At 70.7% G+C, this 54751-nt stretch carries 57 protein-coding genes (1 of these 57 running past the window's edge); 22 read left to right on the top strand and 35 right to left on the bottom strand.

The window, feature by feature from the left end; all coding sequences use genetic code 11:
• The 3 genes in view from FCN18_RS15250 to FCN18_RS15260 are tightly spaced (at most 20 nt apart) and all read right to left on the bottom strand, a layout consistent with a single transcriptional unit that may run on beyond the window.
• A protein-coding gene (locus FCN18_RS15250) for a metal-dependent hydrolase family protein (RefSeq protein WP_206077903.1) crosses the window boundary here: on the bottom strand, positions 1-824 show its 5' portion. 439 nt of this gene lie to the left of the window's left edge; only the first 824 of its 1263 coding nucleotides appear in the window; it begins with the start codon at positions 822-824; the stop codon falls past the left edge of the window.
• Positions 825-834: 10 nt separating this feature from the next.
• The gene (locus FCN18_RS15255; RefSeq protein WP_112267572.1) at positions 835-1164 is read right to left on the bottom strand and encodes a hypothetical protein; all 330 of its coding nucleotides are present in this window, start codon (positions 1162-1164) and stop codon (positions 835-837) included.
• Between the two features lie 20 nt (positions 1165-1184).
• A complete protein-coding gene (locus tag FCN18_RS15260) occupies positions 1185-2477 on the bottom strand; it encodes an aromatic ring-hydroxylating oxygenase subunit alpha (RefSeq protein ID WP_112267574.1) in 1293 nt (430 codons plus the stop codon).
• 206 nt (positions 2478-2683) lie between these two features.
• Here FCN18_RS15260 and FCN18_RS15265 point away from each other — a divergent pair, with 206 nt between their 5' ends.
• From FCN18_RS15265 to FCN18_RS15275, 3 genes are read left to right on the top strand one after another with little or no spacing between them, the layout of a single operon-like run.
• Positions 2684-3337, top strand: a complete 654-nt coding sequence (locus tag FCN18_RS15265) for a TetR/AcrR family transcriptional regulator (protein WP_137095414.1) — start codon at positions 2684-2686, stop codon at positions 3335-3337.
• 54 nt (positions 3338-3391) lie between these two features.
• Complete coding sequence (locus FCN18_RS15270; protein WP_137095415.1) at positions 3392-4213, top strand: acyl-CoA thioesterase; 822 nt, start codon at positions 3392-3394, stop codon at positions 4211-4213.
• Positions 4214-4244: 31 nt separating this feature from the next.
• A complete protein-coding gene (locus FCN18_RS15275; RefSeq protein WP_112267580.1) occupies positions 4245-5282 on the top strand; it encodes an NAD(P)H-dependent amine dehydrogenase family protein in 1038 nt (345 codons plus the stop codon).
• Positions 5283-5319: 37 nt separating this feature from the next.
• Here FCN18_RS15275 and FCN18_RS15280 read toward each other — a convergent pair whose 3' ends face one another.
• The gene (locus tag FCN18_RS15280) at positions 5320-6459 is read right to left on the bottom strand and encodes a thiolase family protein (protein ID WP_137095416.1); all 1140 of its coding nucleotides are present in this window, start codon (positions 6457-6459) and stop codon (positions 5320-5322) included.
• A complete protein-coding gene (locus FCN18_RS15285) occupies positions 6452-7885 on the bottom strand; it encodes a class I adenylate-forming enzyme family protein (protein ID WP_137095417.1) in 1434 nt (477 codons plus the stop codon). Before FCN18_RS15285 ends, FCN18_RS15280 begins: the two co-directional genes overlap by 8 nt.
• A 54-nt stretch (positions 7886-7939) precedes the next feature.
• Between FCN18_RS15285 and FCN18_RS15290 the strand changes: the two genes are divergently transcribed.
• Positions 7940-8701: an SDR family NAD(P)-dependent oxidoreductase gene (locus FCN18_RS15290; protein ID WP_137095418.1), complete on the top strand. Its 762-nt coding sequence runs from the start codon at positions 7940-7942 to the stop codon at positions 8699-8701.
• A 28-nt stretch (positions 8702-8729) separates the two neighbouring features.
• Positions 8730-9314, top strand: a complete 585-nt coding sequence (locus tag FCN18_RS15295; RefSeq protein WP_206077904.1) for an SDR family NAD(P)-dependent oxidoreductase — start codon at positions 8730-8732, stop codon at positions 9312-9314.
• Here the strand turns inward: FCN18_RS15295 and FCN18_RS15300 are convergent.
• The 10 genes from FCN18_RS15300 to FCN18_RS15345 form a co-directional block, all read right to left on the bottom strand.
• Positions 9311-10078, bottom strand: a complete 768-nt coding sequence (locus FCN18_RS15300) for an enoyl-CoA hydratase/isomerase family protein (RefSeq protein WP_112267588.1) — start codon at positions 10076-10078, stop codon at positions 9311-9313. The two genes, FCN18_RS15295 and FCN18_RS15300, sit on opposite strands and share 4 nt — an antisense overlap.
• Before the next feature lies 1 nt (position 10079).
• Positions 10080-11168, bottom strand: a complete 1089-nt coding sequence (locus FCN18_RS15305) for an acyl-CoA dehydrogenase family protein (protein WP_137095419.1) — start codon at positions 11166-11168, stop codon at positions 10080-10082.
• On the bottom strand, positions 11155-12060 hold the full coding sequence (locus FCN18_RS15310) for an acyl-CoA dehydrogenase family protein (protein WP_112267592.1): 906 nt from the start codon (positions 12058-12060) through the stop codon (positions 11155-11157). Before FCN18_RS15310 ends, FCN18_RS15305 begins: the two co-directional genes overlap by 14 nt.
• Positions 12038-13447: a class I adenylate-forming enzyme family protein gene (locus tag FCN18_RS15315; protein ID WP_137095420.1), complete on the bottom strand. Its 1410-nt coding sequence runs from the start codon at positions 13445-13447 to the stop codon at positions 12038-12040. The genes FCN18_RS15310 and FCN18_RS15315 overlap by 23 nt, the downstream gene beginning before the upstream one ends.
• Positions 13447-14457 carry an ABC transporter ATP-binding protein gene (locus FCN18_RS15320; protein ID WP_112267596.1) on the bottom strand — a complete coding sequence of 337 codons (1011 nt, stop codon included), beginning with the start codon at positions 14455-14457 and terminating at the stop codon, positions 13447-13449. Before FCN18_RS15320 ends, FCN18_RS15315 begins: the two co-directional genes overlap by 1 nt.
• Positions 14447-15463: an ABC transporter ATP-binding protein gene (locus FCN18_RS15325; RefSeq protein ID WP_112267598.1), complete on the bottom strand. Its 1017-nt coding sequence runs from the start codon at positions 15461-15463 to the stop codon at positions 14447-14449. Before FCN18_RS15325 ends, FCN18_RS15320 begins: the two co-directional genes overlap by 11 nt.
• Before the next feature lie 19 nt (positions 15464-15482).
• On the bottom strand, positions 15483-17048 hold the full coding sequence (locus tag FCN18_RS15330; RefSeq protein ID WP_112267600.1) for an ABC transporter substrate-binding protein: 1566 nt from the start codon (positions 17046-17048) through the stop codon (positions 15483-15485).
• 54 nt (positions 17049-17102) lie between these two features.
• The gene (locus FCN18_RS15335; protein ID WP_112267602.1) at positions 17103-17987 is read right to left on the bottom strand and encodes an ABC transporter permease; all 885 of its coding nucleotides are present in this window, start codon (positions 17985-17987) and stop codon (positions 17103-17105) included.
• Positions 17984-18937 carry an ABC transporter permease gene (locus tag FCN18_RS15340; RefSeq protein ID WP_112267604.1) on the bottom strand — a complete coding sequence of 318 codons (954 nt, stop codon included), beginning with the start codon at positions 18935-18937 and terminating at the stop codon, positions 17984-17986. The genes FCN18_RS15335 and FCN18_RS15340 overlap by 4 nt, the downstream gene beginning before the upstream one ends.
• 204 nt (positions 18938-19141) lie before the next feature.
• On the bottom strand, positions 19142-20098 hold the full coding sequence (locus tag FCN18_RS15345) for an LLM class F420-dependent oxidoreductase (protein WP_137095421.1): 957 nt from the start codon (positions 20096-20098) through the stop codon (positions 19142-19144).
• 103 nt (positions 20099-20201) lie between these two features.
• Here FCN18_RS15345 and FCN18_RS15350 point away from each other — a divergent pair, with 103 nt between their 5' ends.
• Positions 20202-21032, top strand: a complete 831-nt coding sequence (locus FCN18_RS15350; protein ID WP_137095422.1) for an SDR family oxidoreductase — start codon at positions 20202-20204, stop codon at positions 21030-21032.
• Here the strand turns inward: FCN18_RS15350 and FCN18_RS15355 are convergent.
• The 4 genes from FCN18_RS15355 to FCN18_RS15370 are packed head-to-tail and all read right to left on the bottom strand — an operon-like array spanning position 21029 to position 24554.
• Positions 21029-21814: an NAD(P)-dependent oxidoreductase gene (locus FCN18_RS15355; RefSeq protein WP_112267610.1), complete on the bottom strand. Its 786-nt coding sequence runs from the start codon at positions 21812-21814 to the stop codon at positions 21029-21031. The two genes, FCN18_RS15350 and FCN18_RS15355, sit on opposite strands and share 4 nt — an antisense overlap.
• Before the next feature lie 4 nt (positions 21815-21818).
• A complete protein-coding gene (locus FCN18_RS15360; protein WP_112267611.1) occupies positions 21819-22124 on the bottom strand; it encodes a DUF4286 family protein in 306 nt (101 codons plus the stop codon).
• 16 nt (positions 22125-22140) lie between these two features.
• Positions 22141-23070 carry a sucrase ferredoxin gene (locus FCN18_RS15365; protein ID WP_137095423.1) on the bottom strand — a complete coding sequence of 310 codons (930 nt, stop codon included), beginning with the start codon at positions 23068-23070 and terminating at the stop codon, positions 22141-22143.
• 8 nt (positions 23071-23078) lie between these two features.
• Complete coding sequence (locus tag FCN18_RS15370; protein WP_137095424.1) at positions 23079-24554, bottom strand: aldehyde dehydrogenase family protein; 1476 nt, start codon at positions 24552-24554, stop codon at positions 23079-23081.
• A 113-nt stretch (positions 24555-24667) separates the two neighbouring features.
• On the opposite strand from FCN18_RS15370, the gene FCN18_RS15375 reads away from it, so the two are divergent.
• The 3 genes from FCN18_RS15375 to FCN18_RS15385 are packed head-to-tail and all read left to right on the top strand — an operon-like array spanning position 24668 to position 27225.
• Positions 24668-25432, top strand: coding sequence for an SDR family NAD(P)-dependent oxidoreductase (locus FCN18_RS15375; RefSeq protein WP_137095425.1), 765 nt, complete (start codon positions 24668-24670; stop codon positions 25430-25432).
• Between the two features lie 18 nt (positions 25433-25450).
• Positions 25451-26407, top strand: coding sequence for an LLM class F420-dependent oxidoreductase (locus tag FCN18_RS15380; protein ID WP_137095426.1), 957 nt, complete (start codon positions 25451-25453; stop codon positions 26405-26407).
• A complete protein-coding gene (locus FCN18_RS15385; protein ID WP_112267619.1) occupies positions 26359-27225 on the top strand; it encodes an SDR family NAD(P)-dependent oxidoreductase in 867 nt (288 codons plus the stop codon). Before FCN18_RS15380 ends, FCN18_RS15385 begins: the two co-directional genes overlap by 49 nt.
• Here FCN18_RS15385 and FCN18_RS15390 read toward each other — a convergent pair.
• Entirely contained in the window at positions 27175-28146 is a 972-nt protein-coding gene (locus FCN18_RS15390; protein ID WP_137095427.1) for a TIGR03621 family F420-dependent LLM class oxidoreductase, read from the bottom strand. The two genes, FCN18_RS15385 and FCN18_RS15390, sit on opposite strands and share 51 nt — an antisense overlap.
• A gap of 61 nt (positions 28147-28207) precedes the next feature.
• On the opposite strand from FCN18_RS15390, the gene FCN18_RS15395 reads away from it, so the two are divergent.
• The 8 genes from FCN18_RS15395 to FCN18_RS15430 are packed head-to-tail and all read left to right on the top strand — an operon-like array spanning position 28208 to position 35049.
• Positions 28208-29065: an enoyl-CoA hydratase/isomerase family protein gene (locus FCN18_RS15395; protein ID WP_112267623.1), complete on the top strand. Its 858-nt coding sequence runs from the start codon at positions 28208-28210 to the stop codon at positions 29063-29065.
• Positions 29038-30270 (top strand): CaiB/BaiF CoA transferase family protein, encoded by a 1233-nt coding sequence (locus tag FCN18_RS15400; protein WP_206077906.1) that lies wholly within the window; start codon positions 29038-29040, stop codon positions 30268-30270. The genes FCN18_RS15395 and FCN18_RS15400 overlap by 28 nt, the downstream gene beginning before the upstream one ends.
• A gap of 31 nt (positions 30271-30301) precedes the next feature.
• Entirely contained in the window at positions 30302-31594 is a 1293-nt protein-coding gene (locus FCN18_RS15405; RefSeq protein WP_137095428.1) for an aromatic ring-hydroxylating oxygenase subunit alpha, read from the top strand.
• 10 nt (positions 31595-31604) lie between these two features.
• Complete coding sequence (locus tag FCN18_RS15410) at positions 31605-31946, top strand: hypothetical protein (RefSeq protein WP_112267629.1); 342 nt, start codon at positions 31605-31607, stop codon at positions 31944-31946.
• A 14-nt stretch (positions 31947-31960) separates the two neighbouring features.
• On the top strand, positions 31961-32797 hold the full coding sequence (locus FCN18_RS15415) for a TauD/TfdA dioxygenase family protein (RefSeq protein WP_112267630.1): 837 nt from the start codon (positions 31961-31963) through the stop codon (positions 32795-32797).
• Positions 32794-33549 carry an SDR family NAD(P)-dependent oxidoreductase gene (locus tag FCN18_RS15420; RefSeq protein WP_112267631.1) on the top strand — a complete coding sequence of 252 codons (756 nt, stop codon included), beginning with the start codon at positions 32794-32796 and terminating at the stop codon, positions 33547-33549. The genes FCN18_RS15415 and FCN18_RS15420 overlap by 4 nt, the downstream gene beginning before the upstream one ends.
• Before the next feature lie 22 nt (positions 33550-33571).
• Positions 33572-34864 carry a cytochrome P450 gene (locus FCN18_RS15425; protein WP_112267632.1) on the top strand — a complete coding sequence of 431 codons (1293 nt, stop codon included), beginning with the start codon at positions 33572-33574 and terminating at the stop codon, positions 34862-34864.
• On the top strand, positions 34861-35049 hold the full coding sequence (locus tag FCN18_RS15430; protein ID WP_112267633.1) for a ferredoxin: 189 nt from the start codon (positions 34861-34863) through the stop codon (positions 35047-35049). Before FCN18_RS15425 ends, FCN18_RS15430 begins: the two co-directional genes overlap by 4 nt.
• Positions 35050-35096: 47 nt before the next feature.
• Here FCN18_RS15430 and FCN18_RS15435 read toward each other — a convergent pair whose 3' ends face one another.
• The 7 genes from FCN18_RS15435 to FCN18_RS15465 are packed head-to-tail and all read right to left on the bottom strand — an operon-like array spanning position 35097 to position 41773.
• Positions 35097-36146, bottom strand: a complete 1050-nt coding sequence (locus FCN18_RS15435; protein ID WP_112267634.1) for a ferredoxin--NADP reductase — start codon at positions 36144-36146, stop codon at positions 35097-35099.
• Positions 36147-36150: 4 nt separating this feature from the next.
• The gene (locus tag FCN18_RS15440; protein WP_137095429.1) at positions 36151-37011 is read right to left on the bottom strand and encodes an NAD(P)-dependent oxidoreductase; all 861 of its coding nucleotides are present in this window, start codon (positions 37009-37011) and stop codon (positions 36151-36153) included.
• Complete coding sequence (locus FCN18_RS15445; RefSeq protein ID WP_112267636.1) at positions 37008-37394, bottom strand: carboxymuconolactone decarboxylase family protein; 387 nt, start codon at positions 37392-37394, stop codon at positions 37008-37010. Before FCN18_RS15445 ends, FCN18_RS15440 begins: the two co-directional genes overlap by 4 nt.
• 8 nt (positions 37395-37402) lie before the next feature.
• The gene (locus FCN18_RS15450) at positions 37403-38821 is read right to left on the bottom strand and encodes an aldehyde dehydrogenase family protein (RefSeq protein WP_137095430.1); all 1419 of its coding nucleotides are present in this window, start codon (positions 38819-38821) and stop codon (positions 37403-37405) included.
• On the bottom strand, positions 38818-39600 hold the full coding sequence (locus tag FCN18_RS15455; protein WP_137095431.1) for an enoyl-CoA hydratase: 783 nt from the start codon (positions 39598-39600) through the stop codon (positions 38818-38820). Before FCN18_RS15455 ends, FCN18_RS15450 begins: the two co-directional genes overlap by 4 nt.
• 15 nt (positions 39601-39615) lie before the next feature.
• A complete protein-coding gene (locus FCN18_RS15460; protein ID WP_137095432.1) occupies positions 39616-40791 on the bottom strand; it encodes an acyl-CoA dehydrogenase family protein in 1176 nt (391 codons plus the stop codon).
• Positions 40775-41773 carry an acyl-CoA dehydrogenase family protein gene (locus FCN18_RS15465; RefSeq protein ID WP_112267642.1) on the bottom strand — a complete coding sequence of 333 codons (999 nt, stop codon included), beginning with the start codon at positions 41771-41773 and terminating at the stop codon, positions 40775-40777. Before FCN18_RS15465 ends, FCN18_RS15460 begins: the two co-directional genes overlap by 17 nt.
• Positions 41774-41895: 122 nt before the next feature.
• Here FCN18_RS15465 and FCN18_RS15470 point away from each other — a divergent pair, with 122 nt between their 5' ends.
• On the top strand, positions 41896-42579 hold the full coding sequence (locus FCN18_RS15470) for a TetR/AcrR family transcriptional regulator (RefSeq protein ID WP_206077907.1): 684 nt from the start codon (positions 41896-41898) through the stop codon (positions 42577-42579).
• Here the strand turns inward: FCN18_RS15470 and FCN18_RS40545 are convergent.
• From FCN18_RS40545 to FCN18_RS15480, 3 genes are all read right to left on the bottom strand, one after another.
• The gene (locus FCN18_RS40545) at positions 42560-42688 is read right to left on the bottom strand and encodes a hypothetical protein (RefSeq protein WP_267285364.1); all 129 of its coding nucleotides are present in this window, start codon (positions 42686-42688) and stop codon (positions 42560-42562) included. The genes FCN18_RS15470 and FCN18_RS40545 overlap by 20 nt on opposite strands.
• Positions 42689-42811: 123 nt before the next feature.
• Entirely contained in the window at positions 42812-43783 is a 972-nt protein-coding gene (locus tag FCN18_RS15475) for an LLM class flavin-dependent oxidoreductase (RefSeq protein WP_137095433.1), read from the bottom strand.
• A complete protein-coding gene (locus tag FCN18_RS15480; RefSeq protein ID WP_137095434.1) occupies positions 43780-44106 on the bottom strand; it encodes a DUF1330 domain-containing protein in 327 nt (108 codons plus the stop codon). The genes FCN18_RS15475 and FCN18_RS15480 overlap by 4 nt, the downstream gene beginning before the upstream one ends.
• Before the next feature lie 84 nt (positions 44107-44190).
• On the opposite strand from FCN18_RS15480, the gene FCN18_RS15485 reads away from it, so the two are divergent.
• Positions 44191-45048 (top strand): LLM class F420-dependent oxidoreductase, encoded by an 858-nt coding sequence (locus FCN18_RS15485; protein ID WP_112267648.1) that lies wholly within the window; start codon positions 44191-44193, stop codon positions 45046-45048.
• Between the two features lie 27 nt (positions 45049-45075).
• Here the strand turns inward: FCN18_RS15485 and FCN18_RS15490 are convergent, their stop codons facing one another.
• From FCN18_RS15490 to FCN18_RS39080, 4 genes are all read right to left on the bottom strand, one after another.
• Entirely contained in the window at positions 45076-45651 is a 576-nt protein-coding gene (locus tag FCN18_RS15490; protein ID WP_112268300.1) for a gluconokinase, read from the bottom strand.
• A gap of 8 nt (positions 45652-45659) precedes the next feature.
• On the bottom strand, positions 45660-46898 hold the full coding sequence (gene manD, locus FCN18_RS15495) for a D-mannonate dehydratase ManD (protein WP_112267650.1): 1239 nt from the start codon (positions 46896-46898) through the stop codon (positions 45660-45662).
• Entirely contained in the window at positions 46895-48283 is a 1389-nt protein-coding gene (gene uidB / locus FCN18_RS15500) for a glucuronide transporter (protein WP_112267652.1), read from the bottom strand. The genes manD and uidB overlap by 4 nt, the downstream gene beginning before the upstream one ends.
• A gap of 181 nt (positions 48284-48464) precedes the next feature.
• On the bottom strand, positions 48465-48641 hold the full coding sequence (locus FCN18_RS39080; RefSeq protein ID WP_158303106.1) for a hypothetical protein: 177 nt from the start codon (positions 48639-48641) through the stop codon (positions 48465-48467).
• 163 nt (positions 48642-48804) lie between these two features.
• Between FCN18_RS39080 and uxaC the strand changes: the two genes are divergently transcribed.
• From uxaC to FCN18_RS15515, 3 genes are read left to right on the top strand one after another with little or no spacing between them, the layout of a single operon-like run.
• Positions 48805-50211, top strand: a complete 1407-nt coding sequence (uxaC, locus tag FCN18_RS15505; RefSeq protein WP_112268302.1) for a glucuronate isomerase — start codon at positions 48805-48807, stop codon at positions 50209-50211.
• Entirely contained in the window at positions 50208-51479 is a 1272-nt protein-coding gene (locus tag FCN18_RS15510) for a mannitol dehydrogenase family protein (protein WP_137095435.1), read from the top strand. The genes uxaC and FCN18_RS15510 overlap by 4 nt, the downstream gene beginning before the upstream one ends.
• Positions 51480-51493: 14 nt before the next feature.
• The gene (locus FCN18_RS15515) at positions 51494-52528 is read left to right on the top strand and encodes a LacI family DNA-binding transcriptional regulator (RefSeq protein WP_112267656.1); all 1035 of its coding nucleotides are present in this window, start codon (positions 51494-51496) and stop codon (positions 52526-52528) included.
• Positions 52529-52701: 173 nt separating this feature from the next.
• Here the strand turns inward: FCN18_RS15515 and uidA are convergent, their stop codons facing one another.
• Positions 52702-54555, bottom strand: coding sequence for a beta-glucuronidase (gene uidA, locus FCN18_RS15520; protein WP_228713974.1), 1854 nt, complete (start codon positions 54553-54555; stop codon positions 52702-52704).
• Positions 54556-54751 lie beyond the last annotated feature (196 nt).

Raw genomic sequence — 54751 nt, forward strand, 5'->3', positions numbered from 1 at the left:
ATGCGCCGCAGGGTCGCCTCGGTGGCGAGGGAGCCGTGCTCGATGCAGTCGATCCCGGCGTCGAGCGCGGCCCGGATGGCGTCGTCGCCCATGCAGTGAGCGGCGACCTTGAGCCCGGCCCGGTGCGCTTCGTCCACAATGGCCGCGAGTTCCTCGTCGGAGTACTGCTGGGCGCCGGCGGGGCCGGTGTGCGACATGACCCCGTTGGACGCGCAGACCTTGATCACGCGCGCGCCGTGCTTGACCTGGTAGCGGACCGCCTTGCGTACCTCGGCCACGCCGTTGGCGATCCCCTCCTCCACTGTCAGCGGCATGATGTGCGGGGCGAAGGCCTGGAACATCGTGGGGTCGAGGTGCCCGCCCGTCGGCGTGATGGCGTGCCCGGCGGGCACCACCCTCGGGCCGTCGATCCAGCCGAGGTCGATGGCCTTCTTCAGCGCGACGTCGAGCAGCAGGCCTCCCGTCTGGACGAAGAGGCCGAGGTTTCGCACGGTCGTGAACCCGGCGCGCAGGGTCCGGCGCGCGTTCGCGACGGCCCGCAGGGTGCGCACGGCCGGGTCGTCCTGCACGGGGTTGAGCGGGCTGCGGTGGTCGGGGCCGCCGAGCAGGAGGTTGACCTCCATGTCCATCAGTCCCGGCAGGAGTGTCACGTCGCCGAGGTCGAGCACCACGGTGCCGTCCGGCACCGTGGTGGGCGCGACCTCGGCGATGCGGCCGTCCTGGACGAGCAGCTCGCCGGGCTCGACGAGCTCGCCCTTGTCCACGTCGAGCATCCGGGCGGCCCGCAGGTGTATCGGTGGTCGCGGTGCGCGCGTTCGGCCCACTGTCCGGTCCTCAGACGGCGGGTTCGAGCACGGCGTCGATGCTGGAGGCACCGCTGTCGGGCACGCGGGCCTGGCGCCAGGCCTCCACGGGGAAGGCGACGGTCACCAGCGAGCAGAACAGCCACAGCAAGTGCTTGTCCTCCTCGCCGATGTCGTCCATCGAGACCTGCTGCAGGTACTCGGTGCTGCTCTCCAGGCGCGGGTATGCGGCGTCGTAGAACGCCTGCAGCTCGTCCATGCTGCTGGCGATCCGCTTGGCGTAGCGCGCACGCTCGGTCGGGATCGCCCAGTCCGCGAACGGCTCCAGGTCGGCGAACTCGGGGGGCAGGACATTGGCCATGATCGTCTCTCCTCGAAGGCTCAGGAACGGCTCGGCGCGGCCGGCTTCGCCTGCCGCTGCTGGAAGTCACGTACGTACTGACCGGCGGTGTTGTGCAGGTGCCGCAGCAGGATCTCCTGGTCGCACAGCGGGAAGTCGGTCACGGTGCCGGACTCGAGCATGGTCTGGGTGGCTTCGAGGGTGTTGCCGTCCTGCAGGCCGTACTCCTTGAACGAGACGACGGCGAGCTCCTGCTGCAGGCGCTCGAAAGCGTTCTTCGGCGGGACGAAGTAGGCGGTGCCCTCGAAGATGTGCGTGTTGTACGAGGTGGGCCAGTAGTGGTAGGTGAGCACCCAGTTGGGCCGCCAGATCAGCAGCATGAAGTTCGGGAAGAAGACGAACGAGTCCATGCCCCAGCGGGGATCACGGGTGGGGTTGATCGCCGGCGGCAGCTGCTCGGTGGTCAGCCCGATGTCCGGCGCGTCCCAGGGACCGAACAGGCCACTGCGCAGCGCCCGCTCGATCGGCTTGACCATCTTCGGCTCCTGCGGCGGGGCGATGCCACCCCAGGAGGACACCAGGCTGTGCGGGCCGTCGACGTCGTAGGCCAGCGCCTGGTAGCCGTACTTCTGGATCTTCGCCCGCTCCTCGGGCTCGTACTGCCCGCCGTGCAGGATCGGCGCGTGGTAGAACTCGGCGAACGCGTCGATGAACAGCTTCCAGTTGCTGCCGATCTCCGCGCGGTACTTGTGCACCTGCGTCAGCTTGTCGAACGGGTAGCCCTCGATGCCCTTGCCGAACTCGCCGAGGTACTCCCGCAGCGGCGTGGTGTTCTCGGGGTCGAGGTTGACGAAGATGAAGCCCTCCCACACCTCGGCCCGCACCCCGACCAGCCCGTAGTCGGACTTGTCCAGGTCGAAGAACTCGCCCTCCTGCTGCACGAACGTCAGCTCGCCCTCGAGCGAGTACCGCCACGCGTGGTACTTGCAGGTGAACTGGCGGCAGAAGCCGCTCGTCTCCTCGCGCGGGTAGTCGTTCCACACCAGCTTGTTGCCCCGGTGCCTGCAGACGTTGTGGAATGCGCGCACCTCGCCATCGTTGCCTCGCACGACCACGATGGACGTCCGCGCCGCGTCCAGCTCCTTGGTGAAGTAGCTGCCCTTCCTCGGCAACTGCTCGACCCGGCCGACGTTGAGCCAGGTCCGGCGGAAGATGGCGTCCCGTTCCAGCTCGTAGAACTCCGGTGACACCGAGTCTTCGTAGGAAATTGGCTCGGTGCCGATCTTGAAGTGCTCGGTCCAGCTGCCCTCGTCAGGCTTCGTGAAGTGTGCCATGTGGTGGTCCTCCGGTCTTGTCGCCAGATAGGACGATAGCAACGATCTCCAAAATTGAGAACCCCATTTCCGCTCTACCGGTGCCGCTCGCCTGGAGGCCAGGACGGGACTTCTCCGACACCCGTGCCGACAGGTCCCCGAACAGGCGAGACGTACCGGTACAGTGCGGTTATGTTGTTCCTGTGCCACGAAGGACGGATCCGGCGGTGAGCAGCCCGAGCGAAGAGCCCGCCTGGAGGCAGCGCGCCGTCGAGCGCTCCATCAAGGCCGCCAAGGTGCGGGCCGAACAGCGCGTGCAGCGGTTCCTCGACGCCGCACAGGTGATCATCGACGAGAAGGGCACCACCGACTTCACCGTGCAGGAGGTCGTAGACCGTTCTCGCCAGTCGCTACGCAGCTTCTATCTGCACTTCGACGGCAAGCACGAGCTGCTGCTCGCCCTCTTCGAGGACGCCCTCAACCGCACCGCCGACCAGATTCGGGCCGCCGCCTCCGGACAGAAGGAGCCGCTCGACCGGCTCAGGGTCGCCGTGCAGCTGCTGTTCGAGCTCTGCAGGCCGGATCCGGACGCCCGCCGTCCGCTGTTCACCGACTTCGCGCCCCAGCTGCTGGTCTCGCATCCGACCGAGGTGAAGGTCGCCCACACGCCGGTGCTCGCCGTGTTCACCGAGCTGCTCGCCGACGCCGAGGAGGCAAGCCTGCTGTCGCCGGAGGTCAAGCCGCGCCGCACGGCCGCGCTGATCATGCAGACGGTGATGTTCAACGCGCAGTCCAGCGGCTCGCCCGACGACGAGACCGCCAACCCACTGACCGCCGACGAGATCTGGGACTTCTGCGCCAACGGCATCACCAACCACTGAGCAGATATCGAGAACAGTATTCTCCTGAGTGTAGAACTCCCCTACACTCAGGAGATGGGCGATCTGTGGACGGACCTCCTCGACTGTCTCGATCTGCACCCGCACGGGGATAACGGCGAACCGGCCACGGCCGGCGTGCTCGAAGGACGCAACCTGCAGCTGAGCTACCACCGGCTGTTCGGCGGACAGCTGCTGGCCCAGTTCGTCCGCGCGGCGTGCCTGACGTGCCCAGGCAAGGCGGTCAAGTCACTGCACGTCCTCTTTCCCAAGGAGGGCAGGGCCGACGAGCCGGTGCGCTACGAGGTGTGCCGCCACCACGAGGGGCGCTCGTTCGCCTCACTGTCCATCGTGGCCAGACAGAGCGGAGGCGTCGCGGCGACGGCTTCGGTGTCGATGCACGCCGCCGAGGACGGCGTGGACCGCCAGACGGTTCCCGCGCTGCCCGCGGTTCCCGGTGAGGAACACCGGGTGGAGCTCGAGCTGCTGCCCTGGGAGACCAGGATGACCGCCGACCTCGACTCCCCCGCCGCCGCGCGGCCCGAGCTCGACCTGTGGATGCGTACGCCCGAGGTGAACGGGGAGCTGGCTCCGGCGCTCACCGCCTACGCCACCGACCTGAGCCTCATCGGCACCGCCCTGCGCCCGCTCGGCGGCGTCAGCCAGCGCGACGCGGGAACGATGTTCGTCTCGGCCGTCACGTCCCACACCGTGTGGTTCCACCGTCCGTTCCGCAGCGACGACGGCTGGCTGCTGCTGCGCCAGCACAGCCCGGTCATCGCACACGGCCGGTGTTTCGGCAGGGGCGACGTACTCACCGAGAAGGCCTCGCTCGTCGCGTCCTTCGCGCAGGAGGCCCTGCTCCGTTTCCGGCACTAGGCGCGGTGCCCCGCACACAACGAGGTGTCAGATGCCAACCAGCCAGCTCCGGGTGGTCCAGTGGGCCACCGGCAACATCGGCACGCACGCCCTGCGCGCCGTCCTCGACCATCCCGCTCTCGATCTCGCGGGCGTCTACGTGCACTCGCCGGCCAAGGCCGGTCGCGACGCGGGCGAGCTGTGCGGCCGTGATCCGGCCGGAGTCACCACCACCGGCGACGTGGAGGAAATCCTCGCGCTCGGCGCCGACTGCGTGCTGTACATGCCGTTGACGTGCGATGCCGACGTGGTGTGCCGGCTGCTGGCCGCGGGCACGAACATCGTGACCACGCGCGGGGAGTTCCATCACCCCGCGAGCATGAAACCCTCGCTGCGGCAACGGGTCGAGGCCGCCTGCGCGGAGGGCGGGACGTCGATCCACAGCACCGGCAGCAGTCCCGGCTTCATCACCGAGGCCGTGCCGCTGGTGCTGACCTCGATCCAGCGGCGGCTGGAGCGGCTGCGGATCGACGAGTACGCCGACCTCTCCCGGCGCGACTCGCCCGCGATGCTGTTCGACGTCATGGGTTTCGGCCGGTCACCGTCCACGTTCGACGAACGCAGGCTCACGCACGCCAGGACCAGCTTCGGCCCGTCGTTGCGGCTGGTCGCCGAGGCGCTGTCCCTGCCGCTGGACTCCGTCGAGGCGAGCGGTGAGCTCGCGACCGCACGCCGCACCGTCGAGATCGCGGCGGGGACCGTGGAGGAGGGCACCGTCGCCGGGCAGCGCATCAGCGCGCTGGGTATGCGCGACGGCTCACCACTGCTGACGTTCCGCGCCACGTGGTACTGCACCACCGACCTCGAACCGGCGTGGGACGTGCGCGACACCGGCTGGCGCGTCACGGTCGACGGCGACGCGCCGCTGGACATCGACATCCGTTTCCCCGTGCCCTTGGAGCGGATGGCGTCCGTCTCGCCCGGCTACACCGCCAACCGCGCGGTGAACGCCGTCCCCATGGTGTGCGCGGCCGAGCCGGGAATCCGCTCGACGGTGGACCTGCCGCAGGTGGTCGCGGCGATGGCCTGATCGGTGGCGGGGCCGCGCGCGGCCCCGCCACCGCCGGTCACGGGGCGTGGACGTCGAGCACCACGGCCGACCCCATGCCGCCGCCCGCGCACATCGCGGCGACCCCGGTGCCGCCGCCCCGCCGGCGCAACTCGTGCACGAGGGTGACGAGCATCCGCGCGCCGGTCGCCGCGACCGGGTGGCCGAGCGAGCAACCGCTGCCGTTGACGTTGACGCGCTCGGGGTCGAGGTCGAGCAGCCGCACGGTGGCGACGCACATCGCGGCGAACGCCTCGTTGATCTCGAACAGGTCCACGTCCTGAGTGGACAGTCCGGCCCTGGCGAGCGCCTTGGGGATCGCCTTGACCGGCGCGAGGCCCGTCTCGGCAGGATCGACGCCGACGCTGGCCCACGCCCGCACCGTGGCCAGCGCGGGCAGGCCCAGCCGGTCGGTCGCGACCGTGAGCGCGGCGGCGCCGTCGTTGCCACCGCAGGCGTTGCCCGCGGTGATGCTGAACCCCTCGATCTCCGGATGGAGCGGCTTCAGCGCGGCGAGTTTCTCCATGCTCGTGTCGCGACGCGGGTGCTCGTCGACGGAGAACGTCCCGTGCGGTGTCTCGATCGGCACGATCTCGTCGTGGAACCGGCCCTCGTCGATCGCGCGAACGGCGTTCCGGTGTGAGCGCAGCGCCCAGGCGTCCATCTCCTCGCGTGTGACACCGGCCTTGACCGCGGCGTTCCAGCCCACCGTGATCGACATGTCGCGGTTCGGGGCGTCGGGGCGGTCCGGGTGGGTCGGGGGGAACCAGTCGACCCACTCCCCGTCGACGCGGAACTGCTGGCGGGGCGCGGTGGAGGCGGAGTTCACGCCGCCCGCGATCACGAGCTCGTCCATCCCGGCGCGCACGTTCGCAGCGGCGCTCTGCACGGCGGCGAGGCCAGCGGCGCAATGCCGGTTCTGGGCCTGCCCGGCAACCGACGTGAGGCCGGCGGTGAGCGCGGCGTGGCGGGCCAGCACGCCGCCGCCGTAGAGGCCCTCACCGAGCACGACGTCGTCCACCTGGTCCGGGTCGAGCCCCTCCGCGGCCGCGGCGACCACGTGATGGGCGAGATCGAACGCGGTGGTGTCACGCAGGGTTCCCTTGCCGGCGGTGCCGACGGGGGTGCGCAGTGCGGAGACGAGAACTGCCTCAGGCATGGGTTTTCTCCAGATCGGCCAGCAGGACGCGGCGCAGTAGCTTTCCGGTCTCGGTCTTGGGCAACTCGGGACGGAAGACGATGGTGTCGGGGGTCTTGGACGAGCGGAGCCGCTCCCGGACCCAGGTCCTGATCTGCTCGGGGTCGCCGTCACCGACGAGCACCGCGACGAGCCGCTGGCCCCACTCGGGGTCGGGCACGCCCACCACCGCGGCCTCGGTGACGCCGGGGTGACCGAGCAGCACGTCCTCGATCTCGGCGGGTGCGATGTTCTCCCCGCCCCGGATGATCGTGTCGTCGGCGCGGCCCTCGATGAACAGATAGCCCTCGGCGTCGAGCCTGCCGAGGTCGCGGGTGGCGAACCAGCCGTCGGCGTCCAGGACGCTGCGCCCGCCGTACTCGCCGGAGATCTGCTCGCCCCGGACGAACACGAGCCCGGTCTCCCCCGGCGGCACAGGTGCGCCGTGCTCGGTGCGGATCTGGAACTCGATGCCCGGCAGCGCCCGGCCCACCGAGCCGAGCCGGTCACGCACCGCGGGGTCGTCCGAGTCCTGGGCCCGCCGGTGGTCCTCCGGCCCGAGCACGGCGACCGTCGAGGCGGTCTCGGTCAGCCCGTAGGCGTTGACGAAGCCGGTGCGGGGGAACACCGTCAGCGCCCGCTCCAGCACCGGCCTCGGCGTCCTCGAGCCGCCGTAGGCGAGACTGCGCAGCGTCGGCGTCCGCGCGTCGTCACCGTCCACTTCGGCCACGATGCGGGCCAGCATCGTGGGCACCAGCATGGCGTGCGTGACCCGCTCGCGCCGCACCGTCTCCAGCCACTCGGCGGCGCCGAACGCGGGAAGGTAGACCACGCGGCGTCCGGTGTAGAGGTTGGAGAGGAGGTTCGTCAGGCCGGCGATGTGGTACGGCGGCACGGCGACGAGAGCCGCGTCGCCCTCCTCCGCGGAGGCGAACTCCAGCGTGTTGAGCACGTACGCGAGCAGGTGGCGGTGGCGCAGCACCGCGGCCTTCGGCTCGACGGTGGTGCCGCTCGTGTAGATGAGCACGGCGACCGCCTCGCCGTCCCACTCCGGCGCGACGCCGTCGGGCGCCGGCTCGCCGCCCGGCTCCACCAGCGCGTCGAGGTCACCGGGCTCGAGCACGAGCGCGCCGGGATGCCGTTCCCGCAGCGCGCCCAGCTGCTGTTCGCCGAGCCGGTAGTTCAGTGGCACGAACGGCACCCCAGCGAGCGCGGAGCCGAACAGCGCCACCGGGTAGGCGAGGTGATTCGTGCCGAGGTAGAGGACGGCGCTGTGACCGCGGAACCGCCCGGCCGCCCGGCGGGCGAGGTCCAGCAACCCGGCGGCGGAGAGCGAACGGCCGCCCGCGGTCACCACTGCCCTGTCACCGGCCGAAGCCGCCATGTCGAGGATCATGCTGATGTTCATGAGAATGCTATTCTCTCAACTAAAGAGCGTCAGTTGCAAGAGAGGAAAGCTGATATGCAGATCAGTGGGAGCTCAGCGGTCGTGGTCGGCGGCGCGGGCGGCCTCGGGGAGGCCACCGTCCGCCGCCTGCACTCGGCGGGGGCGAAGGTGGTCGTCGCCGATCTCGCCGACGACAAGGGCAAGGCACTCGAGGACGAGCTGGGCGTTCGCTACGTGCGCACCGACGCCACCAGCGAGGCCGACGTCCAAGAGGCCATCGCGGCCGCGGAGGCCGAGGGCCCGCTGCGCATCTCGGTCGACACCCACGGCGGCCCGGCCAGCGGCGGCCGGCTCGTCGGCAAGGACGGCACGCCCCTCGACCTCGCGGGCTTCCGCACCACCATCGAGATCTACCTCACCGCCGTGTTCAACGTGCTGCGCCTTTCCGCGGCCGCGATCGCCAGGCAGGAACCGCTGGAGAGCGGCCGTGGCGTCGTCGTGAACACCGCCTCGATCGCCGCCTTCGAAGGCCAGATCGGCCAGCTGCCGTACGCCGCCGCCAAGGGCGGCGTGGTCGGCATGACGCTCGTCGCCGCGCGCGACCTCTCCCCGCTCGGCGTCCGCGTGGTCACGATCGCCCCCGGCACGTTTCTCACCCCGGCCTACGGCAAGGCCGGTGACCAGCTCGAGGCCTACTGGGGCCCGCAGGTCCCGTTCCCCAAGCGGATGGGCCGCTCGCCCGAGTACGCGGCGCTGGTGCAGAGCATCTGCGAGAACGACTACCTCAACGGCGAGGTCATCCGGCTGGACGGCGCGCTGAGGTTCCCGCCGAAATGACCGCCCGCTGGCGGGGAAGGTCGCCTTCGTGGCCGGGGCCAGCCGCGGCATCGGCCGCACGGTCGCGCTCGCGCTGGCTGAGGCGGGCGCGGCCGTCGCGGTCGCCGCGCGGTCCGAACGCGAGGGCAAGGTCCTCGGGACCATTCACGATGTCGCGGGCCGGATCACGGCCAGCGGCGGCAGGGCGCTCGCGGTGCCCTGCGACGTCACGAACGAGGAGGCGGTCGAGTCGGCGGTTGCCGCGACGGTGGCCGAGTTCGGCGGCATCGACGTGCTCATCGCCAACGCAGGGGTGCTCTGGCTCGGGCCGGTGGAGTCGACGCCACTCAGGCGCTGGCAGTTGTGCCTCGACGTCAACCTCACCGGGGTGTTCCTGGTGACGAGGGCGGTGATCCCGCATGTCCGCGCCCGTGGCGGTGGCTCGCTGGTCGCCGTCACCACCACCGGGGTCGGCATGAGCCGCCGCAGGCGATGGCCGGCGCGGCCGTGCTGCTGGCCGGGCAGGACGCCACCGTCATCACGGGCACGGTGCAGCGGTCAGAGGCGCTTCCGGGCTGAGGCGGGAGGCGCCGGACCTCGCGGGGAGTTCCGGCGCCTCCCGGCTCAGCTCTAGCGCTGGCGGTCGAGGAGCTTTTCCAGCGTCGCGCGGAAGTCCTCGGTCTGGAACGACTGCTCCTCGGCGGTGGTGGCGTAGTCGAGTGTCGCCAGCACCGCGCGTTCGAGCTGGATGTTGAACAGCCGCTTGGTGCTCTCCACCGCCTGCCTCGGCAGGCCCGCGATCCGCTTCGCGCAGGCGAGCGCCTCGGCCACCGGGTCGGCGACGACGTGGTTGGCCAGCCCCAGCTCCCGTGCCCGCTGCGCGGGGATGCGGGCGCCGGTCAGCGCGTACTCCTTGGCCAGGTGCATGCTCGTGTGCAGCGGCCAGGTGAGCGGGCCGCCGTCCGCGGCGACGAGTCCCACCTGAACGTGCGGGTCGGCGAGGTGCGCGGTCTCGGCGAGGTAGACGATGTCGCTCAGCGCGACCAGGCTGCAGCCGAGGCCCACGGCGGGGCCGTTGACCGCCGCCACCACCGGAACCCGGCAGCGGGCCATGCCGAGCACGATCTCGCGACCGTCCGCGATGGACCGTGCGCGCAGCTCGGGGTCGCGGCGCAACTCGTCGAGGTAGGCGAAGTCGCCGCCCGCGGAGAACGCCTTGCCCGCACCGGTCAGCACGGCGGCGCGGGCCGCACGGTCGTCGCTGAGGCGGGGCCACAGCCGGGCCAGCCCCCGGTGCAGCGCGTCGTTGACGGCGTTGAGCTCGGAGGGCCGGTTCAGCGTGATGATCCTCAGTGGACCGTCCGCACGGACGTCGATCTCTTCCGGCAGGTCGTACATGTCAGGCTCCCAATCCGAGGATCCGCGAGGCGATGATGTTCTTCTGGATCTGCGATGTGCCGCCCATGACGCTCTGCGCACGGCTGTAGAGGTAGGCGCCCAGCAGCTCGGGGTCGTCGGTGCCGCCCACGGCGAGTGCCGCGTGGCCCACCGACTGCTCGACCCACGTCATCAGCAGCTTGTCCAGTGAGCCGTCCGGCCCGTGCACCACGCCGTCGAGCTGCTCGGAAAGGCGGCGCCGGACGTGCAGTCGCAGCATCTCCGCCTGCACCTCGGCCCAGGCCAGCTCCTCGGGCACCCGCTCCCCCGCTCGCGCGGTGAGTTCCCTGACGAGCTTGCCGTACCGCGCCGAGAAGCCCAATGTGGACGGTTCACGTTCGTGACCGACGACGGTCATGGCGAGCGCCCAGCCTTCCCCGGGTTGCCCGACCAGCTGGTCGGCTGGCACGGTCGCCCCGTCGAAGAGCACCTGCCCGAACTCGCGGGTGACGCCGTTGATCATCCGCAGCGGGCGCTGCTCGATGCCGGGCTGGTGCATGGAGACGATGAACGCGGAGATGCCGCGGTGCCGGGGCGCGTCGGGGTCGGTCCTCGCGAGCAGCAGGCACCAGTCGGCGACGTCGGAGTAGCTCGTCCAGATCTTGTGCCCGTGGATGACCCACTGGTCGCCCTCGCGCGTGGCCCTGGTGGTGAGCGACGCGAGGTCGGAGCCCGCGCCGGGTTCACTGAAGCCCTGGCACCACCGCTGCGTGCCGTCGATCATGCCGGGCAGGAACCGCCTGCGCAGCTCCTCGCTGCCGTGCCTGCCGAGCCCCTGGACCAGGTAGCCGAGGCTGGGACGGGCGGGCGCGCCCGCGAGTGCGAGCTCCTCGTCGAGGATCACGTCGTAGACGGGCGGCAGCTCGTGCCCGCCGTACTCCTTGGGCCACGAGAGGCCGAAGAACCCGGCCGAGTAGAGCGCCTGGTGCCATTCGCCCTGCCGCGCCCAGTACTCGTCACCCGCGGCCGGGAACGTCCCGGCCCGCTCGGCGAGCCAGGACCGCAGCCGGGCGCGGAACGCGGCCTCCTCCGGCGAGTCACGAAAGTCCACTGTGGATGTCCTCCAGTCGGACGGGGAACAGGTCGGTCGAGGCCAGCGCCCTGCGCAGGTACACGTGCGCGAGGCACTCCCAGGTGTTGCCGATGCCGCCGTGCACCTGGATGGCGGTCTCGCAGACGGTCCGCGCGGCCCGCGCGCAGTAGAGCTTCGCGATCCGGGCGGCCCGCACGGCCTCAGCGGGGCCGAGCTCGTCGACCGCCCACGCCGCGTGCCGCAGGACGCTCACGGAACCCTCGATGAGGGCGAGTCCCTCGGCCAGCAGATGGGCCACGGCCTGGTACGAGCCGATCGCGTTGCCGTACTGCTCGCGGACCTTCGCGTAGTCGCACGCGAGCGCGTGCGCGCCGCGGGAGACGCCGACCAGATCGGCGGACGTCACGACCAGCGCCAGCGCGGACCAGCGTCCGGCGGCGTCCGCCTGCAGCGTCCCGAGCGGCTCCGGCGCGCCGGTGACCTCGGCGGTGTGCCGGGTCAGGTCCGCGCCGGCGACGGCGGCGCCGAGCCCGTGTGCCAGCACCCGGCCGCCGTCGAGGGCGAGCGCGCGGCGTGCGCCCCTGGCGTCCCTGGCGTGTCCCGCCACGGCGATGGTGTCCGCCGCGGCGTCTCCACCGAGGTGCCGGGTCAGCTCGCCGGCGAGCACGGGGCCGCCGAACGCCGCGTCGACCAGGCCTCGGGCGAACTCCTCGGCGACGATCGCGACCTCCACCCCGGACGCGCCGTCGGCGCGCAGCGAGCGCCAGCCGGTGCCGTCGACCGCCTTGTCCAGCCGCGCGACGCGGTCGTCGTCGGACAGCTCCTGAACCGACCCCGGGCCGAGGTCGTCGGCCAGCTTCGCGGCCGCGTCGCGCAGCTGCCGCTGCTCACTGGTCAGCCGGACGTCCATGGCTCTCCTTGAGAACTCGGCGCAGCACCTTGCCGGAGGGCAGGCGCGGGATCTCGGGCACGAACACGACCTCGCGCGGGCGCTTGTAGGAGGCGAGCGACTCCCCGACCAGCGCGATGAGCTTCTCGGCCTCCACGGGTTCCGCCGTGGTGACGGCCGCGATCACCGCTTCGCCATCGGACGGGTCGGGCACGCCGAACACCGCGCAGTCGGCGACGGCGGGGTGCCCGTGCAGCACCGCCTCGACCTCGGCGGGCGCGACCTGGAAGCCCTTGACCTTGATCATCTCTTTCGAGCGGTCGGTGAGGTGCAGCCAGCCGTCGGCGTCGAGGTGGCCGACATCGCCGGTGCGGTACCAGCCGTCGTGGAACGCCTCCTGGGTCGCCTCGGCGGGCAGGTACCCGGCCATGAGCGACTCGGCCTTCGCCTGGATCTCACCGGTCTCGCCGGGCGCGACCGGCTCGCCGGTCTCGAGCGACACCACCCGCAGCGTGACGCCGGGAACGGCCCTGCCCGCGCTGTCGAGCCGGGCGCCCTTCAGCGGGTTGCACGCGATCACCGGAAGCTCGCTGGCCCCGTAGGCGGGGACCCACCCTACGCCGGTCCGCCTGGTCACGGTCTCGGCGACGCTCGGCGTCACCGGCGTGGCGCCCCACATGATGTAGCGCAACGACGAGAGGTCGTAGGACTCCAGCTCCGGATGTGAGGCGATCGCCAGCGCGATCGGCGCGACGGCCATCTCGACGGTGATCCGGTCGGACTGGATGTGGTGCAGCAGGCGATCGAGGTCGAACCGGCGGTGCAGCCGCACCCACGTGCCGGACTCCAGCGCGGTGACGATGTTGAGCAGCCCCAGGATGTGCGAGGGCGGGGTGACGATCTGGATGCGGTCGGCCGGGCCCAGCTCCAGCGCGTCGTGCCAATGGCGCACGGCGGCGGCGAACGAGCGGTGCGTGTGCCGCACGGCCTTCGGCATCCCCGTGGTGCCGGAGCTGAACACCAGCACGGCGTCGCTGTCCGGATCGCGGGCTTCGGAGCCGGGGTCACCCGGCGCGATGGGCTCCTCCAGCGACAGCATCGGCCGCAGGCCCGCGAGCACCGGGTGGTCGCCGACCGCGTGGGCCGCGTCGGTCACTTCCAGCGCGTGCCGCACCTCCGCGCGCTTCCACGCCGGGCTGATGAGCACGACCGCCGCGCCCAGCCGCCAGATCGCCCGCACCGCGACCACGAACTCGGGCCGGTTCGACGACATGAGCGCCACCCGGTCGCCCGCCCGCACGCCTCGCGCGGAGAGGGTCGCGGCGAGGCCGGCGGAGAGGGCGTCCAGTTCCGCGCGGGTGTACGCCTGGTCCTCGAAGACGAGCGCCACCGGTTCGTTCTCCACCATCACGCCGCCCCGTTCGTCGCCGGATCCGCCTGGTACAGCGGGAAGTGGCAGGCCGCGTACTGTCCCGGCCGGACCTCGCGCAGCTGCGGTTCCTCGGCGGCGCACCGGTCCTGCGCCAGCGGGCACCGGGTGCGGAACCGGCAACCAGACGGCGGCGCCAGCGGCGACGGCACGTCGCCCTCCAGAGCGGGACCGGCGAAGCCTCGGTCGGGGTCGGTCAGCGGGACCGAGTCGAGCAGTGCCTTCGTGTAGGGGTGCGCTGGCTCGTCGTAGACGCCCACGGCGTCGCCGAACTCGCAGACCTTGCCCAGGTACATGACCATGACGTTGTCGCTGATCGTGCGCACCACCCCGAGGTCGTGGGCGATGAACAGCACGGTCAGGTCGTACTCGGCCTTCAGCTCCGCGAGGAGGTTGAGGATCTGCGCCTGCACCGAGACGTCCAATGCGGACACCGGCTCGTCGCACAGCAGCAGGCGCGGGCCCACCGCGAGAGCGCGCGCGATCGCGACCCGCTGGGCCTGACCACCGGAGAGCTGCCTCGGCAGCATGCCCGCGAACCGCTCGCCCGAGAGGCCGACCTTCTCCAGGACGTCGGCGGACGCCTGCTCCCGCTCCCCTGCCGTGGCCCCGGCGATCGCGAGGCCCTCCACCACGATGTCCCTGACCGAGCGCCTCGGGTTCAGCGAAGCCACCGGATCCTGGAAGATCATCTGCATGTGCCGCCGGAGCGTGCGCATGCGCTGCTCGCTCGCCTGCTCGATCGACTCGCCCTCGAACGAGATCCGCCCACCGGTGAGGCGGTCGAGCCGCAGCAGCGCCCGGCCGGTGGTGGACTTGCCGCAGCCGGACTCGCCGACGATCCCGAGCGTCTCGCCGGGCAGGACGTCGAAGCTGACCCCGGACACCGCCTGAACGGTCCCGGCCTTGCCGGGGTACTCGACCACGAGGTCCCGCACGCTCAGCAGCGCCTCGTCGCCGCGCAGGTGCGCCGTTCCGCTACCGGCCACCGGAGCCACCTCCCACGGGCAGCGGCACGTCGCCCGCTGCCACCGGGCGGGTGCACGCCGCGTAGTGGTCGGCGCCGACCAGGGCCATGCTCGGGCCAGGGTCGCGGCAGTCGTCCTCGACCTGCGCGCAGCGCGCCGTGAACCGGCAGCCCGGTGGCGGGTCGGTCGGGTCGGGCAGCGAACCGGGTATCAGGCGCAGCGGCGCGTTGCGCTCGTGGTCGAGCGCGGGGGTGGCCTCCAGCAGGGCGTGCGTGTAGCGGTGCCGGGGGCTGTCGAACACCGACCTGGTGGCGCCGACCTCGGCGAGCCTGCCCGCGTACATCACGGCGACCCGGTCGGTGCGCCCGGCGACGACCGCGAGGTCGTGGCTGATGAGCACGAGCGACATCCCGCGATCGCGCTGCACCCGGCGCAGCAGATCGAGGATCTGCCGCTGGATCGTCACGTCCAGCGCGGTGGTGGGCTCGTCGGCGATGAGCAGGTCGGGCTCGCATGCCAGCGCGATCGCGATCATCACGCGCTGGCGCATGCCTCCGGACAGCTCGTGCGGGTAGTTGCGCAGCCTCCGCTCGGGATCGGGCACGCCGACCTCGCTCAGCAGCTCCAGCGCCTTGCCTCTCGCCTCCGACCTGCTCGTGCCGAGCAGCCTGCGCATGCCCTCGGTGAGCTGGCGTTCGATGCGCACCACCGGGTTGAGGGAGCGGCCAGGGTCCTGGAACACCATCGCGATCTGCTTGCCCCAGATCTGGGCGCGTTCCTTGCGCGGCAACGAGAGCAGGTCCCTGCCCTCGAACAGGACCTCGCCGGAGCACGCCGCTCTCGGCGGCAGCAGGCCCATGACCGCCTTGGCCATCACGGACTTGCCGGATCCGGACTCGCCCACCACGCCCAGCGCCTGCGCGCGGTCGACGTCGAGGGACACGTCATCGACCGCCCGCACGACACCGCGCGCGGTGCCGATGTGGGCACGCAGGTTGCGGACCTGCAGCACGGGTTCAGCACTCATGATCGGCCACGGCCTCCTGTCACTCCTGGATCCACAGTTCCTCGGGCAACAGCGAGCCCTGGCCGTACTGCGTGATGCCGTGGATGTTCTGCGCCGCCATCACCGAAGGCGAGGTCCGCGTGTAGAAGACGCCGGGCACCAGCTCGATCAGCCGTTCCTGCACGGTCCGGTAGGCCGCCTTGCGGTCCTCCAGCGTGGTCGCCGTCCGGCCCGCGTCGAGCGCGGCGTCGAGCCGCTCGTCCGCGATGCCCGACATGTTGGCCCGCGATCCACTGTGGAACGCCGTCCACAGTCGCGGTTCGGGGTCCGCGAAGTGCGCGGAGGACACCATCATCTCGAAGTCGTGGGTGAGGTGAAGCCGTGCCGTTTCGGTGAGGTCGACGGTCTTCACCTCGACGCTGACGTTGCGGAACGCCGACAGCTGCGCCTGCACGGCCTCGGCGACGGAGCGGTTCTCCGGTGTCGGGAACGTGGTGAACGTGAACGAGACGCGCTTGCCATCGGCGGCGAGCTCGTCGAAGAGCCGCTGCGCCTCGTCCTTGTCCTGGGTGGCCAGCCGTTGACCGGTGTGGAACCGGGAGGAATCGGTGAACAAGGACGGCACGAGCTTGCCCTTGCCGCTGTAGACGACGGCGTCCATCGCCCTGAGGTCGAGCGCCGCCGCGATCGCCCGGCGTGCGCGCACATCATCGAACGGCGCCTTGCGCATGTTCATGACGACGTACTGCCCGCCGTTGAGCGGCACGACGTCGGTCTGGAGCCCCGACTCCTCGGCCTTGGCGAGGATCGTCCAGTTGGTCTCGATGGACAGGTCGGCGCCGCCGCTGATCATCGTGTTGATCCGCTGCGTGGGATCGGCGGCGGCGCGGAGCGTGATGCGGTCGAGGTACGGCTTGGGCGCGTCCCAGTAGCCGGGGTTCTTCACGAGCTCGATGCGGTCCTGGCGGGTCCATTGGTCGAGCGTGTAGGGCCCCGCGCCAACGGGTTCGGCGTCGAACGAATCCCGTCCTGCCTGCAACGCCTTCGGCGAGGCCACCCAGTTGAGCGAGGTGGTGACCACGGCCCACGCGAAGTTGGGCACCGGCTCGACCATCGTGATCTTCAGCGTGCGGGCATCGACGACCTCGGTCGAGGCGATCATCGACGCCTCCTGCATGGTGGTGGAGCCGAGCTGCGGGTCCTTGAACCGGTCCCAGTTGAACTTCACGGCCTCGGCGTTCAGCGGTGTGCCGTCGGTGAACTCGAGCCCTTCGCGGAGCTTCAGGTCGAACGTGGCTCCGTTGTCTCTCGTGCCGAAGCTCTCGGCCAGGTTGTACCGGAGTTCCCCGGTTCGGGAGTCGTTAGTGAGCAACGTGCCGTACAACGCGTTGCCGAGGAAGGCGTTGAGCACCCACGCGTTGGACAGCGACGCCGGGTCGAGGCTGCGTGGCTCGCCGATCTGGATCACGTTGGCGGTGCCACCCGCCACCGGGTCACCGACGGGTTCGCCCGAGTTTCCCGCGGACGGGCTTCCGCCGCAGGCCGCCAGTACGAGAGCGCCGAGACACGCCGCCACGGCGGCCGGGAAACGCCTGCTTCGGATCATCGTCGACCTCTCATCAGGGTTCGGGGAACGGAAAGAACGGGACCGGATGGCCGGTCAGTCGTGGAGGGTGCGGTCGAACCGCTGTCGCAGGTGGTCGCCCGCCTGGTTCAGCGAGAAGACGGTCAGGAAGATGACGAGCGCGGGGATGAACACCAGGTGCGGGAAGTCGGCGATGGCGTCCTTGCCGTCGGAGATCATCCCGCCCCAGCTGGGCGTGGGTGGCGGGATGCCGAGCCCGAGGAAGCTCAGCGAGCCCTCGGCCACGATCAGAGCGGCCATCACGATCGGCAGGTACGCGCCGAGCGCGGGCAGCACGTTGGGCAGGATCTCCTTGAGGAGGATGCGCCGGTGCCCCGCGCCCATGTTCCTGGCGGCGAGCACGAACTCGCGCGCCGACCACGCCAGCGTGTTGGCCCGCGCCAGCCGCGTGAACGTGGGCACGACGAGCAGCGTCAACCCCACCAGCAGCGTCCGCACGCTCGGGGTGAGGATCGACGACAGCGCCAGCAGCAGGATCAGCGGCGGAAACGCCAGCATCGTGTCGGCGATCAGGCGCACGAGAGAGTCGAACCTCCCGCCGAGGTAGCCGCCGAGCATGCCGAGCGTCGTGCCGATCACGAAGCCGAGCAGACCGGCGACCGCGCCGACCACGAGCGAGACGCGGGCCCCGTGGATACAGCGCGCGAGGATCGAGCGGCCCTGCGTGTCGGTGCCCAGCAGCAGGTCCAGCGAACCCCATTGCGGGCCCTGCCGGGGAAAGCCGACGGGTGTGGCGTAGGACGTCAGCGGCAGCACGTCGGCCAGCAACGCCACCGCGATCACCGTGAACAGCCACCCGTAGGCGAGTGCGACGAGGATCGACCTGGTCCGCCGCACGCGGGGGACGGCGGGCTCGGCCTGCGCCGCGACACCGGCGACGGCGTGGGACTGGGTGGTCATGCGGTGGCCACCTTCCTGATCCTCGGGTCGATCAACCGGTAGCTGAGGTCCACCGCCGTGTTGACGCCGACGTAGACCACCGCGATGAAGGCCACGACGCCCTGCACCGTCACCACGTCGCGGGTGACGATCGACGTGGCGAGCAGCTGGCCCAGCCCGGGCAGGGCGAAGAGGGACTCGACGATCACCGTGCCGCCGATGAGCCTGCCCAGGTTGATGCCGGCGAGCGTGACGAGCGAGAACGACGACGGCCGCAAGGCGTGCCGCAGCATCACGTAGGCACCGCTCATGCCCTTCGCCCTTGCGGCGCCGACGAAGTCCTCGCGCAGCGTGCCGATCAGGTCGGCGCGCAGCACACGGTGGAACGCCGCGATCTCGGTGAGCGCGATGGCGATCGCGGGCAGCAGCGCGCCGAGGAGGTTGGGTCCGATGCCGTCGCTCAGGCGCGACCATCCGGTCACCGGGAACCAGCCGAGCTGGAGCGCGAAGACGTAGATCAGCAGCGGCCCCGCGATGAACGCCGGCACCGAGAGGAACACCGACGACACCGCGTTGATCGCGCGGTCGACGAGGCTGTTCGGCCGCACCGCGGAGGCGACGGCCAGCAGCACCGAGACGACCAGCGCGAGCAGCAGGGCCATGACCGCCAGCTGCAACGTCACCGGCAGTCGTTCCACAATGGCCTCGGTGACCGGCTGGCCCGTCACGGGCGACTCGCCGAGGTCGCCGCGCACGGCGTCGCCGAGCCAGTTCAGGTACTGCGCCCACAGCGGCTGATCGAGACCCAGTTTCGCGTTCAGCGCCGCGACCGCCTCCGGGGTCGCGGCCTCGCCGAGGATCACCTCGGCGGCCGACCCCGGCGCCAGGCTCATCAGCAGCACCACGGCCATGGTGACCAGCAGCACCACCAGCAGGCTGCGGCCTATCCGACTCAGAACGGGGAGCACCATGCGACTCGCTTTCGGTGAAGCACTCGGCTGAGCGGGGCGGGCGTTCCCTGCGCCGTGCCGCGTGAGGAGCCCGCTCCGCCACGGCGCCCGCGACCCCGGCCGGAGGGGCTCGTGACCCGGAACCGGTCGGCGTCGACCACGTCGAGAATCATATTCTCGCTATCTGGCAATCACAAGTATCTCATCAGAGAACATGCTGGTTGATCACCTGAACTCCCGCGCGAGGGCGGCGATCATCTCCCTGGTCCTGCGCTTGGAGGCGACCAGCTCGTCCCGCCCGTCGCCGATGGGCAGCAGGCGGACCGACAGGTCGGTGACCCCGGCGTCGGCGAAACGGCGGAACCGCGCCGCGATGGCGCGCTCGTCTCCCGCCGCGCACAGGTCGCCGACGTCGCGCGCGTCACCGTGGTCGAGCAGGCGCTGGTAGTTGGGCGAGATCTCCGCCTCGCCGAGGATCCGGTTCGCCCTCGCCTTCGCGTCCTCCACTTCGGACGGACGGCAAAGGCAGACCGGGATGCCCGCGACGATGCGCGGGGGCTGCCGCCCCGCCTCGGCGGCGGCCTTCGTGATGCGCGGCGCGACGTGCTCGCCCACCGCGCGCTCGTCGGCCAGCCACAGCACGGTCCCGTCCGCCCGCTCCCCCGCGAGCTTCAGCATCACCGGACCCAGCGCGGCGACGAGCACCGGCAGCGGGGCCACGGGGCCGATCTCGAGCGGGTTGTGCACGGTGAACGTGCCGTTCTCGACGTCGACCGGGCCTGGCCCGCGCAGCGCGGCGTCGAGCACGTCGAGGTAGTCCCTGGTGAACGCCGCCGGCCGCTCGTAGGGCAGGCCGAGCATGTCGCGCACGATCCAGTGGTGCGACGGCCCGACCCCCAGCGCTAGCCGACCGCCCGTCGCCGCCTGGGCGGACAGCGCCTGCCTAGCCAGCGCCACCGGATGCTGCGGCTGAAGCGGGACCACCGCGGTCCCGAGCTCGATCCGGGTCGTGCGGGTGCCCATCAGCGCCACGGCGAGCAACGCGTCGAAGTCGCCGGGCACCTGGGGCACCCACACCGTGTCCATCCCGGCGGACTCGGCCCACTCGACGTCCGCGAGCATCCGCCCCGCCTTGCGCGCCGAGTCGCCCCGCTCGGGCCCGACCATCACACCGATCCGCATGGGTCCCCTTCGGTCGCAAGCTCAAGTCCTACCGGCGGATACGGTACTTGCAGAAAATGAGAATGCCAATACCATCAATGAGAATGCGCTACGAGGAGGTCTGATGCCTGACGGACAGCACCCGTTGACCGGACGCACGATGGTCATGTCCGGCGGCAGCCGGGGAATCGGGCTGGCGATCGCGACCGCCGTGGCCCGGCACGGCGCCAACGTGGTCCTGCTGGCCAAGACCGCCGAGCCGCACCCCCGCCTGCCGGGCACCGTGCACACCGCCGTCGCCGACATCGAGGCCGCGGGCGGCAAGGCGGTCGCGGTGGTGGGTGACGTACGCCGGGAGGAGGACGTGCGGCGCGCGGCGGAGACGGCGGTCGAGCGGTTCGGCGGCATCGACATCTGCCTGAACAACGCGAGCGCCATCGCGCTGGAGGGCACCGCAGAGCTACCCGTGAAGCGGTTCGACCTGATGCAGCAGATCAACGTGCGCGGCACGTTCCTGCTGACACAGTCCTGCCTTCCCGCGCTGCGGGATTCGGCGAACCCGCACGTGCTCACGCTGTCGCCACCCCTGAACCTGAGCCCGCGCTGGCTCGGCGCGCATCCCGCGTACACGCAGTCGAAGTACGGGATGACACTGCTGTCGCTCGGCTGGGCCGAGGAGTTCGCCGGCCAGGGCATCGCGGTCAACTGCCTGTGGCCGCAGACCTACATCGCCACGGCGGCGGTGGCGAACATGGCCGACGGACAGAGCCTGCTCTCGTCGGCGCGCCGTCCGGAGATCATGGCCGACGCCGCCGTGGAGATCCTTTCCCGCCCGGCGAAGGAGTCCACGGGCAACTGCCACATCGACGCGGAAGTCCTCACCGAAGCGGGTGTCACGGACCTGTCCCGCTACGGCGGCGGGGACAACCCACAGCTGGATCTGTTCCTCGATTAGGGCACCGCGGCGCCGATCGCGGGTCCGAGCGCGCCGAGGTCGCCACCGAGTTCGGTGGCGACCGCACGCGCCACCGCGACGTCCTTGCCGAGGAAGTCACGCACGGCGGCGCTGAAGCCGTCCACCGAGCCGCGGGCCACCGCACCGGCCAGGGCGCGGCTCGCCGCGCTGCCGTGGGAAAGTGCGCCGAGCAGGTCCTCCTCGGCGACGCCAAGCTGGCCGGCGAGGCGCACCGCCTCGCCGAGCAGTCCGATGTGGGCGGCGAACAGGGCGTTGTTGACAAGCTTCACCCGCTGGCCCGCGCCGAGACCGCCGACATGCAGCACCGGATCGCCGTAGGCGCCAAGCACCGGCCGGACGCGCGCCACGGCGTCGTCGGCGCCGCCTGCGAACAGGGTGAGCCTGCCCGCCGCGATGTCGTGCGGGCCACCGCTCACGGGAGCGTCGACCACGGTGGTTCCGCGGGCGGCGATCTCCTCCACCGTGCGCGGGCTTCCGGTGGTGTGCACGACGAGGACGGACCCGTCGGCCATCCCGGCCGTCAGGTCGCCGCCGAGGCACACCTCGCGCACCTGCTCGTCGTCGAAGAGACACACGAGCACCACCTCCGCCCCCGTGCCGACCTCGGCGACGGAGCCGACCGGGGTCGCACCCGCGGCGGCGAGCGCGTCCGCGCGTCCGGCCGAGCGCGCGAGCACCCGCACCTCGTGCCCGCGGGCGAGCAAGCGCTCCACCATCGGCGCGCCCATACGGCCCGCGCCGACGAATCCCAGTCTGCTCACCGGATCACGGCTCCTCCCAGAAATGCATCCGCGTGCTCGCCGCGTCGATGCTGTCGCTCAGCTGGAATCGCCCGTCGCGGGAGCGGGCGAAGATCTCCGCGAGTACCGCCTCGGGATCGCCGTCGATCTCGTACACGGTCGCGTACCGATGTTCCGGCAGGGGCCCGCGCCCGGCGGAGCGGACGCGGTAGCGGGTGCCGGAGGTGACCCCGGGGATCTCGAGGACCTCCTTCAGGTGCACCGTGTCGTACCACTCGTTGAACTCCTCGTCCCTGCCCGCCAGGGCACTGGAGTAGATCACGAGCTTCATCGCGCCTCCCTGTGGCTCAGGCCGCACCCTGGCGGCAGTGCAGTGCGACCAGCTCGAAGGTTTCCGGCGTACCGGTCGACTCCGAAGCCGCGCACGACGTCGGGCGGGCGGCCGTGGACCGCCGTGCGCGCACGTGGACCACGCACGCGGTGCCGTCGCCGAGGGACAGCTCCACCCGGACGGTGCCATCGGGCGCCCAGTCGTGCCGCAGCGGCAGCACGCCATCGACACCGCGTATTCCATAGTGGACACGGGCGAAGTAGTCCGCCGCCTGCACCGGTGCGGGCAGCCCGGCCCGGCCCCGCAACCGGTCGGGAACGACGTGTCCCGCGGTGATTGCGTCGGCGAGCGTGGCCGTGTCGGCGGGGGTGACGCCGCCGTGGAAGACGCCGTCGGGCAGTGTCACCACGCAGGCGGCGAACCGGTGCCCGCCCAGGTGCGTCGACTCCCAGACCTGGCCGGGCAACCGCCGATCGAGCCGTTCGGCCACCGGCCTGCCGAGGCGGGCACAGCACACGTCCCGCCGCCCGTGCGTGCAGACCAGGACCACCCGGTGCTCACCACGCTGCCCGAAACCCGGCGGCCTGCCCTCGGCGTGAGTGCCGAGGTCGAGGGCCGCGAGCTCGCGCAGGTCGGTCAGCGTCGCGCGTTCGATCCACGTGCCGCCCAGCCGGGTTCCCGCGGCGAACACCGTGGTGGACGGGCGCCGCCGGTCGCGGACGGACCTGATCCAGTGCCAGCGGATTCCGGCCTCGGCGGCCTGGTCCCGCAGCCGCAGGATCTCCGGCGGCAGTCCGGATGGCGATCCAGTGGCAGGCCAGGGTCCGGGGTGCTCGACGAGCAGCCACGCGCTCGCGCTCTCCGGCGCGGTCGCGAACAACGGCTCCCCGAACGCCTGCCGGATCGCCGCGCAGCCCACGGGTCGCGGTTGGCGGTGACTCGTCACGGTGCCCCCTACGCGACGACCGTGCCGAAGGTCTTGCTCTCCAGGAACTCCTCGAGCCCCGCCACACCTTTCTCCCGGCCGATGCCCGACTGCTTGTACCCGCCGAACGGGGTGTCGGAGAAGAAGTAGTTGCCGCCGTTGATGCTGAACGTTCCGGTGCGGATGCGCCGGGCGATGGCGAGGGCGCGCTCCTGGTCACCGCCGTAGACGGCTCCGGAGAGGCCGTAGATGGAGTTGTTGGCGATACGCACCGCGTGGTCCTCGTCGTCGTACGGGATCATCGCCAGCACCGGACCGAACACCTCCTCCTGCGCGAGCTCACTGTCCGGATCCACATTCGCCAGCAACGTCGGCGTGTAGAAGAACCCGGGATCCACCTTCTCGCCCCCCGTCACGAGCACCGCCCCGGCCTCCACAGCCCGCCGCACCATCCCGTCCACCTTCTCCCGCTGCCGCTCACTGATCAACGGACCCATATACGTCTTCGGATCCCCCGGATCCCCATAGGACACCTTGCCGAGGTATTTGGCGACGCTCTCGGCGATCGCGTCGTGCTGGTGCCGCGGCACCAGCAGGCGGGAGTTGAGCGCGCACCCCTGACCGGAGTGCAGGCAGATGCCGAAAGCCGCGTACATCGACGCGGCCCGGATGTCGGCGTCGTCGAGCATGATCAGGGCTGACTTGCCACCGAGTTCGAGGAAGACCCGCTTCACGGTGCTGCTCGCCGCGGCGAGGATGCGGCGCCCGGTGACGGTGGACCCGGTGAAGCTGACCACGTCGACGTCCGGGTGCGTGGTCAGCAGTTCGCCCACCTCCACTTCGGACGAAGTGATCACGTTGACCACGCCGGGCGGGATGTCGGTGTGCTCGGCGATCAGCTCGCCCAGCGCCAGCGTCACCAGCGGCGTGTCCGGCGCGCCCTTCAGCACCACCGTGCACCCTGCCGCCAGCGCGGGAGCGAGCTTCGCCAGCGCAAGCTGCAGCGGGAAGTTGTAGGGGATGATCGCGGCGACGACTCCGGCGGCCTCCTTCTCGATCCACCGGTGGTGCCGCTGGCCCTGGTACTCCGCCTCGCCGAGGTCCTCGGTGAGCGGGTGCTCGCGGAGCAGCCCGGCGTAGTAGCCCACGAGCTCGACCGGTTCGTCCAGCTGGGCGCCGTGCGTGAGCATCCGGGGCGCACCGACCTCGGCGATCGTCAGCTCCCGCAGCTCCTCCTTGTGCTCGCTCAGCGCGCGGTACAGCTGGTCGAGGCACCGGATCCGCAGCTCCACGTCCGTCGCCCAGCTCGTGGTGTCGAACGCCCTGCGCGCCGCGGCCACCGCCGCCTCGGCGTGCTCGACGCCCGCGTCCGGCGCCTCGCCGAGCACCGCACCCGTCGCGGGGTTGAGCGAGGGAGAGGTCCGCGGCGGCTCGACGAACCGGCCGTCGATCAACAGGCGCCTGCTCGCGCTCAGCACCGAGGCCACCTGGTCCTGGATCGCCATCCCGCCTCCTTTGGAAACGACGTTCTCATGTAAGGAGAACCTTACCTCAGCGTTGCGGTCAAGCGCGAGAACAACATTTCCCAATTTGGAGATCAAGCCTCTAAGGTGGTTCCATGGCTGATCATTCGACCCAGGGCAGGCTCGCCGGCAAGGTCGCCGTGGTCACCGGCGCGGGCTCCGGCATCGGCAGGGCGGCCGCCATGCTGTTCGCCCGCGAGGGCGCCCGCGTCGTCTGCGCCGACCGCAGCGGTCACGAGAAGGAGGCGGCGGCAGAGATCGGTACCGCCGCCGTGGCTGTGCGGGTCGACGTCGCCAGTTCGGCCGACGTCGCCGCCATGATCGACACGGCGACCCGGGAGTTCGGGCGGCTCGACGTGTTGTTCAACAACGCCGGGTTCGGCGGCGAGAGCAGGCCGCTGGCCGAGATCGACGAGGAGACCTTCGACGAACTCGTCGCGGTGAATCTCAAAGGGGTCTTCCTCGGCATGAAGTACGGGATCGCCGCCATGCTCGCCTCCGGCGGCGGCTCCGTGATCAACACAGCTTCCACCGCGGGAGTCGTGGGCTGGAAGGGCAAAGCGGCCTACTCGGCCGCGAAGGGCGGCGTCGTGCAGCTCACCAGATCGGCCGCACTCGACTACGCCAGGCAGAACGTGCGGGTCAACGCCATCTGCCCTGGCATGACGTGGACGGGCCTGGCCAACGCCGACCCTGACGGCAGCTCCACACCGCCGGAGGACCTGCGCCCGCCGCAGCCGATGGGGCGCTGGGGCCTGCCCAGGGAGCTCGCGGCGGCGGCGCTGTTCCTCGCGAGCGACGAGTCGTCCTTCGTCACCGGGACCGCGATCCCGGTCGACGGCGGCTACCTGGCCCGCTGACCGGGACACGAGGTGACGATGCGCTTCATCTTCCACTATCCCGAGGCCGGCGGCCCTGACGGCGACGCGCTCGCCGCCGGGCCACTGCACGAGGTGGCGGCCGCGGCGGAACGCGCGGGATTCGCCGGGCTTTCGCTCAGCGAGCACCCCGTGCCGGGAGCCCGCTGGCTCGCCTCCGGCGGCCACCAGACGCTGGACCCGTTCGTCGCGCTCGGCTACGCGGCCGCCGCGACACGACGGCTGCGGCTGCTCACCTACCTCGCGGTCGCGCCGTACCGGAACCCGTTCCTGCTCGCGAAGGCGGCGGCGACACTCGACCGGCTCTCCGGAGGGCGGCTGATCCTCGGGCTCGGCACGGGCTACCAGAAGAGCGAGTTCCATGCGCTCGGCGTCGACTTCGCGGAGCGCAACGCGCTGTTCGACGAGGTGCTGGATGTGCTCCCGCTGCACTGGAGCGGCACGCCGTTCAGCTATCAGGGCAGGCATTTCAGCGCGCGCGACGTCGTCGCGCTGCCCCGCCCGGCGCAGGATCCGGTCCCGGTCTGGATCGGCGGGAACTCCGCGCTCACCCGCCGCCGCGTCGCCGCGCGCGCCCAGGGCTGGATGCCGATGAGCGGCGGGGCCGAGCTGAGCACCACCGCGCGCACGCCCGCGCTCGGCTCACTCGACGAGCTGGCCACCACGATCGCCGCCCTGCGGGAACAGGCGAAGGGGCCGCACCCGATCGACGTCGCGTACTCCTACCAGGGCAAGGGAATCCACTCCCCCACGGTCGACGCGGACCGCCACCGCGAGGCGTTCGCGCGGATCGAGAAGGCCGGTGTCACGTGGATCGTGGTGTCGAGCGGAACGCGCACCCTCGAGGCCACGCTCGAGTTTCTGGACGGTTTCGGCTCCACGTACCTGCCGGGCGGAGGTGACGCGGCATGGGCTGGTTCGCCGAGCGAGCCGGGCTCGACGGCACCGTCGCGCTGATCACCGGCGGGGCAGGCGGGCTGGGCGAGGCGATCGCACTGGACCTCGCCGCCAACGGGGTGCGCCTCGCGGTGCTCGACATCGACGGCGCGGCGGCCGGAGCCCTCCGGAACCGGCTGGAAGGTCAGGCCCTCGTGCACGAGGGCGACGCCCGCGACCCCGAGGCGCTCGGTGCGCTGTTCGCCGCCGTGGACGCACGGTGGGGCAGGCTCGACACGCTCGTGAACCTCGTCGGCGGCACGTTCCGCGCCGCGTTCACCGACACCACGCCGAAGGGCTGGGACGCGCTGCTGCGCACCAACCTGCTCCACGTGCTGCACGCGTGCTCGCTCGCCGTGCCGCGCATGAAGGCGGGCGGGCGCGGCGGGAGCATCGTCAACGTCACCACGATCGAGGCGCACCGGGCGGCCCCCGGCTTCGCCGTGTACTCGGCGGCCAAGGCCGCGGTGGAGCAGTTCGCGAGAAGCCTCGCCGTCGAGCTCGCCCCGGACGGAATCCGGGTCAACAACATCGCGCCCGACTACACACCCACACCCAACATGGCGCGGTTCGCCGGCAACGGCCAGGCGGGCGCGGGCGTCGGCGTGACGATCCCGATGGGCAGGGCTGGCCGGGTCACCGACGTGTCGGGCTGCGCCGTGTTCCTCGCGTCCGGGCTGTCCGCCTACGTCACGGGAACCACGCTGCACCCCGACGGCGGCACGTTCGCCTCGTCGGGGTGGCTCAACTGGCCGGGCTCGGGCTGGTCGACACAGCCGCCCCCGTCGCTACTGACCGGCGAGGCGGGCGGCGATGGGAGCGAAGGTGTCGAGCTGTGACTGCTGGACGCTGACATAGTTCACGCCCAGAGCCTCGCGCCGCGCGCACAGCCGGTCGGCGATCTCCCCCGCCGAGCCGACGAGCACGTTCGGATGTTCCCGCAGGCCGTCGGCGGACACCCGCATGCGCTCGGCGACCAGCGTGAGCGCCGCGTCCACGTCTCCGGTGACCTCGGTGAAGTACGGCGAGCTCTCGATGTCGAGGTCGGCGAAGCGCTCACCCGCGGCCTCCCGGACGAAGCCCAGCCTGCGTGCCGCCTCCTCGTGCGGGGTCAGCCCCTCGTCGTTGACGGGATCGAACGGCACGTTGGAGATGCTCACGATGTCGGCCTCGCGCGCGGCCAGCGACAGCACGCGTTTGCGCCCGCCGCCGATCATGATCGGCGGGTGCGGCCGCTGCACCGGCAGCGGCAGGCCGGTGTAGCCCGTCGCGGTGGAGAACTCGCCGCGATGGTCCAGTTCGGCGCCTGCCCAGTGGGCCTTGACGAGCGCGACCACCTCGGCGAGCTTCGCGACCCGCCGGGGCGCCGGCGCGAACGGGACTCCCATGGCGCGGTACTCCGGTTCGCTCCAGCCCGCGCCGATGCCGAACTCGAGCCTGCCCTCGGAGAGCAGGTCCAGCGTGGCCGCCTCCTTGGCCAGCACCGCGGGCACGTGGTAGTCGGCGCAGAAGACGCGACAGCCCACGCGGAGGGTCTCGGTGACCGCGGCCGCGGTCGCGATCGCGGCGATCGGCGCGAGGTGCTGCGGCGGCAGTCTCGCCTCCCGGCTCGCGGGACCCCGGCCAAGGTAGTGATCGGCCACGAACAGCGTGGAGAACCCGAGGTCTTCGGCTTTCCTGGCGAGCTCGCGCCATTCGGCCGCCGACGTCGCCTTGGTGGCCTGCACCGCGAAGCGGAAGGAACGCGTCTTCGTCGTCACCCCTTGAGAATATCATCTCCATATCGGAGAATGTGCTTCTCCGAAGTTGGAAGGGGCAGGGATGGTCAAACGGACGAGGTTCAGCGAGTACCAGAACCGGTACGCCAACTACCGGTTCGAGCTGAGCGAGGACGGCATCCTGCTCATGCAGTGCCACACCGACGGCGGCTCCCTCGTGTGGGACTGGAAGGCGCACGACGAGATGGCCGACGCCTTCGCCGACGTCGCGGGCGACCGCGAGATCAAGTGCCTGATCCACACGGGAACCGGCGAGAACTACAACGCGAACTGGGGACTGCTGCCGAACGGCGAGCCGCCCGAGGAACCCGTCTACCAGGCGATGCCGGGTGAGCGCGGACTGTGGAAGCTCGACGAGAAGGCCTGGTACAACCGCAATCTCCAGTTCAACGTCCTCGATGTCGACGTGCCGATGATCAGCGCCGTCAACGGGCCCTGCAACATCCACTCCGAGGTCCCGCTGATGGGCGACATCGTGCTCGCCTCCGAGGACGCGTGGTTCCAGGACGTCTCGCACTTCCCCCGTGGCCAGGTGCCCGGTGACGGTCAGCACATCATCTGGAACTTCCTCTGTGGACACAACCGCGGCCGTTACCTGTTGCTCACCGGCAAGAAGCTCAGCGCGCGGGAGGCGCTCGACTGGGGCGCGGTGGCCGAGGTGCTGCCGAAGGACCAGCTGCTGGACCGGGCGTGGGAGCTCGCGCACGAGCTCGTGAAGCGCCCGCCGCTCGTGCTGCGCTACACCCGCCAGCTGTTCACCCAGGAGCTCAAACGCGCCTTCCTCAACGAGGTCGGCCACGGCGTCGCCCGCGAGACCTACGCGCAGCGCGGGTTCTTCCCGTTCGGCGGCGGAATGGAACCGCTGGACCGGGCTTGGGACGACAAGCCCTGGTCGGGCTGACGGGACGCGGCGCCATGCACGCACTCGACGGCATTCGCGTTCTCGATCTGGGGACCTACCTCGCGGGCCCGTTCTGCGCGACCGTGCTCGGGGAGTTCGGGGCCGAGGTCATCAAGGTCGAGCGGCCGGGCACCGGCGACAACCTGCGCCGCTTCGGCACCGGCACCGAGTGCGGCGACACACTCGTGTGGCTCAGCGAGAGCCGCAACAAGCGGTCGGTGACGATCGACCTCGGTGATCCGAGGGGCACCGAACTCGCCAGGGAACTGATCGCCGGCGCGGACGTGGTGATCGAGAACTTCCGGCCCGGCGTGCTGGAGCGCCTGAACCTCGGCTACGACGTCATCCAGGAGCTGAATCCGCGCGCGATCCTGCTGCGGGTCTCCGCCTACGGGCAGTCTGGCCCCAACCGGGACCTGCCCGGCTTCGCCAGGATCGCCCACGCCTTCTCCGGGCTCGCGCTGCTGGCGGGCGAGCCCGACGGTCCGCCCGTCACGCCGGGCTCGACGTCGCTGGCCGACTACGTCACCGGGCTCTACGGCGTGATCGGTGTGCTGCTCGCCCTGCGCGCCAGGGAGGCCACGGGACGCGGGCAGTGCATCGACCTCGCGCTGTACGAGACGATCTTCCGGGCCCTCGACGAGCTGGTGCCCGCCTACCAGCAGTCCGGGTTCGTCCGGGAACGGATGGGCGCCGACACGGTCAACGTGCTCCCGCACAGCCACTACCGGACTCGGGACGGGCACTGGATCGCCATCGCGTGCACCAACGACGACATGTTCGCCAGGCTCGCCAAGGCCATGGAGCGGCCCGAGCTGGCGGACCCCGGCGAGCTGGGCACCACGCGGGCGAGGCTCGCCGCCCGCGACCGGGTCAACGAGCTGGTGTCCGGGTGGGTGGGCACGCTGACCCGCGACGAGGTGCTCGCCCGCTGCCGCGAGGCGCAGGTACCCGCGGGACCGCTGCACTCGGTCGCCGACATCTTCGCCGATCCCCAGTACCGGCACCGCGAGAACATCGTCCTCGCCGACTCCCGGATCGGGCCCCTGGCCGTGCCGGGCGTGCTGCCGTCGCTGTCGGACACTCCCGGCGAGATCCGCTGGCTCGGCCCCGCGCTCGGGGCGGACACCGACGACGTGCTCACCGGCCTGCTGCACCGCACCGAGGCCGAGATCGCCCGCCTGCGCGCGGACGGCGTCGTCTGAACTCGAACCCACAGGAGGAAAGGCGGAAGCCATGACAGGCATTCAGGAACGGCTGGCCACGGGGAAGGGCAAGTTCACCCCCCTCTACCCGGAGCTGGGCACCGGTCCGGTGAGCTACGAGGACTCGATCTCGCAGGAGTTCTTCGAGGCCGAGCGCGACGCGGTGTTCCGGCGCTCGTGGCTGAAGGTCGGCCGCGTGGAACAGGTGCCGAGGACCGGCAGCTACTTCACCAGGGACCTTCCGGGACTCGGCTCGATCGTGGTGGTGCGGCAGGCGGACGGCTCCGTGGCGGCGTTCCACAACGTCTGCGCGCACCGCGGCAACAAGGTCGTCTGGCAGGAGCATCCCGGTGAGGAGACGAAGGGCTTCTGCCGCGAGTTCTCGTGCAAGTACCACGGCTGGCGGTACGGGCTCGACGGCCGCGTCACGCACGTCACCAACGAGGAGCAGTTCTTCGGGCTCGACAAGAGCGCGCTCGGGATGCCGAGGGTGCACTGTGACACGTGGGCCGGGTTCATCTTCGTCAACTTCGCCAGGGACGCCGAGCCCCTGAGCGGGTTCCTCGGCGACCGCATGCTCGAGCTGGAGAGCTACCCCTTCGGTGAGATGACGCAGCACTTCGGCTACAAGACCCGGATCAAGGGCAACTGGAAGCTCTCGATCGACGCGGTGCTGGAGTGGTACCACCCGCCGTACGTGCACGGCCGGTTCATCGACCCCGACGTATCCAAGGCCGAGAAGCTCGTGCCGCCGGTGGACGCCTACCACTACGACATCTTCGAGCCGCACATGCTCACCTCCGTGCCGGGGCCGCCGCCGCTTCCGCCGCGCGAGCCGGGCGCGCTCGGCCCCGCCCGGCGCGACCAGAAGTGGGTGTACCGCCTCTTCCGCGCGGGGCTGTTCGGTCCCGACGACGTCCCCGACGTCGGGCCGCTGCCGGCTGCTCTCAACAAGGGCCGGATCAACTCGTGGGGCAACGACTCCTTCTGGCTGTTCCCCAACTTCTCGTTCCAGATCTGGGCGCGGAACTTCTACATCACCTACCAGTACTGGCCCGAGAGCCTCGACTCGCACACCTACGAGCTCGACATCTACTTCCCCCCGCCGCGCAACGCGCAGGAGCGACTGGCGCAGGAACTGGTGGCGGACAGCACGATCGAGTTCGCGATGCAGGACTCCAACACGGTCGAGGCCACCCATTCGGCGCTGGCGACCCGCGCCAACGGGAAGTTCCACCTCTCCGACCAGGAGCTGCTGATCCGCAACTTCCACAAGGTCATCCGCGACGCGGTGGCCGCGCACCAGAGCTCGGGCGAAAGGTAGGAGCGAACCGATGACGAACCAGGCCACCACCCTGCCCGAGTCCTTCCGCGAGCTCGAGCCGTACGTCGCCGACTGGGCGCTGCCGACGCGCCAGGAACGCTACGACATGCGGCTGTCGAAGACCATCGACGAGCTCGGCGAGTTCTACGACGCCATCGCCCCGAGGGCGGAGGAGGCGATCGGCTACCTCAACGAGCTGGACCTGAACGACCTGCCCGACGACGCCACGCGACTGCTGCACCTGCTGTACTCGATGGTCCTGGTGTCCTATCCGGTCAACGTCTTCAAACAGCCCAGGATCCCCGACTCCGGCGCCGCGTTCTTCGACACGGTCGCCGAACCTTCGGTCTGAAAAGGACAGCGAGTATGGGAAGCACCGTCACCGAACTGACCCCCACCACCGGTGTGGAGATCACCGGGCTGTCGGGCGCCAAACTGGTCGACCGCGGCGTCGCCGACGAATGCCTCGCGGCGCTCGACCGGCGCGGCGTCGTGGTCTTCCGCGAGGCCGGGGTCGACGACGATCAGCTTGTCGCCTTCAGCCGCCTGCTCGGCGAGGTCGTGCCGCTGCCGATGGGCGGCGACAAGGCCCACCCCGAGATCCAGCGGATCACGCGGGACCCGGCCAAGAGCAAGCTGGCAGCCTACCGCGAGGCCACGTTCTTCTGGCACATCGACGGCACCACCGACGAGGTGCCGAACAAGGCCACGGTGCTGACAGCGCGGCAGGTCTCCGACGACGGAGGCGGGGACACCGAGTTCGCCAACACCTTCGCCGCCTACGAGGCGCTTCCGGCCGCCGAGAAGGCCGAGCTGGAGGGGCTGCGCGTCGTGCACAGCTTCGCCGCCTCCCAGCTGCTGGTGCAGCCGAACCCGTCTCCGAAGGAGCGCGCCGCGTGGGACCGCAACCCCACACGCGAGCACCCGCTGGTCTGGACCCGCCGCAACGGCCGCAAGTCACTGCTGGTCGGCGCTACGGCGGGTGAGGTCGTCGGCCGCGAGCCGGCGGAGGGCAAGGCACTGCTCGACCGGTTGCTCACGTGGGCGACCCAGCCGAAGTTCGTGCTACGGCACCGTTGGCGGCCGGGCGACCTCGTGGTCTGGGACAACACGGGCATGCTCCACCGCGCGCTGCCCTACAGCGCCACGTCCGCACGGCTGATGCACCGGACGTCGCTCGCGGGCGAGGAGAAGGTCGCATGAGCCTGCGGCGCACCGCGCTCGTCACCGGCGGCGGTTCCGGCATCGGGCGAGCGATCGCGCTGCGGCTCGGCGCCGACGGGTTCGCCACCGCCGTCCTCGACCTCGACGCCGAGGCGGCCGAGCGGGTGGCGGTGGAGGCGCGGGACAAGGGTTACGAGGCGCGGGCGTTCGGCGGCGTCGACGTGTCCGACCGCGGCCAGGTGGACGCCGCGGTGCGGGAGGTCCACGACAGTCTCGGCCCCGTACTGGTGCTGGTGAACAACGCGGGTCTGACCGGGTTCAAGAAGTTCCTGCACATCACCGACGAGATCTGGGACCGGATGCTGGCGGTGAACCTCAGCGGCCCCTTCTACTGCGCGCAGGCGGTGGTACCCGACATGGTCGAGGCCGGCTGGGGCCGGATCGTCAACATCTCCTCGTCCAGCGCCCAGTCGGGCCAGCAGTTCATGACGCACTACGTGGCGTCGAAGGCCGGTCTCGTCGGGCTCACCAAGGCGCTGGCACTGGAGCTGGGCCCGCAGGGGATCACCGTGAACACCATCCCGCCCGGGTTCGTCGACACCCCGATGCTGCGCGCGTCGGAGGAGCACGGGCTGCTCGGCGGGACCGTCGACCACCACGCCGAACTGACACCGGTGCGACGGCCCGGCAGGCCCGAGGACATCGCCGCAGCCTGCGCCTTCCTCGTCTCCGAGGAAGCGGGCTACGTCACGGGGCAGGTCATCGGCGTCAACGGCGGACGCAACACCTGACATCGAAGGGAACGGACACACGGTGAAGGATTTCGAATCGACCGACTTCTTCCGCGACGACGCGGTCGTCACGGACCCTTACCCCTACTACGAGCAGCTGCGCTCACGCTGCCCCGTGCACCGCGAACCGCACCACGACGTGCTGATGGTGACCGGCTACGACGAGGCCGTGCAGGTGTTCCACGACGCCGACACGTTCTCCTCCTGCGTGTCGGTGACGGGGCCGTTCCCCGGTTTCCCGGTGCCCCTTGAGGGCGACGACGTGAGCGAGCTGATCGAGCAGCACCGGGACAAGCTGCCGATGAGCGACCAGCTGCCCACGCTGGACCCGCCCACGCACACCGACCACCGGGCCCTGCTGATGCGGCTGATCACCCCGAAGCGCCTCAAGGAGAACGAGGCCGAGATGTGGCAGCTGGCCGACGGGCTGCTGGACGAGTTCCTCGCCGGTGGCGAGGGCGAGTTCATCAATGGCTTCGCGGGCCCGTTCACGCTGCTCGTGATCGCCGACCTGCTCGGTGTGCCCCCGGAGGACCGCGACGAGTTCGCCGCCTCGCTGCAGGGTCCGGCACACTCCGGCGGCGGCATCGGGGGCATGGGCAAGAAGGCGCTGGCGCACAACCCGCTTGAGTTCCTGTACTCGACCTTCACCGCCTACATCGAACAGCGGCGCCACGAGCCCCGGGAGGATGTCCTCACCGGGCTCGCGACGGCGACGTTCCCCGACGGATCGACGCCCGAGGTCATCGACGTGGCGCGCGTGGCGGCGAACCTCTTCTCGGCGGGCCAGGAGACCACGGTCCGCCTGCTCGGCTCCGCGCTCAAGGTGCTCGCCGAGCGCAAGGACATCCAGGACCTGCTCCGCCGGGAGCGCGACCGCATCCCCAACTTCATCGAGGAGACGCTGCGGATCGAGAGCCCGATCAAGGGCGACTTCCGGCTGTCGCGGGTGCCCACCACGGTCGGCGGGGTCGACATCCCGGCAGGCAGCACGGTGATGGTGCTGAACGGTGCGGCCAACCGTGATCCGCGCCAGTTCACCGACCCGGCGACGTTCGACCCGGCGCGCCCGAACGCGCGGCGGCACATCGCGTTCGGCCGGGGCATCCACACGTGTCCCGGCGCGCCGCTGGCCAGGGCGGAGGCACGGGTGACGATCGAGCGGCTGCTCGACCGCACCACCGATATCCGGATCTCCGAGCGCGAGCACGGCCCCGAGGATGCCCGGTCCTACCGGTACCTGCCGACGTTCATCCTGCGCGGGCTGGCGAAGCTGCACCTGGAGTTCACGCTCGCCGGGGAGGGCTCGCGGTGAGGGTCGCGGTGGACGAGGACCGCTGCCGAGGGCACGGGGTGTGCTTCGCGATCTGCCCCGACGTGTTCGTGCTGACCGACGACGGCTACGCGGAGGTGCCGGAACCCGAGGTGCCCGCCGCGCTCGAGCACTCCGCCCGCGAAGCGGCGGAGAACTGTCCCGAACGCGCGATCACGCTGAGCTGACAACGGGCCGCGGGGGGGTGTGCCCACACCCGTCGCGGCCCGTTCGCCTAGAACGACTCGTACTCGACGGTCACGGACCCCGGCCCCTGTGGGAGGGCCTGGCAGGTCAGCACCCAGCCCTCGGCCACCTCCTCCGGCGTCAGCGCGTTGTTGGCCCGCATGGTCGCCGATCCGTCCCGGAGCACGGCCATGCAGGTGGCACAGTTGCCGGCCTCGCAGGAGAACGGCGGCTGCAGCCCGCCCCGGCGGGCCGTCTCCAGCACCGTGTCGCCCGCCTTGTAGGCGACGGTGGTCTTCTTGCCGTTGAGGATGAGCGTGACCGCCTCGGGCACCTCGGCCTCGGCGTCCGTCTGTTCCGGCTCGGCCGGTGCGGCGTCGCCGAACCGCTCGACGAGGATGCGCCCTGGGTCGACCCCACTGTCGCGCAAGGCCGTCTCCACGACGTCCATGAACGGCGCCGGGCCGCAGATGTAGTAGTCGGCGTCGGCCGACGCTCCCGCGAACTCGGTGACCGCGCCGGCGTCGGGGTAGCCGTCCACGGAGTCGTGGTGGTGCCGCACCTCCAGCCGGTCCGGGTAGCGCTCACGAAGCCGGTCCAGCTCCCCGGCGAAGATCACCGACTCCGGGTTCCGGTTGGCGTAGAAGAGGCGCACCGTCCGGTCGGTGGCGGCCAGCACGCTCTTGGCTATCGACAGCACGGGTGTCACGCCGCTTCCACCGCAGAACGCGACCACCGGGTGCCCGCCTTCGCGTGGGCAGAAGACACCGGCCGGTCTGGTGAGCTCGAGGAGGTCGCCCTCGGCCACGGTGTCGTTGAGCCAGTTGGACACCACGCCGCCGGGGACGCGCTTGACGGTGACGGTGAGGTCGTCGCCGGTGTCCGGGGCGCTCGACATCGAATAGGACCTCAGCTGCTCGGTACCGTCCACTGTGACCCGGAAGGTGCAGAACTGTCCCGGCAGGTACCGGAACGTCTCCGCCAGCTCGGCGGGCACCTCCAGGACGAACGAGCGGGTGTCCGGGGTCTCCTGGACGATCCGCGTCACGCGCAGGGTGTGGTAGCCGTGCGCCCGCAGTACGTCGTCGCGGTCAACCATGGCGTCAGGAACCTTCCACGAAGGGGTAGATGCGCGTGAAGTCCGCTCCGGGCTCGGCGTCGGCGAACCGTTCCCACACCCCGGCCGTCACCGCGCCGATCCAGGACGGCCCGCCCTGCTCGCCGACCGCGTTCAGATAGAGCTGGACGTCCTTGGTCATGAGCGAGTTGCTGAAGCCCGACGCGTAGCGGCCGGTGAGCACATGGTTGGGGAACTTGTCGCTGGTCGCCGTGTTGCGCCCGCTGGCCGAGTCGAGCACGGTCAGCATGGTCTCCAGGTCGAGCCCGACCGACCGGCCGAACGCGACGGCCTCACTGGTCGCGGCGAGCGCGGTGGCCGAAAGGAAGTTGTTGGCCAGCTTGAGCGCCTGCGCCATGCCGGGCCGCTCCCCGACCCGGAAGCGCCGGTCGCTCAGCCCCGCGAGCACCGGCTCCACCTCCGCGCACGCGTCCCGCGATCCGGCATACATGACGGCGAGGGTGCGGGCTCGCGCCCCGGCGGGGCCTCCCGACACCGGCGCGTCGACATAGCCGACCCCACCCTCGCCGAGCAGCGCGCCGATGGTCCGCGCGGCGGTGACCCCGACCGTCGATGTGTCGACAACGTGCCGGGCGCACCGGCCCTCCGCGGCCAGCAGCTCGCGGGCCACCTGCTCGGACGCCTTGCCGTCGGGCAGGCTGAACACCACGACGCCGGCGCGCCGTGCGACCTCGGCCACCGACGCGACGTACGTGCTGCCCTCGGGTGCGCGCTCCGGCCCCAGCGCGTCGTGGGCGACTACGGCGAGACCCGCGTCCACCAGGTTCGCCGCCAGCGCGCCTCCCATGTTGCCGAGGCCGATGATTCCGACGCCGGGCACTGTCATGCTCCACTCCCCCGTTCCGCCCGCAAAGCCTTGACCACCCGCCGGGCCGATATTCCCGCCGGAGCGCCGCAGTAGGCCGCGACCTGGAACAGCAGCTCGTCGATCTCCGCGTCGGTGACCCCGGTCCTCGCGGTGCTGCTCGCGTGCAGGCGGAACTCCTCCATGCGACCGAGCGCCGCGGTCATCGCCAGCACGAGCAGGCTCCGGTCGCGCGGGCTCAGCGCGCCGCCTCGGGCCCAGACACCCCACGCCATCGACGTGATGTAGTCCTGGAACTGCGCCGAGACCGGGTCGGGATCGGCCGTGGCGCGGTCGACGTAGGCGTCACCGAGCATCTCCCTGCGCAGGGCCCGCGCGGCCTCCAGCTGTCCGTTCTCGTCCATGGTCCTCCTCAGCGCAGCGCGAGACTGACGGTCTTGGTCTGGGCGTACTCGTGCAATGCCTCGATACCCTTCTCCCTGCCGTGGCCGCTCTGTTTGAACCCGCCGAACGGCGTCTCGATGGTGAGCGCGCCGCCGTTGACCGCCACCTGGCCCGCGTCGATCCGTTCGGCAAGCCGCAACCCCCTGGCGACGTCTCCGCTCCAGACGGCGGCGGCGAGGCCGTAGTCGGTGTCGTTGGCGAGCGCGAGGGCCTGATCCTCGTCGGCGAACGGCATGGTGACCAGCACCGGGCCGAAGACCTCCTCGCGGGCGAGGCGCGCCCACCGCGGCACTCCCGCGTAGACGGTCGGCCGCACGTAGAAACCCCGCGCCGCGGGGCCGTCTTCGTAGGCCGCTCCCCCGGTGGCCGGCACGAGGCCCTCCGCGGCCGCGTCGGCGAAGTGCCCGAGGACCTTGCGGTACTGCGCCTCGGTCACCATCGGTCCGAAGTGGACTCCGGGTTCGAGGCGCGTGACCGACTCGCTCACCCGCTCCACCACCTCGTCGTGCACGGAAGCCTCGACGAGCAGGCGGGTGGTGGCAGAGCACACCTGGCCCGCGTTCGCGGCCACGGCGCCGGCTGCGGCCGCGACCGCGCGATCCAGCTCGGCGTCGGCGAACACCACCACGGGCGACTTGCCGCCGAGCTCGAGCGTCACCGGGATCAGGCGGTCCGCCGCGATCGCGGCCAGCTGCCGTCCGGTGGCGACCGACCCGGTGAACGCGATCCGCCGCACCGCGGGGTGGGCCGCCAGTGGCGTGCCCACGGCGCGACCGGTTCCGGCGACCACGTTGAGCAGTCCGTCGGGCAGCCCGGCCTCGGTGGCGAGGCGAGCGAGCAGGAGCGTGGACGCCGACGTGAACTCCGACGGCTTGGCCACCACGGCGTTGCCCACCGCGAGCGCGGGCGCGAGCGCCCGGCACGCCTGGTTCAGCGGGAGGTTCCACGGCGTGATCACCGCGACCACCCCGTACGGCTCGAGCCGGGTGTAGGTGTGGTTGCCGTCGCCCAAGTCGATCGTCCGGCCCGAATGCGCACGCAGGATCCCAGCGTAGTAGCGGAAGTAGGCTGCCGAGGATTCGACCTCCATCCGCAGCTGGGCCGGGACCTTGCCGGTGCACTCGCGCTCCAGCTCGGCGAGCTCGTCGGCGTGTGCCTCGACGGCGTCGGCGATGCGGTGCAGCACCGCCGAACGCTCGGCCGCCGGAAGGCGGGCCCACCTGGGCTGCGCGGCCGACGCCGCCGCGACGGCGAGGTCCACATCGGACGCCGACCCCGCGGCCACCTCGGCTCCTGGCGCGCGAGTCGCGGGATCGACCGTCGGGAGGTAGGCGCCGCTCGCCGGCCGCACGGTCTTGCCGCCGATCCAGTGGTCGTGGCGGGTCACTCGATCTTCGCCTTCATCTCGCCGAGCTTGGCCAGGATGGGATAGCCGGTGACACTGAGCGCGTTGCCGTGGCCCGTCTGGTGGATGTCGAACGCGGACTGGATGGCGGCGTGGAAGCCCTGCACGTCCAGCGTCTGGTTCACCGCGCGCTTGGCCTGGCGCAACCCGAACGGCGGCATCACGGCGATACGGCTCGCCAGCTCGGCGGTCTCGGCGTCGAGCCGGTCGCGGGGCACCACCCGGTTGACCATCCCGGCCTGCTCGGCCTCGGCCGCGGTGACGGGACGGCCGGTGAACAGGATCTCCTTGGCCTTGCGTGCTCCGAGCTCCCACGTGTGCCCGTGGTACTCGACGCCGCCGATGCCCATCATGGCCACCGGGTCGGAGAACAGCGCGTCCTCGGCGGCGACGATCAGGTCGCACGGCCAGCACAACATCAGCCCGCCCGCGATGCATCTGCCCTGCACCGACGCGATCGAGGGCTTCGGCACGTTGCGCCAGCGCAGCGTGTACTCCAGGTACCGCCGCGACTCGGCCCCGTAGATCCACTCCAGCGTGATCTCCTCGGGGGACGGCCAGCGGTCGTTGAGGTCGTGTCCCGCGGAGAAGTGCCTGCCCTCCGCGCGCAGCACGATCACCACCACGCTCTCGTCCTGGGCCGCCTTCGTCCAGGCGGCGTCGAGCTCGTCGAGCAGGGCCATGTTCTGCGCGTTCGCGGCCTCGGGCCGGTCGAGGGTGATGGTGGCGATCTTGTCCGCCACCTCGTAACCGATGTACATACGCGGCTTCCTCTTTCAGCGTCGGGGCAGGCCGAGCACCCGCTCGGCGACGATCGTGCGTTGGATCTCGGAGGTGCCGCCGGCGATCGTGCCGGCGAAGCTGCGCGCGTAGCGCTCGAACCAGCTGCCGAGCATGGTCTCCGACTGCAGATGCGTGTACGGCGCGGTCAGCGCGGGATGCGCGAGCCCGTCGGGTCCCGCCGAGGACAGCGCGCGCTCCAGCGCCCGTTGCGCCGCCTCCGAGCCGAGCAGCTTCAGCACCGACAGCCCGGCGACGTCCTGCTCACCCCTGGCGGCCTGCGCCAGCGCCGCGGACCCGAGCAGGCGCAGCGCGTAGGCGTCCAGCACGGCCGTCGCGTAGGCGTCCTCGTCGAGCGGTCCGGCCGGCTCGAAGTCCCGGATGAACTCGTCGAGCCGCTCGCCGAAGCTCAGCCACAGCAAAGTCCGCTCGTGACCGAGCGAGCCGTTGGCCACGCGCCACCCCTCGTTGAGGGGGCCGACCAGGTTCGCGGCGGGCACGCGGACGTCCTCGAAGAACACCTCGTTGAAGTCCACGTCGTGTGAGCCGATGATCGAGGCGAACGGCCTGCGCGTCACGCCCGGCGTCGCGGTCGGGATCAGCAGCACGCTGATCCCCTTGTGTTTCGGCGCGTCGGGGTCGGTGCGCACGAACGTCAGCAGCACGTCAGCGTCGTGAGCCCCCGAGGTCCACACCTTCTGGCCGTTCACCACGAAGTGGTCGCCGTCGAGCACCGCCCGGGTGCGCAGGGACGCGAGGTCCGACCCCGCGCCGGGCTCGCTCATGCCGAGCGAGGCCGTGATCTCGGCCCTCAGGATCGGCACCGCCCACCGCCGTTTCTGTTCCTCGGTGCCGAACGACAGCAGCGACGCCGCGACGATGCCCACGCCCTGCGGGTTGAAGCTGTGGTAGATGCGCCTGCGGGACAGCTCCAGCAGGTGCACGTACTGCTGCACGAGCGTGGCGTCGCGCCCGCCGTACTCGGGTGGGTTGCCGGGTAGCAGCCAGCCGTGGTCGAACTGCAGCCGCTGCCACCGCCTCGCCCACTCGGGTACGTCCGAACTGGACTGGGAGGCCCGGTCCGCCTCCGCCGCGGGCGGCAGGTGCTCGTCGAGGAACGCCGCGAACTCCGCGCGGAAGTCCTCCACCTCGGCGTCAAAGCTCAACTGCATGGCACTCCTTCGCGATCAGTGCCCTGTGCTCGGCGGCGCCGCCGAGCAGCTGCTCTCCCGCCAGCGCGCGTTTCAGGGCGAACTGCAGGTCGTTCTCCCACGTGAAGCCCATCGCGCCGAAGAGCTGGAGCCCGTGGCGCACCACCAGCGACTGGCACTCCCCCGCCGCGGCCTTGGCCATCGCGGCGGCCACGCGGCGGCGCGGGTCGTCGGCGGCGATGGTCAGTGCCGCGAAGTAGGCGAGCGCCTTCGCCCGCTCGACGGCCACGTGCATGTCGGCCGCCTTGTGCTGCACGGCCTGGAACGAGCCGATGGGCGCGCCGAACTGGTGGCGTGTGCGCACATGCTCCAGCGTGAGGTCGAGAATCCGCCGGCACGCGCCCACCATCGTCATCGCCATTCCGGCGAGCGCGATGTGGCGCGCCCGCCCGGGATCGGCTCCGGTGCGCTGCTCCTGCCCCACGCGGACTCCGCCGAAGGCGACGTCGGCGACGTGCAGCACCGGGTCGAACACGGCGGCCCGGGTGGCGGTCACCTCGGCCGCGTCCACCACGAAGACGCCCTCGCCGGTGACCACGGCCAGCCGGTCGGCCCGGTCGCCGTCCAGCACGTGCCTCGCTGTGCCCTCCAGCACCCAGCCCCGCCCGTCCCTGCGCGCGGTCACGCCGTCGAGCACGGCGGCCCCGGTTCGTTCCGGCTCTCCGGCGCCCGGCGCCAGCGGGGCGAACTGCGTCATCGTGGCCAGATACGGCGTGGGGTCCGTGGCGCGGCCCAGCTCCTCCAGCACGATCGCCAGCTCGACGGCCTCGGCCGGATCGGTCAGCTCGGTCCAGCCCAGACCGGCGTACACCTTCCACAGCGCCACGGTGTCCGCGCCGTCGTCGGCGACGGCCCGGACCAGCGCGGGCGGGCACTCCTTGGCCACGACCTCGCGGACCGAACCCTGCCAGAGCCGCTGGTCCGGGTCGAACTCGAAGAGCATCCCGGGCCTCCTCACTCACCGTTGCGGAACCACCAATGGGAGAATAGCATTCTCGCATATGGAAAGTAAGAGTTTCGCCAATGAACCGGTGGGCCGCCGGCTCATGCAGTAATGTCCATTCGATGGCGCAGAGGCGGGATCCGCTGATGAGCAGCGTGAGCGAAGAACCGGTCTGGAAGCAGCGCGCGGTCGAGCGGTCGACCCAGGCCGCGAAGGCCAGGGCCGAACAACGGCTCGAACGGTTTCTCGACGCCGCTCAGCTGATCATGAACGAGAAGGGCAGCACGGACTTCACGGTCCAGGAGGTGGTTGACCGTTCTCGCCAGTCACTACGCAGCTTCTACCTGCACTTCGACGGCAAGCACGAGTTGTTGCTCGCGCTGTTCGAGGACTCACTCAACGACACCGCCGAACAGATCCGCACCAGCGCGGCGGAACACTCCGATCCGCTCGACCGGCTCGAGGTCGGCGTGCGGCTGCTGTTCGACCTGTGCCGGCTCAGCCCCGCCGCACAGCGCCCGCTGTTCACCGACTTCGCCTCACAGCTGCTGATCTCGCATCCGGCCGAGGTCAAGCTCGCCCACATGAACCTGCTGTCGGTGCTCACCGAACTGCTCACCGGCGCACAGGAAGCCGGACTGCTCCGCACGGCGGTCAAACCCCGCCGCACCGCCGCGTTGATCATGCAGACGGTCATGTTCAACGCGCAGTCGAGCGGCTCGCACGACGACAACGGCAGCCATCCCATCACCGCGGAGGAGATCTGGACCTTCTGCGCGTACGGCGTCACGCGCCGCCCGGACTGACCCCCAGCGGGCGTTGGTACGAGGGGTCACGCCGGTCGCGCGTCCCGCTCGGATGGCCCTGCCGCTGGAAGAAGTCCGACCGCAGCACCGAGGCGTCCGCCGTGAACATCAGCTCGACGGTGGAGCGCCGCGGCGCGATCCGCCACACTCCGGCGCGCTTCTCCGGGCCGGTCGAGGGAGTAGCTCTCGCAGTGGGCGACGTCGCCGTCGATACGCATCGCCATCTTTCCGGTCAGGCCTTCGCGGCCGCGAAGGCTCGCAGCTCCCTGGGCACGTCGGGTCCGGTCGGCGTGTAGACGATCTCGCGGAAGCCGTGCCCGGCGAGCCTGGCGAGCCGTCCGCGGGTGCGTTCCACGTCGCCGATCATCGTCCGGACGTCCAGATGCTCGAGCAGCAGACGGTCGCGCTCGGTGAGGTGGGTGACGTGCCCCTCGAAGGTCAGCAGGTGCCGCTCGCCGTCGGGGGCGAGCGCCTCGAGCTGCTCGCGCCAGGCGCGGCCGCCGGGCAGCGCGTCGACGGCCTCGGCCCCGCCCTTGGCATACGCCTCGTGCCAGCCGACCACCCGCCACGGTCCGACGGCCTCCCGCACCCGGCTCGATCCGGGGTCCTCGCCTGGGTCGAGCACGGTGCCGGAGACGATCGTCGCGGTGGGCAGGCTCGGATGGGGCGGGCCGATGACGCCGTCCGCCACCTCGCCCGCGAGCTCGGCACCCCGGGGGCCGAACGCGCTGAGCCACAACGGAACCTGCACCGGCCGGGGTGCGGCCAGGCCGGGAGCGTGCAGCATCCTGGCCCGCTGACCGTCCACAATGGCCACCTTCCCGGCCAGCAGCTCGCGTACGCCGGTGACGTGGTCGCGCAGCGCCCGCAGCGTCAGCGGGCGCTGACCCGTCGCCACGCGCGCGGTGAAGCCCGTGCCGAAGCACGCACGGAACCGCCCCTCCGAGATCCGCGCGATGGTCGCGATCGCGGAGGCCATCGTCGGCACCGACCGCTGGCCGGGCACGAGGACCGCCGTGGCGAGCCCGATCCGCTCCGTGCGCTCGGCGGCGCGGGCCAGGTGCACGAAGGTGTCCTCCCACAACGGCGCCGAGTCGAAGCTCCACACCCTGGCGTAGCCGAGTTCCTCGGCCAGCACGGCCAGTTCGGCGAAGTCCGGCCCGGGAGGCAGCCCGCAGGACAGCTCGAACGCCTCCGCGCTCATGCCGGCCGGCTCGAACCGGAGCGGTGCGGCAGCTCGAAGCCCGTGAGGATCACGGCGTTGGTCCGCGCCGCCGCGAGGCGCAGGGGCTTGGCCTTCTCGTACTCGGGCGAGGCGTACCAGGCCCGAGCCGCCTTCACCGACTCGAACTCCAGCACCACGGTCCGGTCGCCGTGCCAGGTCCCCTCCAGCGTCTGAGGATCGGGATCCGCCGCCAGCACCCGGGCACCAGAGGCCACCAGCGCGGGCGCCGAGGCCCTGCCGTAGGCGGCCATGCCCGCTTCGTCCTCGATGGCCTCGGTCAGGATGACATACGCCTTGGGCATCCGGTCTCCCTTTTGCGAGAATTTCGTTCTCTCATTTCGAGACTGTTACTCTACATGCCGCGAACGATGCTAGGAAGGAGCGGCATGGATCTGTCCGGAGTCGGCGTGTGGAGCCCGTACCTGCGCTACGGGGACCGTGCGGAGGCGGCGGACGCCGCAGCCGAACTCGACCAACTGGGTTTCCGGGCGCTGTGGATCCCGGACGCGGGCGGGCCGGTCTTCGACGCCGCGGGCGACCTGCTCGCCGCGACGAACCGAATCGTGCTCGCGACGGGCGTGCTGAACCTGTGGCTGCACGCCCCTGCCGACGTCGCCAGGTCGGCTGCCGCCCTTGCCGCCACGCACGGCGACCGGTTCCTGCTGGGCCTCGGAGTCAGCCACGGCCCCCGCGCCGACGCGGTACGGCCCGGCCGCTACCACCGGCCGCTGCGGGCGATGCACACGTTCCTCGACGATCTCGACACCGCGCGGCCATCGGTGCCCGCCTCGGCACGCGTGCTGGCCGCGCTCGGTCCGAAGATGCTCGACATCGCCGCCAAGCGAGCCCGCGGAGCCCACACCTACCTGGTCCCGCCGGAGCACACCCGCCTCGCCCGCGAGGCACTCGGCGACAAGGCGCTGGTGCTGCCCGAGCAGACCGCGATCCTCTGTGCGAGCGCGGACGAGGCACGAGCCATCGGAACCGGCTGGCTGCGGCGTTACCTCGGCCTGCCGAACTACGCACGCAACCTGCTCCGTCTCGGCTTCACCGAGGACGACCTGGCCTCGGTGAGCGACCGCCTGTTCGACGCCCTCATCGCGTGGGGTGACGAGGAGGCGATCAGCCGCAGGGTCCACGAGCACCGGGCCGCCGGAGCCGACCACGTCTGCCTGCAGCTGCTCACGGCGACACCGGAGACGTTCCCCCGTGAGCAGTGGCGCCGCCTCGCCTCCACCCTCTAGTGTCCTGCGCCCGGCCGGGCGGAGCGATCAGCAATGGTTCCGGTGGACGCCTCGGTCGGCGAAACGCTTCCCGCCGTTGGCAAGCCCGGCGGCGCGTGGGGCGAGTCGTCCCGTGATCTCGGAGACGATGTCCGGGGGGTCGCCTGCGATGTCGATCGTGCTGCCCGGCTCGTCCGCCTCCAGCGGTTCCAGGGTCGCCAGCTGGGACGGGAGCAGATCGGCGGGCATGAAGTGTCCTTCCCGGTCCGCCATCCGCGACGCGATCAGGCTCGCGTCCCCGTGGAGGTGCACGAACTCGAGCGGAACGCCCGCTCCGGCCCGCAACGCGTCACGGTACCTGCGACGCAGCGCCGAACAGGCGACGACGAGGCGCCTGCCTCGCGCGGCGTTCGCCGCGACGCGCGAGGCGACCCGGGCGAGCCACGGTTCGCGGTCCGCGTCGGTGAGCGGCACGCCGGCGGCCATCTTCGCCCGCGCCTCGTCGGAGTGCAGGTCGTCGGCGTCGACGAAGCCCGCCCGCAGTTCCTCGGCGAGCAGGCGGCCCACCGTGGTCTTGCCGCAGCCGGAAACGCCCATCACGACAAGGGAACCCGCTGTGCTCATCGGCCCGGTCACCAGTCGTGCACCGTGCCGTCGTGCAGGCGGTTGTAGGGCAGGTAGGCCTGCTCGTACGGGTACTTCCCCGCCTCGTCGACGTCGAGGGTCACGCCGAGGCCGGGTTCGTCGCCGGGGTGGAGGTACCCGTCGCTCCAGGTGAAGGTCTGCCGGAACACCGTGTTCGTGCGATCGCCGTGGCGCATGTACTCCTGGATGCCGAAGTTGTGGATCGCCAGCCCGAGATGCATCGCCGCCGCCATCCCGACGGGCGAGATGTCGGTCGGCCCGTGCATGCCCGACTTCACCTGGTACATCGCCGCGTAGTCGAGCGTCTTGCGCAGCGGTGAGATCCCGCCCATGTGGGTCACGGCCCCGCGCACGTAGTCGATCAGCTGGTCGCGGATGAGGTCCTTGAAGTCCCAGACCGTGTTGAAGATCTCGCCGATCGCGAGTGGCGTGGTGGTGTGCTGCCGCACCAGCCGCAGCGCCTCCTGGTTCTCGGCTGGCGTGCAGTCCTCGAGCCAGAACAGGTCGTAGGGCTCGAGGCTCTTGCCGAGCCTCGCGGCCTGGATCGGGGTCATCCGGTGGTGCCCGTCGTGCAGCAGCGGAAGGTCCGGCCCGAACTCGTTGCGCACGGCATCGAAGACGCCGGGAAGGTGCTTGAGGTAGGCGCGGGTGTCCCAGTCCTCCTCGATCGGCCTCGCGCCACGCCGCGCGGGCTCGTGGTCGTACCGCACCTCGCCGTCGCCGACGTCGGCTCCCTGGGAGGCGATCCCGTAGATCGCCTTCAGACCCGGTACTCCCGTTTGGACACGGATCGCCCGGTATCCCTGTTCCAGGTGCGCGCGGATACTGTCGAACAGCTCAGGGAGTTCCTTGCCCGATGCGTGCCCGTAGGCGAGCAGACCGCGACGGGACGCGCCACCCAGCAACTGGTAGACCGGCATGCCCGCCGCCTTGCCCTTGATGTCCCACAACGCCATGTCCACGGCGGCGATCGCCGCCATGGTCACCGGGCCGCGACGCCAGTAGGCGCCGCGGTAGAGGAACTGCCAGGTGTCCTCGATACGGGAGGCGTCGCTGCCCACGAGCAGGGGCACCACATGCTCCCGCAGGTAGGCCACGACGGCGAGTTCACGGCCGTTCAGGGTCGCGTCACCGAGTCCGGTGAGCCCGTCGTCGGTGGTGAGCTTCAGCGTGACGAAGTTGCGGTCGGGACTGGTGACGATGACCTCGGCCTTGTCGATGATCACACGGACTCCTCGTGCAGGTCGGTGTTCGTGTCCTGGCGACGCTGCCTGATCTCCTGGACCAGCTTCGCGTGCACCTTGTCCGTCAGTGGGTAGGCGAGCATGATCAGCACGGCGCCGAGGGTCAGCAGTGCCGGCACCAACGCGGCGCCCGCGCGGATGCCCCACTCCGCCGCTGTGGTCTGCTCCATGGCGGAGCCGACGTACCCGCCGAGAGCGAGCGCGTACGCGCCGAGCGCGCCGCCCACAGCCTGACCTGCCTTGCGCGTGAAGGAGAAGACCGCGTAGATGGTCCCCTCCGACCGGACACCGGTCTTCCACTCGCCGTACTCCACCGTGTCGGCCTCAAGCGCGTAGATGATCGTGGTCACCAGTGAAAGGCCCGGCAACGACAGCATGAGCGCGGTGAACGCCACCCACACGTTGGGTGCGACGAAGGCGACGAAACCGCCGCCAGCCGCCACGAGGCCGGATCCGATGTAGGCAGCGCGTTTCCCCCACCTGCGCACGATCCTCGGCACGAACGGCGCTACGGCGAAGTTGACCACGAGCTGCCCGATCGACAGGAACGGCATCAGGTGTAGTGCGTCGAACACGTCGCGGATGAGGTAGATCTGCGCCGTCGACTTGGCCATCAGCGCCGACAGCAGTAGCAGCGCGCTCAGGCACAGCAATGCGAGCGGTTTGTTGCCCTTGACAACCCGGTACGACTGCCGCAGCGTTACCCGGGGAACCGCCCGCTCCACTCGCTCCTTCGCGGTGAAGAAGAGGAACATGTAGCAGGCCGTCCCGACGACCACGAAGGCGAGCGTGGCCGTGGTGAAGATGGCCTGGAGGTCGTTCGACTTGGACAGCATCGGGGCCAGCACGGCCCCGAGCAGGGCCGCCACCGTGGCGCTGCCGAGTGAGCGGGCGACCGAGAGCTTGGACCGCTCGGCAGAGTCCTGGGTCATGGCCGCCGCGAGCGAGCCGTAGGGAATGTTGACGAGCGTGTACGCGACCCCGAGTCCCGCGTACGTGAGATAGGCGTACAGCAGCGCGCCGGACTCACCCAGCTCCGGCACGTTGAACGTCGCGACCGACAGCAGCAGCAGCGGTACCGATCCGAACAGGATGAACGGCCGGAACTTGCCCCAGCGCGTGCTGACGCGGTCGACCACCCGTCCGGCTACCAGGTCAGTGAACGCGTCGAAGACCCGCAGGACGAGGAACATCGTGCCGACCGCCGCGGCGGAGATGCCCACGACGTCCGTGTAGTAGACGAGCAGGAACATCGTCGACATCATGAAGGCGAGGTTGTTCCCGGCGTCGCCGGCGCCATAGCCGACGATCGCCGCCCAGCTCAGCCTGCCGGACCCGCTCTTGCCTTCCTCGGTGGTTGTGGTCATCCGTGGCCCCTTTGCCATGTGAACCTGTCTGGTGCGCCCGCGGCGCCAGTCGGCGTCACCGAGCTTGCGGCCGCGGAGATGCGCCCGGACGGCGTAGGTGGAAGACGGCGCCCGGCCTCGGCTCCGACGATCTCGCCGGACGGAGTCGTCTCCCTGGTCGGCTCGTTGCCGACACCAATGGTCAGCCGGTGCTCCCGGGGTCGGGGAAGAGGTCGTTGCAGCTCGCGGGGACCGGCTCGCGCGCCGCGCCGAGTCGACGGCGCCAGGTGCCGGCCCCGGCCTGCGTGTCGACGACGGACCGCCACATCCCGTCGATACTCAGGAACTTCCGGGTCGAGGTGGTCTGCGCCTTCGGCATCGAACACCTCCGGATACGACTGGCGAATGGTGCTCCATGCCTACCAGACCCAGACCGGATTTGGCAATCGGTTGTCATCAAGAATCAGGAGGTTCTTATTGTCCATGAGAACCCGAGAGCCCAGGAAGGCAACCGATTGACAAAGCCGCGTCCACCGGCTGTGATGGGTCGCGTGCTGATTTCTCGACGACGCGATCCGGACCGCCTGTTGCCCGCCGACCCGACGCTCCGTTCCGTCGCGCGGGAGCTGTACGCGCTCACCGCGAACCTGCCGATCCTGTCCCCCCATGGGCACGTCCCGGCCGCGCTCCTCCTGCACGACGAGCCGTTCGCGAACGCGACCGAGTTGTTCCTCACCCACGACCACTACGTCACGCGGCTGCTGCACGCGGACGGAGTCGGCCTGGCCGAGTTGGGGCTGGGGGAACGGGCGGCGGACCCGCGGGAGGTCTGGCGGTTGCTCGCCGAACGGTGGCACCTCTTCGCGGGCACTGCCACGGGCTACTGGATCGACGAGGAACTGTCGGGCCTGTTCGGCGTCGAGGAACCGCTGTGCGCCGAGACAGCGGACAGCGTCTACGACGCCGTCGCGGCCGCGCTCGCCGAGCCCGCGTTCCGGCCACGGGCGCTGTTCGGCCGCTTCGGGATCGAGGTACTCGCCACCACCGACGACCCGCTCGACGACCTCGCCAACCACGCCGCGCTCGCCACGTCCGGCCTCCCCGGCCGCGTCATCCCGACCTTCCGCCCGGACGCCTATCTCAACGCGGCGAGCCCCGGCTTCGCTGAGGCGGCGGGGAAACTGCTCGCGGCGACCGGGCAGCCCGCCACGTTCGCCGGGTATCTGCGTGGTCTGGAGGAACGGCGGCGCCACTTCATCGAGCACGGGGCGACCTCCGCCGACCACGGTGTCGTCCGCCCGGTGACCGTCGCACTGGAGCCCGGCGAGGCCGAACGCCTGTTCCGGGCGGCGCTCTCCGGTGCGGCCGACGCCCGCGAGCGCGACACCCTGGCCGCCCACCTGCTGTGGCAGATGGCGCGGATGAGCGTCGAGGACGGACTGGTGATGACGATCCACGCCGGGGTCTTCCGCAACCACAACAGCCACACCCACGAGCGGTTCGGGCCGGACACCGGCCACGACATCCCGCTGCCCACGTCGTGGGTCGAGGGGCTGCGGCCCCTGCTGGAGAGCTTCGGGCTCGAACCCGGCTTCCAGCTCGGCCTGTTCACCGTCGACGAGAGCACCTTCTCCCGCGAGCTGGCCCCACTCGCCGGGTTCTATCCGAGCGTCTACGTGGGCGCCCCCTGGTGGTTCCTCGACGCCCCGCACGCGATTGACCGGTTCCGCTCCGCCGTGACCGAGACCGCCGGCTTCTACCGCACCACGGGCTTCATCGACGACACGCGGGCCTTCGCCTCGATTCCCGCCCGCCACGACATGTCCCGCCGCACGGACGCGGCCTTCCTGGCCCGCCTCGTCGTCGAGGGCAGGGTCCACGCCGACGACGCGCGCCGCATCGCCGTCGACCTGGTCGACGCCCAGCCACGACGGGTGTTCAAACTGTGACGGCCACGACGACACCGCGCCTGAACCGCGCCGCGCTCGCCGCCGGTCCCCCGCCGCCCGCGCGGATCGTGCACCTCGGCGTGGGCGCCTTCCACCGCTCTCACCAGGCGTGGTACACCGCGCACGCGGCTGACGCGGACCGGTGGGGCATCGCCGGGTTCACCGGCCGCTCGGCCGCAGCGGCCGACCGGCTCGGCCCGCAGGACGGCGTGTACACCCTCGTCACGCGAGACCACGACGGTGACCGGTTCGAACTGATCGGCTCCATCGTCGGCGTGCAGCCGGGTGACCGCCACGACCGGCTCGCGGCCGCGATCGCCGCGCCGAGGACGAGCGTGGTCACCCTGACGATCACCGAGGCCGCCTACGACGTCACGCACGCCGACCTCACCTCGCCACGCACCGCGCTCGCGCGGCTGCTCCACGGCCTCTCCGCGCGCAGGGACGCCGGCGGCGGACCGCTCGCGGTCGTGCCCTGCGACAACCTGCCGGACAACGGCACGCGGCTGGCTGGAACGCTGCGGCGGCTCGCCGAACAGGCCGCGCCCGATCTGGTTTCCTGGCTCGACGAGCACGTGTCGTACGTGTCGACGTCTGTGGACCGCATCACGCCGCGCGCGCCGGCCGACCTGGCGGAGTACGTCGCGGCCGCGACGGGGTGGTACGACGAGGCTCCCGTGATCGCCGAGCGCTTCTCGGACTGGGTCCTTTCGGGCGACTTCCCCGCGGGGCGGCCCGCGTGGGACACCGCGGGCGCGCAGTTCGTGCCCGACGTCGAGCCGTACGAGGCGCGCAAGCTGTGGATGCTGAACGGCGCGCACACGGCACTCGCATGCGCGGGACTGCTCCGTGGGCACCGGACCGTCGACGACGCGATCGCCGATGCCGAATGCCGCGCCCTGGTCGGCCGGTACTGGGACGAATGCGAACGGCACCTGCCACCACAGCTGGATCTCACGCGTTACCGCCAGGATCTGCTCGCCCGATTCGGCAACGCGAGGATGGACCACCACCTGACCCAGATCGCCGAGGACACCACCACCAAGCTCCGGGTCCGCGTCGTGCCGGTCGCCCTCCGAGAACTGGCGGCGGGCAGGCGGGCGGATGGTTGCGCCGCGGTCGTCGCCGAGTGGGTGCGCGCCGTGCGGGCCGCGAAGGTCCCGGCCGACGGCGCCGAGGGCGACCCGCTGGCCGCGCTCTCCCCCGAGCTGGCCTCGTCACGGACATTCCGCGAAACCGTGGACTCGCGCGCGGGCTCGATCGGCTGAGAGACAATGGCGCGATGGACCACGAAGTCACCGCCGTCCCGCGCGCGCAGCGGCCCGACCCGGCCGGCCATGCGACGATCTACGACATCGCGCGCGTGGCCGGGGTAAGCCCGTCCACCGTGTCCAGAGCGCTCAACAAGCCGGGCCGGATCAACGCCACGACCGAGCAGCGCATTCGCGAGGTCGCCGCGGACCTCGGCTACCGGCTCAACCCCGTGGCCCGGGCGCTATACACCGGGCAGACCAGCACGTTCGCCCTCATCCTCTCCGACATCACCAACCCGGTGTACTTCGAACTCGTGCGCGGCGCGGAAACGGTCGGCGCGCGTGAGAACTACACCATGGTGCTCGCGGAATCCCAGGAGTCGGGCGCCCGGGAGGCGGACGCGGCCGAGCGGCTGCTGCCCGCGGTCGACGGCATCGCACTCGTGTCCACGCGCATGCCGGACGAGCAGATCCGGCACCTGGCCGCGCGCAAACCCCTCGTCGTCGTCAACCGGCGCGTGGACGATGTGCTCAGCATCGTCCCCGACCCGAGGCCCGGAATCGAGGCCGCCATCGAACACCTCGCGGCGCTTGGTCACCGGTCGTTCGCCTACCTGTCCGGCCCGCGCACGTCCTATATGAGCCAGCTGCGCTGGGAGATCGCCTTCGAATGCGCCCTCGCGCACGGTCTCTCCGTCGTCGAGATCGGACCGTGCGAGCCGACGCTCGCCGGCGGCCGCGCGATCAAACGACGCGTGCTGGCCGCCGGCGTTACGTCCGTCCTCGCCTACAACGACATCATCGCGATCGGGCTGCTGCTGGAATGCCGCGACAGCGGCATGGACCTGCCGGGCCAGCTGAGCATTGTCGGCTTCGACGACAGCTTCGGCTCCGACTTCACCAGCCCGCCCCTCACCACGATCCGCAGCCCGCTCCGGCAGGCGGGCGAACTGGCGGTCGAGCGCCTGCTGAGCCTGGTCCGGGACGAGGACCACCAGCACGTCGACGACCTCGCCACCGTCCTCGTTCAGCGCGGATCCACAGCGGCGCCGATGCTGACCTGACAGCCCCGCAGGTCATCGGCCGCGTCGGCCGGGGTGCTGTCCGGGGAAGTGGCTGGGCCGGACCGTCCCAACCGGAAACACTCGCGACCATTGTCGTCGCGTTCGGGGGACGCTGAGGGAATCCGTCACCGTACTGCCCGCCGGACGCACCCGGCGGGCACCGGGCGTCCTCGCTACTCGCTGGGCTTCCGCCCCTCCAGGCCTCGCCACCGCCGACGCAGCTCGAACGCGGCGCTCTTTGGGCGGCGGTCCCGAGCGAAGATGCCTTTCTTGTTTCCATCCACGCGATGAACCGCGGTCGTGGTCCGGAAGTCCGCGAAGTTCCAGACATGTTCGCCGACGAAGCCGGGGAACCGGTCGAAAACGCGATGGTGCATCTGGAAGTATGCGACCTGGTACTCCTCGCTCCAGGGCATGTCGAACAGCGAGTGCAGCCCGGCGAAGGTGTCGGCTCCGTACTCGGTCATCATGACGGGCCTGTCGTACTTCTCGATCCAGGACCGAATGTCGGCCTCCAGGTGGGCTTCGGCGGAGGAGAGGTCGCCGTTGTCGATGTACCACCCGTAGTAGCGGTTGATGCCGATGACGTCGAACAGCGAGGCGACACGGTCGTTGTCCGCATTCGCCATGAGCCACGCCGTGTAGGTGATCGGTCGCGAAGGATCGAGCTCCCGAGCGAGGTTCGCCAGCGGCTCGAAGTACTCGTACGCACCCTCCTCCTGACTCGCGGGCTCGTTGGCGATGCACCACATCACGACGCTGGGATGGTTCTTGTCTCGCTGGATCAGCTCGCGAAGGTGCTGCGCGTGCGTGTGGCGCATCTGAACGCCCAGGCCCTCTTCCGAGAAGGTGAGAGGCGGGTTGCGGGCCGTCATCCCGCCCGCCACTCCGAGGTTGAGTCCCACCGCGGCGGTTTCGTCGATCACGACGATGCCATGCCGGTCGGCGTACTCGAGGACCTCTTCCGCGTAGGGGTAGTGCGAGGTCCGGAACGAGTTCGCGCCGATCCAGTCCAGCAGCTCGAAGTCGTGAACGAGGTATGCCGGATCATGCCCCTTTCCCCGAACCGGCGTGTCCTCGTGCTTCCCGAAACCGGTGAAGTAGAAGGGCTCGCCGTTGATCAGGAACTCCTGACCGCGTACTTCGACCGTGCGTACACCGACAGGGAGCGAGTAGCTGTCGACGACGGCCCCGTCGCGGACGACCTCGGCGGTGAGCGTGTAGAGGTATGCCGCACCCGGTTGCCACAGCACGACGTCGGGGACGGTGAGCGTCCCGGTCGCACCGCCGGATTCGGCCACCCGCTGACCCTCGGCGTCTCGCAGGGAGACCCGGACCTCCGAATCCGTGGCGGCGTCCACCTGGTAACCGACCCTGCCCGCATCGCCATCGACGTCTGTGACGACCGTGATGTCCCTGATGTGTTCGAGCGGAGTGCTGTACAGCCATACCGACCGGGCGAGACCCGCGTAGTTGTAGAAGTCGTGGTGGTAGATCTGGCGACGACGGCCGTCCTCAGTGGTGACGACGTGGCCCGGCGGAAGAGTGGCAGGCGTGAGCTCGTTGTCGACGCCGACGGTGAGCCGGAAACTCGCGCCCGCTTCGACGTGGTTCGTGATGTCCGCCTCGAAAGGCGTGTAACCACCGATGTGCTCGGCCACAAGCACATCGTCGACGTAGACGCGCCCATGATGCGTCGCCGATTCGAGGCGGAGGACGACGCGCTCGCCCCGCCATCCGCGGGGCACTCGCACCTCACGCTGATACCAGGCCCAGCCCACGTGGTCGCGAACCGCGGGATCGAGGAACAGGTCGTTGTAACTGGACGGAACCGGCGCCTCGCGGTCACCAGGCAGCCGACCCGACCAAGGCCTCTCCAGCTCCGGCCCATCGACGGCGAACCTCCAGAGGCCATCGAGACTGACCAGTTCACGGGTCGGTGTGGGCGTCGGCTTCAACATCGATGACCTCTTCCGCGGATCTCGGCAACCGATTGCCAATCTATCGTACCGCTCTACCCTTGGCAAACGAAAACCCCAGTGCTAGCTTGAAAAGTTCATGTGGGGGTTGGCATGCTGGTTCCAACGTTGCACCGTTGTGCGCGAGCCGGATCGTCGTTCCCCGCACCCCGCGGCCGAGACGTCGCCGTGTGCGAAGTGCTGCGCCCCAAGCGTATGCTCCCCAGCGTGGTGTCAGGACGTCGACATCGGACTGAAGCGAGGG

Origin of the sequence: Prauserella endophytica, assembly GCF_005146945.1 — a bacterium.
Taxonomy (GTDB): domain Bacteria; phylum Actinomycetota; class Actinomycetes; order Mycobacteriales; family Pseudonocardiaceae; genus Prauserella_A; species Prauserella_A endophytica.

What these genes read in the sequence shown, in the direction of transcription:
- FCN18_RS15255 (WP_112267572.1), bottom strand. Translation starts at nt 1,164, where the DNA reads ATGGCCAATGTCCTGCCCCCCGAGTTCGCCGACCTGGAGCCGTTCGCG.
- FCN18_RS15260 (WP_112267574.1), bottom strand. Translation starts at nt 2,477, where the DNA reads ATGGCACACTTCACGAAGCCTGACGAGGGCAGCTGGACCGAGCACTTC.
- FCN18_RS15270 (WP_137095415.1), top strand. Translation starts at nt 3,392, where the DNA reads ATGGGCGATCTGTGGACGGACCTCCTCGACTGTCTCGATCTGCACCCG.
- FCN18_RS15275 (WP_112267580.1), top strand. Translation starts at nt 4,245, where the DNA reads ATGCCAACCAGCCAGCTCCGGGTGGTCCAGTGGGCCACCGGCAACATC.
- FCN18_RS15280 (WP_137095416.1), bottom strand. Translation starts at nt 6,459, where the DNA reads ATGCCTGAGGCAGTTCTCGTCTCCGCACTGCGCACCCCCGTCGGCACC.
- FCN18_RS15285 (WP_137095417.1), bottom strand. Translation starts at nt 7,885, where the DNA reads ATGAACATCAGCATGATCCTCGACATGGCGGCTTCGGCCGGTGACAGG.
- FCN18_RS15290 (WP_137095418.1), top strand. Translation starts at nt 7,940, where the DNA reads ATGCAGATCAGTGGGAGCTCAGCGGTCGTGGTCGGCGGCGCGGGCGGC.
- FCN18_RS15300 (WP_112267588.1), bottom strand. Translation starts at nt 10,078, where the DNA reads ATGTACGACCTGCCGGAAGAGATCGACGTCCGTGCGGACGGTCCACTG.
- FCN18_RS15310 (WP_112267592.1), bottom strand. Translation starts at nt 12,060, where the DNA reads ATGGACGTCCGGCTGACCAGTGAGCAGCGGCAGCTGCGCGACGCGGCC.
- FCN18_RS15315 (WP_137095420.1), bottom strand. Translation starts at nt 13,447, where the DNA reads ATGGTGGAGAACGAACCGGTGGCGCTCGTCTTCGAGGACCAGGCGTAC.
- FCN18_RS15325 (WP_112267598.1), bottom strand. Translation starts at nt 15,463, where the DNA reads ATGAGTGCTGAACCCGTGCTGCAGGTCCGCAACCTGCGTGCCCACATC.
- FCN18_RS15330 (WP_112267600.1), bottom strand. Translation starts at nt 17,048, where the DNA reads ATGATCCGAAGCAGGCGTTTCCCGGCCGCCGTGGCGGCGTGTCTCGGC.
- FCN18_RS15335 (WP_112267602.1), bottom strand. Translation starts at nt 17,987, where the DNA reads ATGACCACCCAGTCCCACGCCGTCGCCGGTGTCGCGGCGCAGGCCGAG.
- FCN18_RS15340 (WP_112267604.1), bottom strand. Translation starts at nt 18,937, where the DNA reads ATGGTGCTCCCCGTTCTGAGTCGGATAGGCCGCAGCCTGCTGGTGGTG.
- FCN18_RS15345 (WP_137095421.1), bottom strand. Translation starts at nt 20,098, where the DNA reads ATGCGGATCGGTGTGATGGTCGGGCCCGAGCGGGGCGACTCGGCGCGC.
- FCN18_RS15350 (WP_137095422.1), top strand. Translation starts at nt 20,202, where the DNA reads ATGCCTGACGGACAGCACCCGTTGACCGGACGCACGATGGTCATGTCC.
- FCN18_RS15360 (WP_112267611.1), bottom strand. Translation starts at nt 22,124, where the DNA reads ATGAAGCTCGTGATCTACTCCAGTGCCCTGGCGGGCAGGGACGAGGAG.
- FCN18_RS15370 (WP_137095424.1), bottom strand. Translation starts at nt 24,554, where the DNA reads ATGGCGATCCAGGACCAGGTGGCCTCGGTGCTGAGCGCGAGCAGGCGC.
- FCN18_RS15375 (WP_137095425.1), top strand. Translation starts at nt 24,668, where the DNA reads ATGGCTGATCATTCGACCCAGGGCAGGCTCGCCGGCAAGGTCGCCGTG.
- FCN18_RS15380 (WP_137095426.1), top strand. Translation starts at nt 25,451, where the DNA reads ATGCGCTTCATCTTCCACTATCCCGAGGCCGGCGGCCCTGACGGCGAC.
- FCN18_RS15385 (WP_112267619.1), top strand. Translation starts at nt 26,359, where the DNA reads ATGGGCTGGTTCGCCGAGCGAGCCGGGCTCGACGGCACCGTCGCGCTG.
- FCN18_RS15395 (WP_112267623.1), top strand. Translation starts at nt 28,208, where the DNA reads ATGGTCAAACGGACGAGGTTCAGCGAGTACCAGAACCGGTACGCCAAC.
- FCN18_RS15405 (WP_137095428.1), top strand. Translation starts at nt 30,302, where the DNA reads ATGACAGGCATTCAGGAACGGCTGGCCACGGGGAAGGGCAAGTTCACC.
- FCN18_RS15410 (WP_112267629.1), top strand. Translation starts at nt 31,605, where the DNA reads ATGACGAACCAGGCCACCACCCTGCCCGAGTCCTTCCGCGAGCTCGAG.
- FCN18_RS15415 (WP_112267630.1), top strand. Translation starts at nt 31,961, where the DNA reads ATGGGAAGCACCGTCACCGAACTGACCCCCACCACCGGTGTGGAGATC.
- FCN18_RS15420 (WP_112267631.1), top strand. Translation starts at nt 32,794, where the DNA reads ATGAGCCTGCGGCGCACCGCGCTCGTCACCGGCGGCGGTTCCGGCATC.
- FCN18_RS15435 (WP_112267634.1), bottom strand. Translation starts at nt 36,146, where the DNA reads ATGGTTGACCGCGACGACGTACTGCGGGCGCACGGCTACCACACCCTG.
- FCN18_RS15440 (WP_137095429.1), bottom strand. Translation starts at nt 37,011, where the DNA reads ATGACAGTGCCCGGCGTCGGAATCATCGGCCTCGGCAACATGGGAGGC.
- FCN18_RS15445 (WP_112267636.1), bottom strand. Translation starts at nt 37,394, where the DNA reads ATGGACGAGAACGGACAGCTGGAGGCCGCGCGGGCCCTGCGCAGGGAG.
- FCN18_RS15455 (WP_137095431.1), bottom strand. Translation starts at nt 39,600, where the DNA reads ATGTACATCGGTTACGAGGTGGCGGACAAGATCGCCACCATCACCCTC.
- FCN18_RS15460 (WP_137095432.1), bottom strand. Translation starts at nt 40,791, where the DNA reads ATGCAGTTGAGCTTTGACGCCGAGGTGGAGGACTTCCGCGCGGAGTTC.
- FCN18_RS15465 (WP_112267642.1), bottom strand. Translation starts at nt 41,773, where the DNA reads ATGCTCTTCGAGTTCGACCCGGACCAGCGGCTCTGGCAGGGTTCGGTC.
- FCN18_RS15470 (WP_206077907.1), top strand. Translation starts at nt 41,896, where the DNA reads ATGGCGCAGAGGCGGGATCCGCTGATGAGCAGCGTGAGCGAAGAACCG.
- FCN18_RS40545 (WP_267285364.1), bottom strand. Translation starts at nt 42,688, where the DNA reads ATGTTCACGGCGGACGCCTCGGTGCTGCGGTCGGACTTCTTCCAGCGG.
- FCN18_RS15475 (WP_137095433.1), bottom strand. Translation starts at nt 43,783, where the DNA reads ATGAGCGCGGAGGCGTTCGAGCTGTCCTGCGGGCTGCCTCCCGGGCCG.
- FCN18_RS15480 (WP_137095434.1), bottom strand. Translation starts at nt 44,106, where the DNA reads ATGCCCAAGGCGTATGTCATCCTGACCGAGGCCATCGAGGACGAAGCG.
- FCN18_RS15485 (WP_112267648.1), top strand. Translation starts at nt 44,191, where the DNA reads ATGGATCTGTCCGGAGTCGGCGTGTGGAGCCCGTACCTGCGCTACGGG.
- FCN18_RS15490 (WP_112268300.1), bottom strand. Translation starts at nt 45,651, where the DNA reads ATGAGCACAGCGGGTTCCCTTGTCGTGATGGGCGTTTCCGGCTGCGGC.
- uidB (WP_112267652.1), bottom strand. Translation starts at nt 48,283, where the DNA reads ATGACCACAACCACCGAGGAAGGCAAGAGCGGGTCCGGCAGGCTGAGC.
- FCN18_RS39080 (WP_158303106.1), bottom strand. Translation starts at nt 48,641, where the DNA reads ATGCCGAAGGCGCAGACCACCTCGACCCGGAAGTTCCTGAGTATCGAC.
- uxaC (WP_112268302.1), top strand. Translation starts at nt 48,805, where the DNA reads ATGGGTCGCGTGCTGATTTCTCGACGACGCGATCCGGACCGCCTGTTG.
- FCN18_RS15515 (WP_112267656.1), top strand. Translation starts at nt 51,494, where the DNA reads ATGGACCACGAAGTCACCGCCGTCCCGCGCGCGCAGCGGCCCGACCCG.